Origin of the sequence: Longitalea luteola (assembly GCF_017356035.1) — a bacterium.
Lineage (GTDB): Bacteria > Bacteroidota > Bacteroidia > Chitinophagales > Chitinophagaceae > Niastella > Niastella luteola.
Genome location: NZ_JAFIQX010000006.1, coordinates 115,343 through 173,013, shown reverse-complemented (window position 1 = coordinate 173,013; position 57,671 = coordinate 115,343). Strand labels below are relative to the sequence as shown.

General features: G+C 45.1%; 46 protein-coding genes (2 of these 46 running past the window's edge). 16 read left to right on the top strand and 30 right to left on the bottom strand.

The window, feature by feature from the left end; translation table 11 throughout:
• A protein-coding gene (locus tag JUB15_RS16655) for a TonB-dependent receptor (RefSeq protein WP_207513629.1) crosses the window boundary here: on the top strand, nt 1–1,804 show its 3' portion. 680 nt of this gene lie to the left of the window's left edge; the window shows 1,804 of its 2,484 coding nt (coding positions 681–2,484); its start codon lies beyond the left edge, outside the window; it ends in the stop codon at nt 1,802–1,804.
• Between the two features lie 2,324 nt (nt 1,805–4,128).
• Here JUB15_RS16655 and JUB15_RS16650 read toward each other — a convergent pair.
• From JUB15_RS16650 to hppD, 5 genes are all read right to left on the bottom strand, one after another.
• Nucleotides 4,129–5,157: a dipeptide epimerase gene (locus JUB15_RS16650; protein WP_207513628.1), complete on the bottom strand. Its 1,029-nt coding sequence runs from the start codon at nt 5,155–5,157 to the stop codon at nt 4,129–4,131.
• A gap of 135 nt (nt 5,158–5,292) precedes the next feature.
• Nucleotides 5,293–7,986: a 4-alpha-glucanotransferase gene (locus JUB15_RS16645; RefSeq protein ID WP_207513627.1), complete on the bottom strand. Its 2,694-nt coding sequence runs from the start codon at nt 7,984–7,986 to the stop codon at nt 5,293–5,295.
• 619 nt (nt 7,987–8,605) lie between these two features.
• On the bottom strand, nt 8,606–9,790 hold the full coding sequence (locus JUB15_RS16640; RefSeq protein ID WP_207513626.1) for a L,D-transpeptidase family protein: 1,185 nt from the start codon (nt 9,788–9,790) through the stop codon (nt 8,606–8,608).
• A gap of 178 nt (nt 9,791–9,968) precedes the next feature.
• The gene (locus tag JUB15_RS16635) at nt 9,969–10,130 is read right to left on the bottom strand and encodes a hypothetical protein (RefSeq protein ID WP_207513625.1); all 162 of its coding nucleotides are present in this window, start codon (nt 10,128–10,130) and stop codon (nt 9,969–9,971) included.
• Between the two features lie 187 nt (nt 10,131–10,317).
• Nucleotides 10,318–11,445 (bottom strand): 4-hydroxyphenylpyruvate dioxygenase, encoded by a 1,128-nt coding sequence (hppD, locus tag JUB15_RS16630; RefSeq protein ID WP_207513624.1) that lies wholly within the window; start codon nt 11,443–11,445, stop codon nt 10,318–10,320.
• A gap of 287 nt (nt 11,446–11,732) precedes the next feature.
• Here hppD and JUB15_RS16625 point away from each other — a divergent pair, with 287 nt between their 5' ends.
• From JUB15_RS16625 to JUB15_RS16595, 7 genes are all read left to right on the top strand, one after another.
• Nucleotides 11,733–12,854 (top strand): 5-(carboxyamino)imidazole ribonucleotide synthase, encoded by a 1,122-nt coding sequence (locus JUB15_RS16625; RefSeq protein ID WP_207513623.1) that lies wholly within the window; start codon nt 11,733–11,735, stop codon nt 12,852–12,854.
• 198 nt (nt 12,855–13,052) lie between these two features.
• A complete protein-coding gene (locus tag JUB15_RS16620; RefSeq protein ID WP_207513622.1) occupies nt 13,053–14,108 on the top strand; it encodes an efflux RND transporter periplasmic adaptor subunit in 1,056 nt (351 codons plus the stop codon).
• A gap of 130 nt (nt 14,109–14,238) precedes the next feature.
• The gene (locus tag JUB15_RS16615; RefSeq protein ID WP_207513621.1) at nt 14,239–17,328 is read left to right on the top strand and encodes an efflux RND transporter permease subunit; all 3,090 of its coding nucleotides are present in this window, start codon (nt 14,239–14,241) and stop codon (nt 17,326–17,328) included.
• A gap of 122 nt (nt 17,329–17,450) precedes the next feature.
• Nucleotides 17,451–18,779, top strand: a complete 1,329-nt coding sequence (locus JUB15_RS16610; RefSeq protein WP_207513620.1) for a TolC family protein — start codon at nt 17,451–17,453, stop codon at nt 18,777–18,779.
• Nucleotides 18,780–18,878: 99 nt separating this feature from the next.
• Nucleotides 18,879–19,280 (top strand): four helix bundle protein, encoded by a 402-nt coding sequence (locus JUB15_RS16605; protein WP_207513619.1) that lies wholly within the window; start codon nt 18,879–18,881, stop codon nt 19,278–19,280.
• Entirely contained in the window at nt 19,277–19,822 is a 546-nt protein-coding gene (gene purE / locus JUB15_RS16600) for a 5-(carboxyamino)imidazole ribonucleotide mutase (protein ID WP_439651000.1), read from the top strand. The genes JUB15_RS16605 and purE overlap by 4 nt, the downstream gene beginning before the upstream one ends.
• A gap of 35 nt (nt 19,823–19,857) precedes the next feature.
• On the top strand, nt 19,858–20,721 hold the full coding sequence (locus tag JUB15_RS16595; protein ID WP_207513618.1) for a DUF6929 family protein: 864 nt from the start codon (nt 19,858–19,860) through the stop codon (nt 20,719–20,721).
• Nucleotides 20,722–20,841: 120 nt separating this feature from the next.
• Here the strand turns inward: JUB15_RS16595 and JUB15_RS16590 are convergent, their stop codons facing one another.
• The 7 genes from JUB15_RS16590 to rimO form a co-directional block, all read right to left on the bottom strand.
• Entirely contained in the window at nt 20,842–23,265 is a 2,424-nt protein-coding gene (locus JUB15_RS16590) for a TonB-dependent receptor (protein ID WP_207513617.1), read from the bottom strand.
• A gap of 245 nt (nt 23,266–23,510) precedes the next feature.
• The gene (gene bshC, locus JUB15_RS16585; RefSeq protein ID WP_207513616.1) at nt 23,511–25,106 is read right to left on the bottom strand and encodes a bacillithiol biosynthesis cysteine-adding enzyme BshC; all 1,596 of its coding nucleotides are present in this window, start codon (nt 25,104–25,106) and stop codon (nt 23,511–23,513) included.
• A gap of 78 nt (nt 25,107–25,184) precedes the next feature.
• Entirely contained in the window at nt 25,185–26,012 is an 828-nt protein-coding gene (locus JUB15_RS16580; protein ID WP_207513615.1) for an SMP-30/gluconolactonase/LRE family protein, read from the bottom strand.
• Between the two features lie 121 nt (nt 26,013–26,133).
• The gene (locus JUB15_RS16575) at nt 26,134–27,381 is read right to left on the bottom strand and encodes an NAD(P)/FAD-dependent oxidoreductase (RefSeq protein ID WP_207513614.1); all 1,248 of its coding nucleotides are present in this window, start codon (nt 27,379–27,381) and stop codon (nt 26,134–26,136) included.
• Between the two features lie 202 nt (nt 27,382–27,583).
• A complete protein-coding gene (locus JUB15_RS16570; protein WP_207513613.1) occupies nt 27,584–28,585 on the bottom strand; it encodes a 4-hydroxyproline epimerase in 1,002 nt (333 codons plus the stop codon).
• Nucleotides 28,586–28,854: 269 nt separating this feature from the next.
• The gene (locus JUB15_RS16565; RefSeq protein WP_207513612.1) at nt 28,855–30,336 is read right to left on the bottom strand and encodes an aldehyde dehydrogenase (NADP(+)); all 1,482 of its coding nucleotides are present in this window, start codon (nt 30,334–30,336) and stop codon (nt 28,855–28,857) included.
• Nucleotides 30,337–31,212: 876 nt separating this feature from the next.
• On the bottom strand, nt 31,213–32,523 hold the full coding sequence (rimO, locus tag JUB15_RS16560; protein ID WP_207513611.1) for a 30S ribosomal protein S12 methylthiotransferase RimO: 1,311 nt from the start codon (nt 32,521–32,523) through the stop codon (nt 31,213–31,215).
• Between the two features lie 319 nt (nt 32,524–32,842).
• On the opposite strand from rimO, the gene JUB15_RS16555 reads away from it, so the two are divergent.
• Nucleotides 32,843–33,328 carry a hypothetical protein gene (locus JUB15_RS16555; RefSeq protein WP_207513610.1) on the top strand — a complete coding sequence of 162 codons (486 nt, stop codon included), beginning with the start codon at nt 32,843–32,845 and terminating at the stop codon, nt 33,326–33,328.
• 118 nt (nt 33,329–33,446) lie between these two features.
• Here JUB15_RS16555 and ftsY read toward each other — a convergent pair whose 3' ends face one another.
• The 4 genes from ftsY to rpmB form a co-directional block, all read right to left on the bottom strand.
• Nucleotides 33,447–34,406: a signal recognition particle-docking protein FtsY gene (ftsY, locus tag JUB15_RS16550; protein ID WP_207513609.1), complete on the bottom strand. Its 960-nt coding sequence runs from the start codon at nt 34,404–34,406 to the stop codon at nt 33,447–33,449.
• Nucleotides 34,407–34,619: 213 nt separating this feature from the next.
• Nucleotides 34,620–34,793: a DUF4295 family protein gene (locus tag JUB15_RS16545; RefSeq protein WP_207513608.1), complete on the bottom strand. Its 174-nt coding sequence runs from the start codon at nt 34,791–34,793 to the stop codon at nt 34,620–34,622.
• Nucleotides 34,794–34,882: 89 nt separating this feature from the next.
• Nucleotides 34,883–35,065, bottom strand: a complete 183-nt coding sequence (gene rpmG, locus JUB15_RS16540; RefSeq protein WP_038107717.1) for a 50S ribosomal protein L33 — start codon at nt 35,063–35,065, stop codon at nt 34,883–34,885.
• A 24-nt stretch (nt 35,066–35,089) separates the two neighbouring features.
• A complete protein-coding gene (gene rpmB / locus JUB15_RS16535; RefSeq protein WP_081155212.1) occupies nt 35,090–35,326 on the bottom strand; it encodes a 50S ribosomal protein L28 in 237 nt (78 codons plus the stop codon).
• A 430-nt stretch (nt 35,327–35,756) separates the two neighbouring features.
• Here rpmB and JUB15_RS16530 point away from each other — a divergent pair, with 430 nt between their 5' ends.
• The 4 genes from JUB15_RS16530 to panB all read left to right on the top strand — a co-directional run bounded on the left by JUB15_RS16530 (nt 35,757) and on the right by panB (nt 40,600).
• Nucleotides 35,757–36,215, top strand: coding sequence for a YqgE/AlgH family protein (locus JUB15_RS16530; RefSeq protein WP_207513607.1), 459 nt, complete (start codon nt 35,757–35,759; stop codon nt 36,213–36,215).
• Between the two features lie 277 nt (nt 36,216–36,492).
• Nucleotides 36,493–38,616 (top strand): polyphosphate kinase 1, encoded by a 2,124-nt coding sequence (ppk1, locus tag JUB15_RS16525; RefSeq protein ID WP_242696378.1) that lies wholly within the window; start codon nt 36,493–36,495, stop codon nt 38,614–38,616.
• A 6-nt stretch (nt 38,617–38,622) separates the two neighbouring features.
• Nucleotides 38,623–39,525: a Ppx/GppA phosphatase family protein gene (locus JUB15_RS16520; RefSeq protein ID WP_207513605.1), complete on the top strand. Its 903-nt coding sequence runs from the start codon at nt 38,623–38,625 to the stop codon at nt 39,523–39,525.
• A 253-nt stretch (nt 39,526–39,778) separates the two neighbouring features.
• Entirely contained in the window at nt 39,779–40,600 is an 822-nt protein-coding gene (gene panB, locus JUB15_RS16515; protein WP_207513604.1) for a 3-methyl-2-oxobutanoate hydroxymethyltransferase, read from the top strand.
• 377 nt (nt 40,601–40,977) lie between these two features.
• Here panB and JUB15_RS16510 read toward each other — a convergent pair whose 3' ends face one another.
• From JUB15_RS16510 to JUB15_RS16500, 3 genes are all read right to left on the bottom strand, one after another.
• Complete coding sequence (locus JUB15_RS16510; RefSeq protein WP_207513603.1) at nt 40,978–41,358, bottom strand: hypothetical protein; 381 nt, start codon at nt 41,356–41,358, stop codon at nt 40,978–40,980.
• A gap of 127 nt (nt 41,359–41,485) precedes the next feature.
• Nucleotides 41,486–42,250: a LytR/AlgR family response regulator transcription factor gene (locus JUB15_RS16505; RefSeq protein WP_207513602.1), complete on the bottom strand. Its 765-nt coding sequence runs from the start codon at nt 42,248–42,250 to the stop codon at nt 41,486–41,488.
• Nucleotides 42,251–42,253: 3 nt separating this feature from the next.
• Nucleotides 42,254–43,189, bottom strand: coding sequence for a sensor histidine kinase (locus JUB15_RS16500; RefSeq protein WP_207513601.1), 936 nt, complete (start codon nt 43,187–43,189; stop codon nt 42,254–42,256).
• 253 nt (nt 43,190–43,442) lie between these two features.
• Here JUB15_RS16500 and JUB15_RS16495 point away from each other — a divergent pair, with 253 nt between their 5' ends.
• From JUB15_RS16495 to JUB15_RS16485, 3 genes are all read left to right on the top strand, one after another.
• On the top strand, nt 43,443–43,745 hold the full coding sequence (locus tag JUB15_RS16495; protein ID WP_207513600.1) for a DUF1330 domain-containing protein: 303 nt from the start codon (nt 43,443–43,445) through the stop codon (nt 43,743–43,745).
• 248 nt (nt 43,746–43,993) lie between these two features.
• On the top strand, nt 43,994–44,473 hold the full coding sequence (locus tag JUB15_RS16490) for a hypothetical protein (RefSeq protein ID WP_207513599.1): 480 nt from the start codon (nt 43,994–43,996) through the stop codon (nt 44,471–44,473).
• A 148-nt stretch (nt 44,474–44,621) separates the two neighbouring features.
• Nucleotides 44,622–45,068 (top strand): DoxX family protein, encoded by a 447-nt coding sequence (locus JUB15_RS16485; protein WP_207513598.1) that lies wholly within the window; start codon nt 44,622–44,624, stop codon nt 45,066–45,068.
• 78 nt (nt 45,069–45,146) lie between these two features.
• Here JUB15_RS16485 and JUB15_RS16480 read toward each other — a convergent pair whose 3' ends face one another.
• The 11 genes from JUB15_RS16480 to JUB15_RS16430 all read right to left on the bottom strand — a co-directional run.
• Nucleotides 45,147–45,758, bottom strand: coding sequence for an Imm25 family immunity protein (locus JUB15_RS16480; RefSeq protein ID WP_207513597.1), 612 nt, complete (start codon nt 45,756–45,758; stop codon nt 45,147–45,149).
• A gap of 15 nt (nt 45,759–45,773) precedes the next feature.
• Complete coding sequence (locus JUB15_RS16475) at nt 45,774–49,835, bottom strand: RHS repeat-associated core domain-containing protein (protein ID WP_207513596.1); 4,062 nt, start codon at nt 49,833–49,835, stop codon at nt 45,774–45,776.
• A gap of 54 nt (nt 49,836–49,889) precedes the next feature.
• Entirely contained in the window at nt 49,890–50,468 is a 579-nt protein-coding gene (locus tag JUB15_RS16470) for a hypothetical protein (protein ID WP_207513595.1), read from the bottom strand.
• A 39-nt stretch (nt 50,469–50,507) separates the two neighbouring features.
• Entirely contained in the window at nt 50,508–51,875 is a 1,368-nt protein-coding gene (locus tag JUB15_RS16465; protein WP_207513594.1) for a hypothetical protein, read from the bottom strand.
• A 152-nt stretch (nt 51,876–52,027) separates the two neighbouring features.
• Nucleotides 52,028–53,851, bottom strand: a complete 1,824-nt coding sequence (locus JUB15_RS16460; RefSeq protein WP_207513593.1) for a type VI secretion system Vgr family protein — start codon at nt 53,849–53,851, stop codon at nt 52,028–52,030.
• Between the two features lie 169 nt (nt 53,852–54,020).
• On the bottom strand, nt 54,021–54,410 hold the full coding sequence (tssD, locus tag JUB15_RS16455; protein WP_207513592.1) for a type VI secretion system tube protein TssD: 390 nt from the start codon (nt 54,408–54,410) through the stop codon (nt 54,021–54,023).
• Between the two features lie 110 nt (nt 54,411–54,520).
• Complete coding sequence (gene tssD / locus JUB15_RS16450) at nt 54,521–54,907, bottom strand: type VI secretion system tube protein TssD (protein WP_207513591.1); 387 nt, start codon at nt 54,905–54,907, stop codon at nt 54,521–54,523.
• A 106-nt stretch (nt 54,908–55,013) separates the two neighbouring features.
• Nucleotides 55,014–55,160, bottom strand: coding sequence for a hypothetical protein (locus JUB15_RS16445; RefSeq protein WP_207513590.1), 147 nt, complete (start codon nt 55,158–55,160; stop codon nt 55,014–55,016).
• Between the two features lie 183 nt (nt 55,161–55,343).
• Nucleotides 55,344–56,717 carry a DUF5458 family protein gene (locus JUB15_RS16440; protein WP_207513589.1) on the bottom strand — a complete coding sequence of 458 codons (1,374 nt, stop codon included), beginning with the start codon at nt 56,715–56,717 and terminating at the stop codon, nt 55,344–55,346.
• A 43-nt stretch (nt 56,718–56,760) separates the two neighbouring features.
• Complete coding sequence (locus JUB15_RS16435; protein ID WP_207513588.1) at nt 56,761–57,213, bottom strand: type VI secretion system contractile sheath small subunit; 453 nt, start codon at nt 57,211–57,213, stop codon at nt 56,761–56,763.
• Between the two features lie 375 nt (nt 57,214–57,588).
• Nucleotides 57,589–57,671, bottom strand: partial view of an ATP-dependent Clp protease ATP-binding subunit gene (locus JUB15_RS16430; RefSeq protein WP_207513587.1) — the end only. Its footprint extends 2,398 nt past the window's final position; only the last 83 of its 2,481 coding nucleotides appear in the window; its start codon lies off the right edge, out of view; the stop codon is at nt 57,589–57,591.

The window sequence follows — 57,671 nt, the reverse complement described above, 5'->3', positions numbered from 1 at the left end:
CACTTTATTCGGGAATGTAGTTACTTCTTATGGCGGTATCATGAACCGGGTTACTAAAAAGCCGTATGATCATTTCGGTGGCGAAGTAAATTATTCTACCGGCAGTTTTCAGTATAACCGGCTGAGCGTAGATATAAATACCCCGCTCGATTCCGCTAAAAATGTATTATTACGTGTAAATGCGGCCTACAGAACTGAAGGCAGCTTTATGGACAACGGTTTTAACAGAGGATTTGTACTGGCCCCCAGCCTATCCTATAAAGTGAATGACAAATTGAATTTTTTACTGGAGGCTGAGTTTTATAGCGGACAAAACACCGGTTTGAACGTATTCTTTTTCCCTTATAAACAAACCGTTTCTGCATTGGGGGTCAACAGGGCCGATCAACTGAATATCGATTATAAACGTTCTTATGCAAGCGAAGACCTGTATCAGACTTCCAGGAACATGAACTTCTTTGGTCAGATGAACTATGCCATTTCAGACAATTGGAAATCACAAACATCCTTATCTGTCACCAACGGTTATTCAGATGGCCCATCTCCCTATTTTTACCTGTTGTCGACCGGCGCTGTTACAGGTACGGGAGAAGCAGGCAACGGTTATATTTCCCGTAACGACCAGTATACCGATAACAGTAAAGACCAGCTGATTGAACTGCAGCAGAATTTCATTGGTGACTTTTCTATAGGCCGTTTCAGGAACCGCTTTGTTGGCGGACTTGATTTTACCCACCACTTTACTGATCAGTTCTTTGGCGGCAATACGTATGATACCATTTCTGCCCTGAACCACGAAAATCTGGATGAAGTGGAATATCAAAGTTTATACCGCAGCTTCAACCGGACAAATATGGATAAGCTGTACCAGGAGAAAGGCGATGCATTCACATATCCAATGAATTTTATTGCCAATTCGTATAGCGCCTATGTTAGCGACATGTTTAACATTACAGATAATTTGATGGTGCTGGCGGCGTTGCGGTTAGATCATTTCAATAACCGTGGGCCGGCTGATAATATTACCGGAACAGCTGTTAACCGTATACCATTTAGTCAAACATTTCTGTCGCCGAAATTTGGTATCGTATACCAGCCAGTGAAAGACCAGGTATCGCTCTTTGCCAATTATCAGAATTCGTTTACTAATAAATACGGTGCCAGGGATCCTAACAGAGATCCTGATATAAAAACAAATGATTTCAAGCCCGAGCAGGCGAATCAGTTGGAAGGCGGGATAAAACTGGATGTACTGGATGGTAAAGTAAGCGCATCGGTTAGTGTTTATCAGATCAAAGTGACCGACGTGATCCGCCCCGATCCCAATAATGCCAATGTATCTATCCAGGATGGTACACAAATTAGCAAGGGATTTGATGCGGAATTGGTGGCAAGTCCAATAGCAGGTTTGAGCCTGGTAGCGGGTATGTCGTACAACGATTCAAAGTTTGAAAAAGCCGACGATAAAAATGTGGAAGGAATGCGCCCCGGAACAGCCGGTTCGCCCTGGGTAGCCAACTGGTGGATCAGCTATCGCCTGCAATGTCCTCAATTGAAAGGTTTAGGCGCTGGTTTTGGCGGTAACTATGCCAGTGAGAATAAAGTTATCAATAGCAGGGATCTCGGCACCTTCATTTTACCGGAATATACAGTACTGAATGCATCTGTATTCTATGATCAGCCGAAGTTCAGGATCGCTGTAAAAATGGATAATCTTGCCAATAGGAAATACTGGGTGGGCTATACGACCATCAACCCGCAAAAGCTCAGGAATTTTGGCGCCAGTGTAGCGTTCAAATTCTAGAAGTAAGGCTAACATATAATTAACGTGGCACGGTTAAACGTCGTTTGAACGGAAACCGTGCCACGCTTTTTTACTCCCTATTTCACTTATGCGCGCACTCTCCTAACCACTAAGGCTAAGTATATGTCTTTATTTGATTTTGGGTTTAATCATCAAACTGTTGAAGCAGCGTGGTCAAAATTTGCAAAGGGGTGGTTTGGGACTGTATTTTTACATCGTTATAACAATCCAATGCAAATGAAACCGAAACCTAATCCTGAACCCTAGAAGAAACATGACCCTTAATAATCCGAACCCAACCGTACCCTGAACCTGCCGGCAGGCCTGATCGAGTAGCGATATCCAATGATCCGAAGAAAAAACCAGCAGCTGATATCCTTTGAAACTGAGATCCGGACCTGAAATGTAGCAATAGCACCCTGAATATAACCCGAACGATCCGTACCCTTTGAGGGCTGATTTGTAGCAATCCCTAAATCCTGAACCTGGCCCTTGAAAATGACCCTGACCGACACTGGTAACCTTTAAATTATTCGAATTAAACCGTACCCTTTGAAGGCTGATTTGCAGCTATCCCTAAACCCTGAACCTGACCCTTGAAAACGACCCTGACCGACACTGGTAACCTTTAAATTATTCGAATTAAACCGTACCCTTTGAGGCCTGATTTGTAGCTATCCCTGAACCCTGAACCTGGCCCTTGAAAACGACCCTGACCGACACTGGTAACCTTTAAATTATTCGAATTAAACCGTACCCTTTAAGGCCTGATTTGTAGTTATCCCTAAACCCTGAACCAGATCCTTATCAAGTAGCCGTATCCAATGAAGCCCAAAGAAAACCTGACCTTTGAAAATGATTGACCAAACCCGATGAAACGTAACCTGATCTTATCAAACGAATGTCATCCAATCATCCGTAGAAAACCTGCTGAGAGGCAGGCAGGACCGTCAACTGGCCATGGGGCCCATTTGTACCCTTTGATGCACGCAATCCATAATCCGTATTCCGTACCCGGTAACAGCTGATCGCAGCGAGATCCAATTTTATGAAAGACCAGATTCAATGATCCTCTTGGAAACCATCCAAAGAGATTGTCCCGACTTAAAGTCGGGATTTTTTTTAAAATTATTTTTTTGTTATATTCGTAATGTAATTCTTATCTTCGGTTCATGGTAGGTGATAGACTGGTCATCAACCTCTCCAGCCAGCAATTACGGTAAAGCTTCTGATTGTAGGAATACAACGTTTACAAAAAATTGATTTTGATTAGATGCGTTTGAACAACATGTTCAATGCCTTAGCTTTTTGTTAAGGAGTTAACCGTGAAACTAAAACAACAATCGGTTATTGTTATATAGGATAAATCAATAAGTCGGCACGCACGGGGAAGCATAAATAAGCTGTATATGAGTGTGAGTACAGGCTGAAATAATCATTATGCTTCTGTCAACACGCCCTGTTTTTGCGCAGGGCGTGATCGTTTATATCCTTACATCACCGAAAATGCATCTGAGCATCAGCCGACAGTTATGTCAAGAACTTCTAAAATACGGTTCTCTCCTTTCTTGTTGCTTGCGTTTGCCATTCTGTTCCCGATAAATGTGCTTCGGCAGGTGCTGTAATATGTTCCGTTTAGTTTTCCCTCAGGTATTCCCATATGCATATTCCAACAGCAAAAGGCTGTTACTGTTACATAACCTTTAGGACTACATATTTGTTTTTACCCGATTCGGCTACTAATCATCAATATGCAGAAGCATTGTGGCCAAAATTTGCAAAGGGGTGGTTCGGGAGTGTATTTTTACATCGTTATAACAATCCAATGCAAATGAAACCGAAACCTAATCCTGAACCCTATAAGAAACATGACCCTAAATAATCCGAACCGATCCCTACCCTTGAACTGATTTGAAGCGCTAACATCCAGTGAATCTGACCCTTGCATGCACCGTTATCCAAATCCTGAACCGAAAACCCTGATCCGGACCAAAAGAAAACTGATCGTATCCTTTGAAACCAAGCCGGCCCTTATGAAACGAACCTGAATCCGATAATCCGAAGAAAACCTGAACTGGCCGTGGGGCCTCATTTGTACCCTTTGATGCACGCAATCCATAATCCGTATTCCGTACCCGGTAATAGCCGATCGTTTCGTTATCCAATTTTATGAAAGACCAGAATCAATGATCCTTTTGGAAACCATCCAAAGAGATTGCCTCCCGCCCAGTAAGGCGGGAGGTTTTATTTTCGTAAAGGACCTGGCAATGTCTTTTCTGATCCCTTGCACTTAATAGCAGCCTATAGATGGGTATTCAGCGTATTTAATGAAGTATAGAGGTATCTGTTATAGCTACTCCCAAGCCTGGCGCATCGCTGCAGGTCACTTTTCCAAAATCGAATTGTAAACCGGTAGCAATGTCTTCGGCCAGTAACAATGGGCCATCCATATCAACATAATCGAGTAAGGGATTCAGGTGGGCAATAGCCGCAGTGCCAACAGTACTTTCATTCATACTGCCAACCATCACCTTCATATCGAGGGAACGGGCCTGGGTTATCATGCGGCGGGCAGGTGTAATACCGCTGCATTTGGTGAGCTTGATATTGATTCCATGGAAATGACCATGGCATTTTTGTACATCCGCTTCAGTTACGCAGCTTTCATCGGCAATGAGTGGTAAAGGTGACCGCTTGTAAAGTTGTTTCATGCCTTCCCAGTCGTCTTTGGCCAGGGGTTGTTCTACAAATTCAACACCCAGGTCTTTCAACACCGGTAATTTTTCCAGCGCTTCATCAACGGTCCAGGCGGCATTGGCGTCAACGCGCAGGATGGCGTTCGTATGTTTACGTAAGGCGGTCATTATTTCAATATCCTGGTCGGTGCCCAGTTTGATCTTGTAAATGGGCCAGGGTTTTTCCTTCATCTTCTCAACCATTTTCTCAATGGTATCTATCCCGATCGTGTAGTCAGTGGCGGGCGCCTTTTGCATATCAAGTCCCCAGAGCTTGTAAAGCGGTAGCTGCCTGATCTTACCATACAGGTCCCAGGCTGCAATATCGAGCGCGCAAACGAGGAAATTGTTCTGTGGGTATAAATGATGCAGGTAATGCCAGTAGCGTTCGGGATCGGTGAAGGCGAACTTCTCAACGAACATTTTTTTTTGTTGCAGGTCGGCCACCATCTTTTCAACCGGAATATTGTAATAGGTGATGGCTGGCGCTTCACCATATCCTACTACCCCACGATGTTCAAGTTGAACGATCAATGAGGGCTGGTGGGTCTTGGTTCCTTTTGAAATGGTAAAAGGGTACCTGAACGGGAAATTAAAGGTCTTGTATGCGACTTTCATTAAGGTTGGTGGTCTATGTTGAATGGTGACAAAAACCAATGTGATAATTTGATGATGTGATGATGTGATGATGTGATAATGGAATGCCTGGCTGTTCCATTATCACATTATCCAATTATCGAATTATCACATTAGCTAATTACTTCTCCCTGCATCCCGGATGTACTCTTCCAGCTCTGTATTAAACTCTTTCTCCTTCAGCAACTGTTCCAGCGTAATATGCATCCGGTAACGCCAGTAATGTTTGGGTATGGCCGGCACATTTATGCGTTCCTCGTGCGGGTTGGCCCGTCGTAACGTTTCATTCATGCCCAGCAGATCCTGCAGTTGAAAAGTGGCCCACATAGCAGGCGAATCCAAATGCTGTATCACAATGGCTTTATTGATCCAGGCTTCACAGGTCGGTGGCGCATCGCCCCATTGCCCCAGCACATGGTTATAGAACCGCTGTGTTTTTGTGCGGTCCTCTTCCCACCAGCCGCGCACGGTGCTCATATCGTGCGTGGAGGGTGTTACCACCGATAAATAGGGCGCCTGTGCCGGATGAAAGAACTCAGTATGGATGTTTTTTGGCATCCGTTGTATTTCCAGGCTCAACACACCTAATTGTTTCATCACCTCCGGTACGCAATGCGGCACCATGCCCAGGTCTTCTCCACAAATAAGCATATTGGTTGAACGCTTAAGCGCCGGCAATTTACGCATAGCTTCCTGCATCCAGAAATGTTCCTGGCGGTGATAAAAATAATTTATATACAGATCTTTCAGTTTTTCCTGTTCGTGCCATTCCAGGTGCCTGAAGGAAGTGGTGCTTTCAACACCAATCCTGAAATGGTATTGCCTGCCTCCGGAGCCTGGTTCCTCAAATAATATAACGTTCGAAATAAGATCATACAAACCCTGCCGTAAGTGCTGATTTTCTTCACTGCGTTCCAGGGCATCAAAATAAGCTTCCACCTGTCGCTGGGTTGCAAATTCCGGCTTTAACGTATACTGGTTGCCGGTTGCATCGAGGAAGGGCTTGAACTTTTCATTGTTCGGACCGAATAATTCCCACAATACGCTGTCATTAATGTACGGCTGGCAATACCTGACTGCATTAAACCAGATGCCACGCTGTTCAAATTCTTCGACGTACACCGGCAATGCGTGAACAAAACGGCCCATAATGCCTTCTACTGCATGCGATGGAATGCTCCAGATGCGAAAGAAACCCAGAATATGGTCTATGCGGAATGCATCGAAGTAATTGCTCATTTGAATGAACCGCTGGTGCCACCATTCATAACCGTCAGCCGCCATCCGGTCCCAGTTGTATGTCGGAAAGCCCCAGTTCTGTCCTCGTACGGCAAAATCATCCGGTGGCGCCCCGGCCTGCATTTCCATATGATACAATTCCGGTTCTACCCAGGCATCGCTGCCATACCGATACACGCCAATGGGAATATCACCTTTTAAGATTATGCCATTTTTATGCGCATAGTCGGTTGCCTCCCGTAACTGGATATGCAAATGATATTGGGTGAAATAGTGTATGGCAATCTGATCGTATTGTTTGCTTTTGGGCGAAGCCAGTTTTTGAATGGCTTCACTATTATATGTAGTATTCGTTTTCCATTGATTGAAATCTGCCGTTCCATAGCGGTCGCGCAGGCTGCAGAAAACTGCATACGGAACCAGCCAGTGTTGATTGTTCTCAAAAAACTCCTGGTAATCGGGATCGTTTGCCAGTTCCTCCTTTTGCACCATGTATAACTCTTTAATAGCTGCCAGCTTTACATGCATTACAGCTTCATAATCCACATCGGGCAGTTCATTCAGCTGCGCTTGCTTCTTCTTCAGCGGCTTCAGGAGGTTGGCGTATTTCTTTCCGGCTACTTTATTAATGTTGAGGTACAGTGGATGTAAAGCAAATGCCGAGATCGCCGCATACGGGTATGAGTCTGCCCAGGTGTGCGTCGCAATGGTATCGTTCACCGGCAGTATCTGGATCATTTTCATGCCGGTCTTCACCGCCCAGTCAACCAGCAGTTTGAGGTCGGTGAACTCGCCGGCGCCGAATGAGTTCTTACTGCGCAGGCTGAACACCGGAATTACCACGCCGGCGCCTTTCCAGGTTGTATTGGGCAAATGAACGAACCCGTCGTGTAAGATGGTGAGCGTATTCACCAGTGCGTCGCCGTGCAACCACCGGTTCTCCCCGTCTTCATAACGAACAAAGGTTTTGCTTTTAATATTATAGACGCCGTATTTGTATTGAATGGGAAATGACTCCTTAGGCAGTTGCAGTTTTACCGTCCACCAGTTGTTTTCCCGGTGCAGTAATACCGGTTCCGCTTCATTCCAGTCGGCCATCGCTTTGGTGCTGCCCAGTAAACACACCACTTCGTTTTTTTGAAGCAGGGGTGCTTTTACCTTAAAGTAATGGGTGGCATGTTTAACCGCTTTTGCTTTCGTACGGGTTTCATTTTCTTTCAGCAGGATCTCCTGGAATGGAGCGGTATAAAAGGCGTTTTCGTATTCACCGGGATGGTTCCAGGTATCCAACACCCTGGTCTCCTGCATGGGATTTTTGGTAATGTCGATCGATTTCTTATCGTCCCACTCCTGCACCCGTTGTCCATCCAAACCCTGGTAAATGTAGGCGTATTCGATCGTATCTGTCTGAGGGTTATTAATAGTGACTGTGCCCGTCCATAGGTCATTGTTCAGCCAGGTTAAAGGAACTGCCTGCTCAATATTGTTATTTCCCAGCTCATCGGTATTCCCGGTAACAAAAAGGGCCTCGCCCGGCCGGGTGTAAAACCTTATGTAAAAATGGATCGTCATAACAGTAATAGTGTTTTTATAGTGCACTTTCCCGGCTTATGCAAAGGAAAAGCCAGATAAAGCATTCATGTTCAGAACGAAATTATTGCAAGCACGTTAATTAATGCTAAATGTGCCTTAAAGGCTCGGGATATTCCATGGACATTCACAGCAGGCCAAAACCAGAAGGGAATTGAGGTTTGAAAGATAGTAAAAAATACATACCCATTCTTTTAGGTTCCGAAGTTTCGCCCTATTTTTGCCCAAAATTTTTACGATATGGCTAATGGCACCTCTAAATTTATGTACTGGATCCTGTTTTTAGCATCTACAGCTGCGTTTCTTTTTGCTATTGCTACACATTGGGAATATCTGACCCTGATCCTGCCTTTTGTATGTACTTTTTTTGTAAAGGCTATGGACATCATTTAATCGTGAAACGGCAGACGGCAAACGTAAAACAGCCGTAAACTATTCATTAGACTTAACTTATATCGACATTATAATAAGAAATGCCCCTGGATTAACCAGGGGCATTTCTTATTTAATACATTGCTTTTAATTTATGAGTCGTTTGGCTATAGCAGGTGGCAAATGTTGAGGAAACCTTTTGCCGTATGCCGTCTGCCGTTTCACGGTATTATTGCCTTGAAATAACCTGCGTCTCGGGCTTTTCAATAAAGATGGTCTGTTTCAATTTCACCGAAACCGTCTGTTCATGTTTTACGGCAGGTGTCCATTGCGGCATGTTCTCAAACGCTTCAATAAGTTTATCGTTCAGGTCGTCGTTACCACCTTTGATGACATTGGCATAGATCACTTTCCCTTGCTTATCGATCACAAACTCAACCATGGCAAAGGTCTTTGCCTGGTTCTCCCCCAGGTAAGCCGCCATTTCTTTTCCCAGGTTATCGATAAACGCCTGGAACTTTTCATTGCCGCCGGGAAATACCGGTAAACGTTCCACCACCGTAGCAATTTCTGCCTGGTTATAGGTCTTAAGCGGGCGGCGTTCCTTTTTGACCACCACCACTTCTTTTTCCTTGGGAATGATGCCGTCTACCACATAATCACCTTTCTTCGATACCATGATCACGGGCAATTTGCGCGTTTTTTCGAAGTAGGTATATGCATGTTTCAATTCGTCGGCCATCATTTTATACTCGGGGAAATCCTTAATATATTTTCTCAGATATTCGCTGCTGCGCGGATTGTCGAAGCGAATGGGGAATATATGCACTGGAATGAAATCCTGGCCTTCACTGCGGGCATGGGCCGCCAGAATGTATAATTCTTCAATCTGTTCATTGTTCACCGGAATACAGCCTGTGGTAACGCAGCTGCCGTGGATGTAAATATCGCCGCCGGGCATCAGGGAATCGCTGAGGATCTTGTCTGATGCATTGGGATAATTCAAACCCAGCGACAAATGGTACTGGCTTTTGGGATTGAATTCATTGATATAGTAAAAGCCTTCAGGAACCTGGTAATCGCCCTGCATGCGTTTAGGGCCCAACGATCCGGCCATGGCGCATACCCGGTAGGTCTTAAACAATTTGAAGTTCTCGTTCAGGTCCTGTTTTACCCAAACTTCCAGCTGGCTGTCGTATTTGAAAGACCGTAAGTAAATGTATTTGGCAGGCCAGGTTAATCTTTTTTCCTCGAATTGCTTCATCAGGGTGTCCTGCTTATGCCTGAGCGCATCGTTCATGCGGGGAAAGGATCGCTGGTATTCGATAAAATTAATACTGGCAGCAACGGTTTGCGCTGATGCAGTTCTTACAAGGCCTAAGGCCGCCAGTAAAAGTATATACGAGTATCTCATGTAAGGTAACTGGAATTAAAACGAAAATAGGTTATGATTATTTACTGCATTCTGTGAATCGGTGTTAAAATTAATACAAACAAAGCACCAAAAAGCATTTTAGCTTATTCACATTGTGGAAAATACACAAGTCTTTGTACTTCACTTGTGAAGCCATAAATGATGTCAGCCTGTTTATTTATTCCAGTTCAGCACCGGTCACCATTTCATATTCAGCCAATTCAACAAGAAATAATGAATAAGGTTCATGCGAATTAAGGTTACCAGTTACCGGTTTCCGGTTACCAGGGAAAGACAGGACTTTCTGATGAATCGTATTACAGGTTTCAAAGCTTGCCACACCGGGCCTTCAGTTATCAGGACCTTAAAGCCGGCATACCCGGCACCGGTGAGGCTGTCATTGATTTGAGCCCCCGCAGCTGGTATCTGGTAACCGGTAACAGCATTTCAAAATGAGAAAGCCCGGAACAAAGATGTTTGCTTCATCTCATCCGGACTTTCCGATTGGCAGTTCTTCTCAATATTAATTACAAGTTTCCTCTCAGTTCCTGTTCCCGCTCAATGGCTTCGAACAGGGCTTTAAAGTTCCCTTTTCCGAAACTTTTGGCGCCTTTACGTTGAATGATCTCAAAAAATAACGTGGGGCGGTCTTCAACGGGGCGGGTAAAGATCTGCAACAGGTATCCCTCATCGTCGCGATCGACCAAAATGCCCAGTTCTTTCAATGGTTCCAGGTCTTCATCGATATGCCCTACCCGGTCGAGCAGATCGTCATAGTAGGTAGTGGGCACTTTGAGGAACTCTACACCGCGGTCGCGTAAGGTAGTCACGGTTTCAACAATATTATTCGTTGCCAGGGCTACGTGCTGGCAGCCTTCCCCGTCATAAAATTCCAGGTATTCTTCTACCTGCGATTTTTTGCGGCCTTCTGCCGGCTCATTAATGGGGAATTTAACAAACCCATTGCCATTGCTCATCACTTTACTCATCAATGCCGAATATTCGGTTGAAATATCATTATCGTCAAAACTCAAAATATTGCGGAAACCCAGTACTTCTTCATAAAAACCAACCCATTTGTTCATCTGGTTCCAGCCAACATTGCCAACGCAATGGTCAACATACTGCAGGCCGGTATCCGTTGGGTTGTATACTGTTTTCCATTCCTTGAAACCGGGCATGAAGGCGCCCGTATAGTTTTTCCTTTCCACAAATACATGCACGGTATCGCCGTAGGTATGAATACCGCTTAATACCACTTCGCCAGATTCATCGGTGAGGCGCGTAGGTTCCATATAGCTTTTGCCGCCCCGGCTGGTGGTTTCCTGCCAGGCTTTGGTAGCATCCTGAACGCGCAGCGCCAGCACTTTTACGCCATCGCCATGTTTGTAAATATGGTCGGCTATAGGGTTGCCTGCACGCAGGGGGGTGGTCAACACAAAGGTGAGTTTGTTTTGCCTGATGGCATAACTGGCGCGGTCTTTCACGCCGGTTTCCGGACCGGCATAGGCCAGGGATTGAAAACCAAAAGCGGTTTTATAGAAATGGGCAGCCTGTTTGGCATTGCCTACGTAAAACTCTACATAATCGGTTCCTTCAAGCGGTAAAAAATCGGTTTGCGTGGTCGGTGCAGCCGCCGTCAATGTGTTTGACATGGTATTTTAGTTTAAATGGTATTAAAGAATAAAGCCAGGCGTACAATTAACCCATAATTGCAGCAAAGAATAGCGTTAAAAGCGGGGTAAATCCTGTAAATGACTGTCCATAGCCAATGCTTCCATCAGCAGGCAATAGCCCATGCGTTTATCATTAAAAATCTTATGCGGGTAATCGGGTTGCATAATATAATATGGCTCAGTACTTAGGAAGCAAAGATAGAAAAATTGCTGATTTCCCCTCCCCCCTGACTTCCTTATCTTTGCCGCTTAACTAAATACTAACCATGCAAAAAATTGGTATTCTAGGCGGCGGACAATTAGGCCGAATGCTGTTACAGGCCGCAGCCAACTATCCCGTTGAAACATTCGTGCTGGAAAACGACGAATTTTGTCCGGCAGCCCATTTATGCCATCATTTTGTTAAAGGTGATATTCGCAATTTTGATGATGTGTACAATTTCGGGAAAGGACTGGATGCCATTACCATTGAAATTGAATCTGTGAATGACGACGCCCTCGAAAAACTGGAACAGGAAGGCGTACGGGTGTACCCCCGCGCTGCCGCCCTTCGCACCATAAAAAACAAGATCCTGCAAAAAGAGTTCTATAAAGAGGCCCAGATCCCTACTTCGTCTTTTGTTATTACACAGAACCTGGCCGAATTAAAGGCCAATGCCGGCTTCCTGCCTGCTGTACATAAGGTGGGTATCGGCGGTTACGACGGCCGGGGTGTTCAATTGCTGAAAACAGCCGATGACCTTGGCAAAGGGTTCGATGCTCCGGCCGTGCTCGAGAAAATGGTTACCATACAGCGGGAAATATCCCAGATCATTGCCGTGAACGATAAGGGCGAAACCGCTTTATACCCGCCTGTTGATATGGTCGTTGATCCCCGCCTGAACCTGCTCGATTACCAGCTTAGTCCGGCCGAGCTCACCGAAAAAACCTTATGGAAGGTGGAGGCTATTTCCCTGGCTGTGGTAAAAGGCCTTAAAAGCCCGGGCATCTTTGCCGTTGAGTTATTTGTCGACAAACAGGGTGATGTATTTGTAAATGAGACCGCGCCCCGGGTTCATAACAGTGGTCATCATACTATAGAAGCCAATTACAGTTCGCAATTTGATATGTTGTGGCGCGTTATGTTACAGTATCCCTTAGGCAACACCGGTCATATTCTGCCCGCTGCCATCGTTAACCTGGTGGGCGCCGATGGGTTTGAAGGCGAGGCGAAATACCAGGGGTTGGAAGAGGTGCTGCAAATGGAGAATGTATTTGTTCATCTCTATGGAAAAAAACAAACGAAACCTGGCCGCAAGATGGGGCATGTAACTATCGTCAGTAAGGACAAACAGGATTTGACGTATAAAGCGAACAGGATTAAAAATATATTAAAAGTAATAAGTTGACATCCGTTCTGCCTGCCGTTCATCTCTTTTTAATATCGAACCTTAGTTAAAATATTAATTTTGCGGGCGTGAAGCATAAGTAATGACGGCAATAGTGAAAGAATGCTTTCCTGTTAACGCAAAATGATTGATAGGGATGTTTTTTCACGTTTGCCGTTTTTTATTGTTTTACACCAACTAAACTTTTATAACTATCAGATGAACCGTAAAAGCCGGATTGTAATTGGAATTATTCTGTCCTTCATTTTTATTTCCTGCAAAAGTGAGAAAAAGAATAATGCTCCTGCCGCAGGCCGCCCCGGAGGCGGCGACCGTCCCGTACAGGCTGAGGCATTTATCGTCAGGACCAAAACCCTTAGTGAAAACCTCGAGATCCCCGGTACCCTGCTCCCCTTTGAAGTAACTGAGATCCGTCCTGAAATATCTGGCCGGGTGGTATGGTTAAACATTCCGGAAGGAAGTTATGTACAAAAAGGAACTTTGCTGGTAAAGTTGTTCGATGGCGACCTGCAGGCACAGCTCAAAAAGCTGCAGGTGCAATTGCAGATCGCACAAAAAACAGCCGAACGCCAGAAAGGATTATTAGATATCAAAGGTATTAGCCAACAGGAATATGACCTCAGCGAACTGGAAGTAAGCAACCTGAAAGCGGATATAGAACTAACCCAGGTAAACATCAATAAAACGGAAGTGCGGGCCCCGTTTGCCGGCCGCATCGGGTTAAAGAATATCAGTAATGGCGCTTATATCACTCCCACCACCCTGCTTACCACGATCAGCCAGGTAAGCCAGTTGAAAATGGAATTTTCTGTACCAGAGAAATACAGCGAAGCCATGCGCAAAGGCAGAAAGGTGAACTTTACCGTTGCAGGCAGTGATAATAAATTCACAGCCGCTATTCTGGCTACTGAATCGAATATCGAGGCCAATACCCGTACCTTAAAGGTGCGGTCGGTAGTACAGGGTAAACACGATCTGCTGGTGCCCGGCGCTTTTGCTAAAGTATCTTTGCAGTTAGGTAAGAATGATCATTCTCTCATTGTTCCTTCGCAGGCCGTAATACCGCAGGCGCGTAACAAACGGGTGATCGTTTATAAAGGTGGTAAGCCCGATTTCGCAGTAATTACCACAGGTATTCGTGACTCTTCGTATGTACAGGTATTAGATGGCGTGAAGGAAGGAGATACTGTAATAACCACGGCTTTGTTGGCAATACGCCCTGAAAGTAAAATTAAATTAACCAAAGTACAATAAGCCGGTTTCATGAGATGAGCCGTAAAATTTTCGGGCTGACATGCTGTGCGCGATGAAAGTTTTATGGTGAATTCCCCGTCCGGCCAGTCATGCGGGCGGGCATCTGGCCAAAATAAAATAGAAATTTCAGATGAATATTTCAGAACTGAGTTTACGGCGACCAGTGTTGGCAACGGTGCTGAACATCATGATCGTGCTGTTTGGGGTCATCGGCTTTACCTTCCTGGGCGTTCGCGATTACCCGGCCATCGATCCGCCTAACGTAAGCGTACGTACGCAATATCCCGGCGCGAATGCAGAAATTGTAGAATCACAAATTACAGAACCACTTGAAAAAGCCATCAACGGTATTGCGGGTGTTAGAAATATCACTTCAACCAACAGCCAGGGCGTAAGCAGCATTAACGTTGAGTTTGACCTGAGCGTCGACCTGGAAGCTGCTGCCAATGACGTGCGTGACAAAGTATCGCAGGCACAGCGCTCTTTACCCGACGACTTACCCGGCCCCCCTGTTGTAGCCAAAGCCGATGCCAGCTCAGATGCCATCATCTCCATGACGGTGCAAAGTAATACCCGCAATCAGTTGGAGATTACAGAGTATGGCACCAACGTGCTGGTTGAACGGCTGCAAACCATTCCCGGTGTTAGTGGTATTCAAATATGGGGTGAAAAGAAATACGCCATGCGTATCTGGTTCAACCCTGCCAAATTAAGCGCTTATGGCTTAACGCCGGGCGATGTGCAGACGGCATTGAACAAAGAAAATGTTGAACTACCCTCTGGTAAGATCACCGGTAATAAAACGGAGCTCACTATCCGTACTTTCGGCCGCTTATTTACAGAAGAAGATTTCAATAACGTTATCATAAAGAACGTAAACGGCAGCGACATCCGGTTGAAGGATGTGGCTGAAGCCGTGTTGGGCCCCGAGAATGAAGAAACGGTGTTGAAAGAAAGCCGTATTCCCATGATCGCGCTGGCGCTCATCCCTCAACCTGGCTCCAACTACGTAGCCATTTCAAATGAATTTTACCGCCGGTTGGAACAGCTGAAGAAAGAAGTGCCCGCTGATATTAAACTGGGTATTGCGCTCGACCAAACCAAGTTTATCAAGAAGTCGATCTCGGAGGTGGAAGAAACTTTGATCATCTCCCTCATCCTGGTGGTATTGATCATTTATTTGTTCTTCCGTAGCTGGCTGATCGCCTTCCGCCCGTTGATCGATATCCCCGTTTCATTGATCGGCGCCTTCTTTATCATGTACCTGAGCGGATTTACGATAAATGTATTGTCGCTCCTGGGTATTGTACTGGCAACCGGTCTCGTGGTAGACGATGGTATTGTGGTTACTGAGAACATCTTCAAGAAGATGGAAGAAGGGATGAACAAATACCAGGCAGCCAGGGAAGGTTCCAAGGAAATTTATTTCGCGGTAATTGCTACCTCAATTACGCTGGCCATTATCTTCTTACCCATCATCTTCCTGCAGGGCTTTGTAGGCCGGTTGTTCCGTGAATTCGGTATCGTGGTGGCCGGCGCGGTATTGATCTCCGCGGTGGTTTCGCTAACCTTAACGCCGGTACTGAACGTGAAGCTGACCCGCAACGTTCACAAACACAGCTGGTTCTACCATAAAACCGAACCATTCTTTCGCCGGATGGAGAGCGGCTACTTCAATTCCCTGAAAAGATTTATGCGGGTTCGCTGGATCGCCTGGTTGATTGTGGCGATTTGCGGTGGAATCATCGTATTTATCGGGGGCGGACTAAAATCTGAACTGGCGCCAATGGAAGACCGCAGCCAGTTCCGTTTACAGCTTACAGCACCGGAAGGAACTTCGTTCGATTATATGGATTCTTATGTCGACCGGCTCGCGCAGTTCGTTATGGATTCAGTGCCAGAGGCCAAAACGGTGCTCACCGTAACTGCACCCGGTTTTAGCGGATCAGGCGCCACCAATACCGGTTTTGTAAGGGCTACCCTTACCGAACCTAATGAGCGCGAACGTTCGCAGCAGGAGATCGTCGATATGATCAACCGCAACATGGGCAGGTTCTCAGATGGTAAGGCTTTTGCCATCCAGGAGCAGACCATTTCAGTGAACCGCCGGTCGGGCTTACCGGTGCAATTCGTTATCCAGAATAATGATTTCGACAAAATAGCCCAGGTGCTGCCCAAGTTCCTGGAAGAAGCTAATAAGAACCCCATCTTCCAGGGTGTGGATGTTGACCTCAAATTCAACAAACCGGAGGTGAGCATCGAGATCGACCGTATTAAAGCCAGTCAGCTGGGTGTAAGTGTGGCCGATGTTTCGCAAACCCTGCAGCTGGCGCTGAGTAACCTGCAATTGGGGTATTTTTACCGCGCAGGGAAACAGTACACAGTAATTGGCCAGGTGGCCCGTAATGAGCGCGACGACCCTACCGACCTCAAGAATATTTATGTGCGCAATAACCGGGGCGAGATCATTTCGCTCGATAACCTGGTTAGCATGCGTGAGCAAACCACCCCGCCTACCCTGTACCACTATAACCGGTATAAGTCGGCCACCGTTTCGGCGGGTTTGGCTCCGGGGCGCACACTGGGTGAAGGCATTAAAGCTATGCAGGATATAGCCAGCCGGCAACTCGATGAATCATTCGCCACTTCACTGGCCGGTAACAGCCGCGACTTTGCTGAAAGTTCCGGAAATACCATGTTTGCATTCGTGCTGGCCCTGGCCCTTATCTTCCTGGTGCTGGCCGCCCAGTTTGAAAGCTTTATAGATCCGCTGGTGATCATGGTAACTGTACCACTGGCGATTGCCGGTGCCGTATTATCACTGTGGGTTTTCGGACAAACCCTCAACATCTTCTCCCAGATCGGGATGATCATGCTGATAGGGCTGGTAACCAAGAACGGTATCCTGATCGTGGAGTTTGCCAATCAGAAACAGCTCGCAGGTTTATCGAAACGCGATGCCGTGATCGAAGCTGCAAGCGCCCGTTTACGGCCGATCCTGATGACAAGCCTGGCCATGGCCCTGGGCGCTTTGCCCATCGCCATGTCGTTGGGTGCTGCAGCCACCAGCCGTATTCCGCTGGGTATTGTGATAGTTGGTGGTATCATGTTCTCACTGATCTTAACCCTGTATGTGATCCCGGCTATTTATTCGTACCTCTCGCGTAAAAAAACGAAGAGCGAAATGGAGATCATGGATGATAAGGAATACAGGGCTTAAAATACTGGTTACAGGTTACATGGTTCCGGTTACATGGTTTTCCCTGTAACCTGCCTGCCGGCCGGCAGGCTTGCAACCTGTAACCTGTAATGGTTTAAAAAACTCAAACAGTTTTGATAAATATGAGATATATTTCAATGCTGATCATTTGTTTGATTGGTTCCGTACTGGCAAAAGCACAACAGCAACTTACCTTACAGGATGCAATCACTGCTGCGCTGAAAAATAACTATGATATTTTATTGACCCGTAACGATTCTACTGCCTATGCGCTGGACCGTTATTATTCATTTGCTGCGTTTCTGCCGCAATTGAACGGACAGGCCAACGCTATCTGGAATACAAACGACCAGCAATTGAAATTTGCCAGCCGCAGTACCGGAAAAGACAGTTTGGTTACGCGCAACGGCGTTCGCACTACCAATATGAACTATTCCATTAACCTGAGCTGGACCTTGTTCGACGGCATGCGGATGTTTGCTACCCGCGAACGTTTGATGGAACTGGAAAAATGGGGCTCACTGAATGTAAAAGCGCAGATCGTGAACAGCATAGCGGCAGTGATCAATAACTACTTCAATATCGTTCGTCAGAAATTACAGCTGAAAGCGGTAGAAGAACAGATGTCGCTCAATGAAGAACGGGTTAAACTGGCCGACAGGAAATTGTCGGTTGGTTTAGGCAGCAAACCTGAGTTGCTGCAAGCCAAAGTTGACTATAACGCGCAAAAAGCGGCGCAGTTAACACAGCTCACGCTGATTGCCCAGTTGCGCGATAATCTGAGCCAGTTGATAGGTTTCAAAACCGGTTCCATATACGAAGTAGCCGACAGTATACCCATCAATATGTCGTTACAGTATGGCGAGTTTGCCGCGCAGTTCGAACAAACGAACCCCTCATTACTGGCCGCGAAAAAAAGTATTGATATCGCAAACATCACGGTAAAAGAACAAAAAGCCGGCTTATGGCCTACGCTTGCTTTCAATTCAGCCTATAATTTCAACTCTACCAATAACAGCGTGGTGGTGAACCAGAACCAACCCAAGTTCAACCAGAATAAAGGGCTTAATTACGGGTTCGGATTAACTGTTCCCATTCTGAATGGTTTCAATACCCGCCGGCTTATTAAACAGGCGCAGCTCGACGTGCAATACCAAAAGATCAATTATGAAAAGCAACGGTCACTGGTTGATGTGGGGCTGGGCAATGCCTATAAAGATTATGAATTGCAGAAGAAGCTGCTCGATCTTGAAGATGACAACATAGTACTGGCCGAAGAAAATGTGGCCATTGCTCTTGAGCGCTTTAAACAGGGAGTATCTACCTACCTGGAATTGCGTGAAGCGCAATTCAGTCTGCAGGATGCCCGCAACCGCCTCTATGCCGCGCAGTATAATACGAAGCTGGCAGAAACAGAGTTATTGCGGTTAAGGGGCGATCTGCTTCGCTAGTTTATAGTTTATGGTTTTTGGTTTATTGTTCTCACTGCGCTATTTTCGGGACTGAAAATGGTTTAGGCTTGGTATTAGTATACCCAAATCATTGATTCCATGGCTACTGTTAACCGCTTTGAAGATCTCGAAATTTGGCAATTAGCGAGAAAGTTATATTCAAAGATTTCGCTGATAGCAGAAAGATTGCGGCTGAAACGAGAGTTCAGATTTGCAGAACAAATGAAGGCTGCAGCTGGTTCCATAATGGATAATATAGCCGAAGGGTTTGAAAGAAGCAGCCGGTTAGAATTTATAAATGCTCAAAGTATTTCCAAAGGAGAATGCGGCGAATTAAAGTCACAGATATACCGATGTTTTGATGACAAGTATATCAGCGAAACGGAATTTACTGATCTCTATAAAGAGACTGACATCCTTACAAAAAAGATAGCGGCCTTTATTATGTATCTAAACTCTTGTGAAACAAAAGGTTTAAAATTTAAAGACAGACAGAAGTGAAAGAACCAGAAACAATAAACAATAAACCACAAACCATTGTGGTTGGAATTATCATGGGCAGCGATAGCGATCTGCCGGTAATGCAGGCGGCAGCAGATGTGCTGAAGAGTTTGGGAATTTCTTTTGAATTAACCGTAGTATCAGCGCATCGTACACCCATGCGAATGGTGGAATATGCTACAAAGGCCCGCGAAAGAGGATTGAAAGTGATCATTGCCGGCGCCGGTGGCGCAGCTCATTTACCCGGTATGGTAGCCTCATTGACCCCATTGCCCGTGATCGGTGTGCCTATTAAATCATCCAATTCAATAGATGGCTGGGACTCAGTACTATCTATACTTCAAATGCCGAATGGCATACCAGTTGCTACAGTAGCATTGAACGCTGCTAAAAATGCTGGTATCCTGGCGGCTTCCATCATCGGATCATTTGATGAAGCTATTGGAAATCAGGTAGCAGCCTATAAAAAGAAACTGGAAGAAGAAGTATTGATCAAGATCGATAATCTGAAAAAACAAGGGTGGGAAAATAAATTTGATTAGGGATTTATGATTCATCCTTGTAATTTGCGCACGGTATGAAACTCAAATTGCTCGATTATAGAGAAATTCAGGATTTGCCCAATGGCTCAAATGTAGAATACTTTAATGATAACCTGTACCTGGTTGATGATGATGCCAGTGAAATGGTTGCCATGAATAAAAAGTGGCAAACCCTGGCCAAGCATCAACTGCTGACGTACGACGATCCCAAGATCCTTCCTGGCAGCAAATCCGATTTCGAAGCAACTACCATCGTTGAGGTGAATAGCATTCCCCGGCTGCTGGTATTGGGTTTCGATATTAAGGACAATCATCACAAAGCCATCCTGGTTAACCTCGATGATTTCACGAAGGAAGAATACGATATCTCTCTTTTTTATAGCCGGTTGAAAGAAACGGTAGGTATAATCAATATCGAATCTGCCGCTATTGTGTTGGGTAAACTGGTGCTGTGTAACCGCGACCACAAAGCTTCGCCCGAAAATCATATCATTGTTACGGATGCTGAGTTCTGGAAGAACCAGGAAAAAGCAGAAATTACAACCATTAGCTTCGATCTGCCACAAACGCCTAACCAGGTAGTGGGCTTATCGGGTCTCTCCTATTCCTACAAAAATGACTGGCTGGTAGTAACACTGCTCTCTGAAAGTACCGATAAAGAACATCAAACAACCGGCGACAGCTACCTGGCCGTTATAGAGAACGCTTCACGTAAAGTGGTGCGTAAAAAAATGAAGGTTAACTCCCTCTTTCATTTGAATGAAACAAACGATGGTTTTGTCGGTTACAATATGCAGTCGGTTTGTATCCGTTCAGAAAAAAGCAGGCGGGTGAAATTATACCTGTTGGCTAACAAAGAAGGTGAAAATGGCATCTTTGTCGTGCGGATAAAAGAATAATAAAACTGTACTTTACATAGTATGCCGCCCGGGTTTAACCAGGCGGCTTTTTTGTGTAAAAAAAATCCCGTCGCGAAAACTCGTGACGGGATGCTGCTTTTTTATACGTAAGAACTAAAACTAGAATTTGAACGCAACACTGGCCGATACTCTCCGGGGCATTTGCGGCTCAACGGTTGACCAGCCTTTGTAATATTGCTCATTGGTAAGATTATCAACCTTTACGCCTACCCTGAATGCTTTCGCATTGTAGAAGAGCGTGGCATTTAATACGGTGTATTCAGGAATCACAAATTCTCCTGTTGGAAGGCTGTTGGTAATGATATTCTCACTGGCATAGTTACCGCCAAAACCCACGCCCAATCCTTTGGCACTGCCTTTCAGCAAGGTATAGCTGATCCAGGCATTGGCCAGGTTGCGCGGACCGGCACTGTTCGGACGCCTGTCGATAATATTGATATCGGTTTTTTTGTTCCTGCTGTCGTTATAAGAGTAACCAGCCACAATGTTCAGGCCTGGTAATGGGTTGGCAACGGCATCCATTTCAATCCCTTTGCTTTCCTGTGATCCGTCCTGTACGGTAATATTCAGCTGCTCACCGTCTATTTCAACTGTTTCGCTACGCGTCATATTATCTACAGTGATATCATAGTAGCTTGCGCTTATGCTCAGTTTATGGCTGAAAAGATCCAGTTTTACCCCACCTTCCAGCTGATTGGCGTGTTGAGGATCAAAAACGCCTGAAACTTTATCAGTTGGTTGATTAACCGGCGCTACATTGCGAAATCCGTTCATGTAGTTACCAAATACCGATACCCTGTCTGGAACGATCTGATAGCTTAAACCGAATTTCGGCGATACCGATGTTTGGTTATATTTTGAATTGGGCAAAGGCGTGCTGCCGCTGGTAGCATTAAAAGAACCCTTGCTGTCGAAATAATCGATGCGCACACTGGCCATGGCTGCCAACTGTTCGGTAATATTCAATACATCAGAAATGTAGGCGCTGTAGGTTTGTGCATTGGTCCATGATTTGGTAGGTGCGGTGTTTTGTCCCAGTTTGGCATCTACTGCCGCCTGGCTTAACTGACCATAGCGCGTATCATTCAGGCGGGTGGAGCTCACCTGGTCGAAGGTAATATAAGCCGAGCTGTTGTTTTGGGTTTGCACGCTGAAGAAGTCGATACCAGCTACCACCCTGTTGCGTAATTTACCGATCTTGAAATCACCGATAAAGTTCTGCTGAATATCTGTTGAGGTACCAACGCCATTCTGATTGCTGACAAAGCGGTTCAGCAGGGTGTCGCCACCGTTAGGCGTGTTGAACATTACATACTGGTAGTATCCGTCTGACTGACGAACGCTGCGCGATACACTGGTTTGCGAAACCCATTGATCACTCAACTTGTAATTCATTTGACCATACAGGTTCAGTGTAGGATTTTTGATGGTGATATCGTTGCTGGTAAAGCTGCGCTTATAGTCCATGCCCAGCTCTTTGGGCGTTCTGTATTCCAGCTGACGCGTGCGGTTCAGGAATACCATCAGCGGGTTGGTGCCTTCCGATGTAAAGAATTCTGTATTGAACAGGAAAGACAGGCGGTCATTCACCTGGTAAGCTAAAGAGGGTGCTACAAATATCGATCTTTTAAAGCCGGCATCCTGGAAGCTGCCTTCATAATGGTAAGCGCCGTTTAACCGGAACTGCGCGGTATTGCTTTTATTGAGCGGTGTGTTAACGTCAACCGTAAAACGGCTTAAACCATAGCTGCCGCCGGTATATGATACTTCGCCACCGGTTGAATCGTATGGCTTTTTCGTTACAATATTCATCAATCCGCCAAAAGATATAAGGCTGCTGCCGAACAAAGTACCGGATGGGCCTTTGATGGTTTCTATGCGTTCGATATTAGCAGGATCCAGGCCGCCATTGGTTAAACCGGCAATGCCATTGATCATGGTTGGTTGTACGCTGAAACCACGCATCGTGAAATAACCGGCGCCATCGCCTGCGCGTCCGGTAGAGGTCCATAACCTGTCAACACCCGGCGCATTCTTCAGCGCATCATCAAAGCTAACGATCATTTGTTCCTGCAATAATTCTTTGGGCACTACATTGTACACCTGAGGGTTCTCGAGGTTGCCCAGGGGTAAACGGGCCACGTATCCGCTTGATCTTTTAGCGAATTTGTTTTGTCCGGAAGTAACTACTACTTCCTGTAATTCTTTATTCGAGGCTTTTAACTGGAAAGAAACGGTGGCGGTTTGATTGGCTACTACTTCAACCTGCTGTTCCAGCGCTTCATAACCGGTAAATGAGATGGTGAGGGTGTAACTGCCTGGTTGCAGCTTAAGGATCTCAAATACACCTTTTTCGTTGGTAATATCGCCACGGCGTTTACCTGCTATTTGTACGGAAACCGATTCTGCCGGCTTGCCATCGGAAGTTGTTACCGTTCCTTTAATGGAACCGGTGCTTTTTTGCGCAAAACCGTTCGTGATTGCTACTAAAATACCAAATACCAATAAAAAAAACTGCTTCATATTAGAGTACACGCTTTTGTGGCGCGAAATTAATGGCGCCTGTATGGTTTGCTTTGCAGAATCGGGAAAACCGTTTACGCGATGAGAAAAAATTCTTAGGAATTACCGGTTTCCGGTTGCCAGGGAACATGCTAAGAATAAACCGGAAGGTTTAAGGTGCCAAAGAGTGGTTACAGGGAAATACAGTCCGGTGGAAAGTCAATTAATGAGATCCCCGCGACTGGTAACTGCTAACCGGCGACATTTTAGCTTTCTTCAAGAATAGTGAATTGTTGTTCTAAAGTGAGAGAGTGATCGTGTATTATTTTAATGAAATCGCGGCCCCAGAGCGCGTACCAGGGCATAAAATTGTCAATACGTTCCTGTAATCCATTGCGGGGAAACAAGGCGGAGCGCACCGCCTGGATCTGCCGTTGCTCGGCTTCGTATTTTTTCTTTTCAGCGCGCAATAATTTCTTTTCCAGTTCCTGTAAAGGCCTCAAAGTTCTGGCCTGTAATGCTTCTACATGCTGCGTTAATGACCGGTCGATCGCGGCCGCTTTATTTTTTAACTGCTCATACACATGTTTGGCAGCTTCTACTTCCTGTTTTAATTTCAGTTCTCCGTTCTTATGCCGGCTCACCAGAATAGTGAGCAACTGTTGTTCACTCTGAAAGAAATCTTTCGGCTGCAGTTGCAGTTTCTGGATCTTATCCTGCCACTTCTTTTCTACGATCAAAAACGAATTGCGCACCAGCAATACCGGGAAGGGCGTATGATAGTGCTCGAAAAGGTCTTTTAATTCAAGCCAGTAGGCTGTTTCACCGCCGCCACCAACAAACGCAATATTGGGCAACACAGTTTCCTGGTAAAGGCCACGCAAGATCACGTTCGGACTAAACCTCTCGGGATGATTGACCAGCTCGGCCATTATTTCATCTTTGGTAAAGCTGATATCTGTTTTTCTTACTTCGTATTTATCCTGCCTCAGCTCTATCAGCTCGCGAACATTATCCTTTAAGTAAAATAAGTTGATCTCGCGTGGGTGCGCCTGGACTTTATATTGTTCGGATAATTTGTCAATGGTCTTCCCTACTATCCCGGCCGCATTTTGTTGTAGCAGGTCTTCCCGGAACACGTTCTCCATCACTCTTTTCAGGTTCGCATTATCGGGCAACACAACGATCAAACCGTATTCTGCAAATAAAGCATCTATCAGTTTGAAAGTGGCTGTTTGTATATCGGGACTTTCGAGGTAACAGCTGCGCAGCAGCTCTATTAATTCTTTACCATAAGGCTGTACGGATAATTCTCCCTCGATGCGGTGGATCAGTTTATCGAGCCCTTTGGTATTCATACGACCTACAGCGCCTGTTTGTTTTGTTTCCCAAACCAGCTTTTCTCCACCTAAATACACATGGCCCAATTCATCAAGATCCGCATCTTCGCTGCCCATCCAGAATACCGGCACAAAATGGTTCGACGGAAATTCCTTCTTAAGTCTGTCGGCCAGCCTGATAACATGTACTATCTTATAAATAAAATACAGGTTACCGGTGAAGATGGCCGGCTGATGCGCCGTAGTAATCGTAAACGTGTTGGGCTGTAAGAGCTGTTGAATATTTTGCTGAACGAGGGCTGAAGTGTTGATCCCTGTATATTGCTTTTGTAATTCCGTTACCAGCAGATTGCGGTCGGGTTGTACTGATTGCCGGGCCTGTATGGCCATAGCAATTCCTTCCACTGAAGCCGGATACTTGTAAAAAGGCTGTATAGTTGAGGACTGGTTAAGATAATCTGTGATGATCTTTGAAAAATACCCCGTCTGCTCAAATGATAAATTAGTAGAATTACAATCCATAAATAAGGGAATGCGAACATAAAAATACTATCAACCGCACGATTGGCATAACTGATCGTCAATTTTAACGTTCCATTGCTACTTTAGTTCATACGCTATGATGTTATTTTTAAAGAAGGTGGGAACATACACGATCCTGTTCTTCGCGTCATAGCCAATATCGGCCGTGTTGATCTTTTGTTCGCGGGTATCCAGCAGATTTTGTTTGGTTCCATCGCCGTTCACATACCAGATGGAGCCGGCCCAGCAGCTGACGATATAATCTTTTCCTTTTACATGTTCCACGCCATCGGTACCGCCTTCCATGCCTTCGGCCAGTTTGGTAAGTGATTTATCTTTTTCCACTTTGTACAATCCGCCTGCATCGAGCACAAACAGGTCATTGCCATTAATCAGCAGTCCGTTGGGGCCCTTCAGGTTTTCGAGCCAGGTGGTCACCTGACCGTTCTCGATGCGATGTACTTTTTTATTTTTAGAATCAGATACGTAGATCACGCCTTTTTTATCAACAGAAATGTCATTCAGGCCCTGTGCGCCTTCAACCGGAATGGTTTTAACAACTGCCCCCTTTTTAATATCGATCACGGCTACTTTGTCTACATCGGCTACATACAGGTTGTTTTTATATAATCCCATACCCTTGGGTGCCGAAAAGCCGCTTACCCAGTCTACGGTAATGATCTTACCATCAAGCCCTACTTTACCAACGGACCCTTTATTGTCCCTGTCCCACGGCTGGCCGTCAATATTGGTAACGTACAATACTTTATTGGCTTCATCGTACAGTACTGCCTCTGGTACTTTCAGCAGGGTATCAGTCTCCCATTTTTTAACCAGCTGGTGTTCCTGGGCATTGGCGATCGAGGCTGTCAGCATGAATGCGGCTGCAATAGAGTAACTTTTCATATGATGCTTGTTTTGAGGGGAGTAAAGATAGTCGAAAAGTTAACAAGTTGACTGGTTGACCAGCTAACGCGGTTGGCTGGCGGCTGAAACGTATGCCTCTTTGCCTTTATGCCTTGTTGCCTTAGAATCTTTCCGGGCTGAAAGCGGCCACATCGATCGTAGTTTTCTTTTTATTGATGAGTTCTTCTACCAGTTTACCGGTGGCCGCAGCCAGGGAGAGACCAAGCATGGCATGTCCGCCGGCGATCACCAAATTCGCATATTTACTATGATGACCGATATACGGTAATCCATCGGGGGTGAGCGGGCGTAATCCGTACCAGATCTTTTCTTTCGGCATCATTTCCACGGGCAGATCGGGATAATAGGCTTTGGCGCCGTTATAAATAGCATGTGCACGTTTTATCAGTAAGGGAGAATTGAGTCCGCTGATCTCCATAGTGCCGCCCATCCGCAGGTCGGCACCCATAGGTGTCATGGCTACTCTTTTATCTACCAGGATAGCCGGATAGCGCAGGTTCCTTTGTACTTTCTCATACGTCATGCTGTATCCTTTGCCAGCCTGTAACAAAATGGAAATGCCCAGCTTTTCACTTACCACCGGCAGCCAAGATCCGCTGGCCAGCACCAGTTGAGAGCAATCGAATTTGCCCTTGCTGGTAATAACGGCTGTAACGGTATTCCCTTTTTTCTCAAAGCCGGTAACGGTAGTGTTCAGCTGCAGTTTTACGCCCGACTTTACCAGGTGTTCTTTGAGGGTGCGCATCAGGTCGCCGGGATGCAGGTGGCAGTCGATCGGATACAAAACACCGCCCCGCACATCTACCTGTACATCCGGCTCCATGGCCTGCACTTCCTGTGCATTTAATATTTTGGTATCGATGTGCAGCTTCGCTGCTGCTGTGGCCAATTCTATTTCATGTTTTTCAATAGCGGCCGATTTATAGAGCATGAAACAACCCACTTCCTGCATGCGGAAATGATTGCCGAGTTCATTTTTGATATCGCTGGTCAGTTCACGGCTTAATTGTAAGATATCGTTCAGCGGAGGAATATTTTTTTCTACCGTTCGGGCATTGGCCTGTTTCCAGAAGGTCATCAACCACCTGATAAGATCGAGATTAAGGCGGGGTTTAATGTAAAATGGACTGGTTGAACTGAGCATCCACCGCAAGCCCTGTGCTACAATACCGGGTGATGCGAGGGGAATAAAGTGGCTGGGCGATACATAACCTGCGTTTCCAAATGAAGTGCCATCGGTAATGTCACCTCTTTCAATGATCGTTATTTCATAACCTTCTTTTTGGAGATAATACGCACAGCAAAGGCCGATAACACCGCCGCCAATAATAGTAACCTGTTTGCTCATGTGAAGTATTTAGTGGTCAAGTATAGAGTGAATGGTAATATAACGGGTTACCGGTTGCCAGTTTCCGGTTGCCAGGCCCTTAAGGCACAAGGCCCGCCTGTAATCAAGCTGCTTTTAATTTGAGCGCCCGGGTAACCGGGAACCGGTAACTGTTACCGCGCTGTTATATATCGTATGCTTCCCATTAGTAAATCACCCATTCTTAAATAACCTGGAAACCATACGCATACGGATCGTCATCCGGATCAATGGAAATAGTATTGTAGCCGTAGATCTTTGCCCATCCTTCAATGCTGGGGCGAATAGCGGGTTTTCCATCAACCGTTGTTTCTTCCTCAATGCGCCCCACGAACTGTGACCCGATAATGCTTTCATGAACAAAAGCATCGCCTTTCTTCAATTTTCCTTTGGCATACCATTGCGCCATCCGGGCTGAGGTGCCGGTTCCGCAGGGTGACCGGTCAATTGCCTTGTCGCCATAAAACACCGCGTTGCGCGCGGTAGCATTTTTATCCATTGCAGCGCCTGTCCATAAAATATGAGAGCAACCGTTAATAGTTGGGTTCTCCGGATGTACAAACTGGTATTGCGCGTTTATTCGTTTGCGTAACTCCCTCGCCCACCCGGTCAGCTGATCTGCTCCATAATGCTCCAGTCCTTTAAAATTGGGCTGAACATCAACGATCGCATAAAAATTTCCGCCGTAGGCAACATCTATGGTCAACTCGCCCAGGTCAGGGCTGGTCACCTGCAACCCTTCAGCTGCCAGGTAAGCGGGAACGTTAGTCAATTTAACCGTTTTTACCTTTTTGCCTTCCTGCTTGTAACTGATCTTTACCAGTCCGGCGGGTGTTTCCAGCCGAACGGTGCCCGGCACTTTGGGTGTGATCAATCCTTCTTCAACGGCGATAGTGATCGTGCCAATGGTACCATGGCCGCACATCGGTAAACAGCCACTTGTTTCAATGAACAGTACAGCGATGTCGTTCTGCGGATCATGGGCCGGATACAGGATACTGCCACTCATCATATCGTGCCCGCGGGGTTCGAACATCAGTCCTTTGCGGATCCAGTCGTATTCTTTTAGGAAATGCTGGCGCTTTTCGCTCATGTTCTTTCCTTCCAGTACAGGACCACCACCGGCTACCAGGCGAACCGGGTTGCCGCAGGTATGCGCATCGATACAGAAAAAAGTTTTTTTCATGAACCCCACAGTTTATCTCGCGTTCATCCTGAGCGACTTAATGTTAAGTACACTCGCCGGATACGCGGGTAAAGTAATAAAAAATTATAAACGGGAATATTTTTATAGGCAGCAGAAAAACGCAAAACAAATTTGTTGTTTGTGGTTTGTTGTTTGTGGTTCTTTTATTTCAAACTCAAGCGCAAACGCATGCAGTCTGAATTCTATGGCTGATACATTTTCTCGGCGATTTAGTATTTCGGCAGCAACTACAAACCACAAACAACAAACTACAAACCATTTTTCGTTATTTCATCATTTACCGTTCTCCATATGCCCAACGGATTGCCGTCCTTCAACTCATCCGGTAATAAATTGTTTGGCCAGTTCTGATAGGCGATCGGACGGGCAAAACGTTTAATACCGTCGGCCCCAACCGAAGTGAAGCGCGAATCGGTAGTTGCGGGAAATGGACCTCCATGGTGCATGCTTAAACATACTTCCACGCCGGTAGGCACGCCATTTACGACAAAGCGGCCACAAATATCTTTTACGGCTTCTACCAGTTCATCGTGCTGTACAATATCATTTTCAGTGGCCATCAGCGTGGCGGTCAATTGTCCTTCCAGGTGACGAACCACTTGCAGTAATTCCTGCTGGTCTTTACACCGGATAACAAGAGAATAAGGCCCAAACACTTCCTGGTGTAAGATGGGATTATTCAGGAACGCTTCGCCGCTGGCAGAGGCGATCGTTGGCACACCCTGGTTGTCGGCAGGCTGCGTATTGCTTATGGCCACTGTTTGTACCTGTTGTTGGGAAAGAGCGCGTGATCTGTTCTCAGCATAATTTTTTGAAATACCCGGATGCAACATGGTACCCGGACTAACCGCTTTTATTTCATTGCCGAGCGTAGTTATAAATTCCTGCAGCTCCGCTCCTTCTATGCCGAATATCAGGCCCGGGTTGGTACAGAACTGGCCAACACCCAGCGTGATAGAACCAGCATATAGTTTTGCGATCTCGGTAGCAGATTGTTTCAATTTTTCAGGCAATAAGAACACCGGATTCACACTGCCCATTTCAGCGAATACCGGTATGGGTTCTTTGCGCTGGTTCGCCCAGTCGAACAAAGCTGTACCGCCTGAATAGGAACCGGTAAATCCTACTGCTTTTGTGTACGGATGCATAACGAGCGCTTTTCCTACTTCCTGAGAAGCGCCGTGTACGTGGGCAAAAACACCGTTGGGAAGCTGGCATTTTTCTGCAGCCCTCAGGATGGCCCGGGCCACCAGTTCAGATGTTTGTGCATGCGCCGGGTGTGCTTTTACAATAACCGGGCAACCGGCTGCAAAAGCACAGGCTGTATCGCCACCTGCGGTAGAATAAGCGAATGGAAAATTACTGGCCCCGAATACCACTACAGGCCCCAGGGGGATCAGCATTTTGCGGATATCTGGCTTGGGTGGCGTTTTATTCGTATTTGCCGTATCGATCCTGGCTTCCAGCCATTCGCCTCTTTCGCAGGCGTCGGCATAACTGGTCAACTGATACATGGTACGGGCCCGTTCGTTGCGTAAACGCGCTTCAGGCAGATTGGTTTCACGCATTGCTGTCTGGATCAGTTCGTCGCCTGCATTTTCCAGCTCTGTAGCAATGGTGCGCATGAAGCGGGCCCGGTCTTTTAACGAATACTTCCGGTATTGACGAAAGGCCTGCCATGCATTGTTCAATACCTGGTCTATCTCGTGTGAGGTTGCATCTTTAAACATAAGTCAAGTATTTTACCGTTGTATCGGGCTACAAAGGTATTATACATTCCTTTAACCATTATACCTGCGTGAAATATTGAAGCTAAAAAGGTAAAAACTGTTAATAGGGAAAGGGACAGAATCCGGGCTTAACGGGAAAGAAAGTAGATCTTTCTTTCCCTGTTAATGAACTCCGGATATGCTGCTGGCAGCATAATTAACCAGAACCTAAACCCTCTTGGTCGAGAGCTGCTACTAATACTAAAAAAGCGTATTAACCTGATTTCAAATTTACCGGCTTATTGATCTATTTTACACATTTTGCATGTCTATTTATTATATTTTTTTGTTAATGGTATGTCACATTTGTTTAATTAATTAGGACTGCAAACGGTATTTAGCACTAATGAAACACTTACAGAATTAAAAAGGCAGGCACAAGAGGTTGTATGCCTGCCAGTGTGGAAAATATTCATTAAGTAGCGTCGCACTACTTCATGATCCACGATGATACCATGCAGATCTGATCACTCACACCTGCCGGTATCTGCCATTGCCTCCAATTGAGTCATTTATAAATGTCAGTAAATAAATGCTAATGTATATCCGGAAATGATAAGGCTGTATGTACCATTGATTGTTCAATGTACATTTAATGAGGCGAAGGTATTGCTTATACCATGCGGAGACAATACAACTTTGTGGTAATTCCGCTTAATGCTGAACGCCAAACGCTTAACGCAGAACCCTAAACGCAAAAGCCGGTTGAAGGCTGAACGGTTAAGGCCTAACGCAAAAAACGCCATCCGCGAAGTAGCAGACGGCGTTTTTAAGTTTTAAGAAATTGTTGGATGTCAGATCGAGGATTTACGACTCCCCTTTAGCGGGCCGGGGGTGTTAGTCAACCACTTCACCCTCCAGGTCAAAATCGTATGCTTTGGTGATCTTAACGTTTACAAATTCACCTATAGGTAATTTTTTGGTGCTGTTTATGATCACTTCATTATCCACTTCTACACTGTCGAATTCAGTGCGGCCCAGGTAACGGCCCGATTCTTTTTTATCGATCAGGGTTTTGAAGGTTTTGCCAATCTTTTCCTGGTTCTTTTCAAAATTGATCTCCTGCTGCACTTCCATGATCTCCTGTGCCCGCGCTTCTTTTTCTTCCTGTGGAATATTGTCTTCCAGGTCGTATGCGGTAGTGTTCTCTTCGTGCGAATAAGTGAAGATGCCGGCGCGATCGAAGCGGTGCATTTGCAGGAACGACTTCAACGACTCTACATCGTCTCTTGTTTCACCCGGGAAGCCGGTGATCAATGTGGTTCGTAAACCAATACCAGGCACTTTTTCGCGGATGGCGCTGATCAATTCATTCATTTCTGCCTGGGTGATCTGGCGTTTCATAGCCTTGAGCATGTTATCGCTGGCGTGCTGCAGCGGCATATCGAGGTAATTACAGATGTTCTCCCGTTCGCGCATTACATCCAGTATTTCCAACGGAAATTTAGACGGATATGCATAATGCAGCCTGATCCATTCCAGCCCTTTTACATCGGCCAGACGGTTCATCAGATCAGCCAGCATGCGTTTTTTATAGATGTCCAGCCCGTAATAGGTTAATTCCTGGGCAATGAGCATTACTTCTTTTACGCCTTTCTTCACCAGTCCCTCGGCTTCTTTCACCAGCTGTTCAATGGGTTTGCTGATGTGTTGGCCGCGCATAAGGGGAATGGCACAAAAAGAACAGGTGCGGTTACAGCCTTCTGAAATTTTCAGATAGGCATAATGGGTAGGCGTGGCCAGTAAGCGCTCGCCCAGCAATTCTGCTTTATAATCGGCTTCAAACTGTTTTAATATCAACGGCAGTTCCATCGTGCCGAAATAGGCATCCACTTCAGGAATTTCCTGTTCAAGGTTATTCTTGTATCGCTCGCTTAAGCAGCCGGTAACATACACTTTATCGAGTTTACCGCGACGTTTCAGTTCTACCTGGTCAAGAATGGTATTGATCGATTCCTCCTTGGCCTTGTCAATAAAGCCACAGGTATTTACAATTACAATATTGTGATCTGATTTTTGATTCTCATGTATCACGTCGATATCATTGGCCTGTAGCTGTCCGCTCAGGACTTCACTATCAACCATGTTCTTGCTGCAGCCCAGCGTAATGATATTGACCTTGTCTTTTTTATGGGATCTGACTTTCATATAAGGGCGCAAAGGTACTATTTCAATGGGCAATGGGCAATATGCAAATTGGAAAAACGAAATCTGCACGGCGCCGGGTCAATAAAGCAATGCCGGCTCAATTCACACATTCCCAGCGACTGGTAGTTGTTATTTGAAATTTGTGATCGTTTGCGCGTTTGGCAACAATTGTTAAGGTCATTGCAGTTTACCCGTTTAGCTGTAATATTGCGTTGTTTTTCAAAAAAAAGGTGCTGAGACTGAGGGATTTAGACTTCTTGTGTGGCCAGGCGTGTTTTGGCATAGTTTTTAAAATTGTTTACGACCAAACACAGATATTATGAAAAGAATCGTTGCTCTATTAGCTTTACTGGCCGTTTTGACCGTTACCCGAACCCAGGCTCAGTCTATGGGATCTGATTATCGTACCGCTATTGGTGTTAAATTCTGGCCGGGTGCTTTGACTGTGAAGCATTTTATCCGCGATGACCGGGCTTTGGAAGGCATTTTTTCCTTCTGGAACCACGGTTTCCGGTTTACCGGTTTATATGAGTTTCACGGCGATATCAACAGCGCTCCCGGCCTGAAATGGTATGCCGGTCCCGGTGCTCACTTCGGCGTGTATAACGAACGCTGGCATCGTCATGGCGATCATTATTATGATGATGGTGATGCTTCGTTTGGTGTTGACGGCGTATTGGGACTTGACTACAAGTTCAACGGTGCTCCAATTGCCATCAGCCTTGATGTTAACCCATACATCGAATTCCTGAATGGTGCGTATGTAGGCGCCTGGGGTGGTTTGGGCTTTAAGTTTACGTTCTAAAGGACCTGAAAAAGAATTAAAAAAGCGTTCCGGATCCCGGAACGCTTTTTATTTCAATTGTAGATTATTAAGAGATCCGAATTATCAAATTATCGAACGATCACATCTGATAATTGGCCTACCCCAGTTTAAACAGGCTGTCTACAAACTCGTGTTTGTCGAATACCAGCAGGTCTTCCATCTTCTCACCTACTCCGATAAACTTTACCGGTATTTTAAACTGATTGGCGATGGCCAGCACCACTCCACCTTTGGCTGTTCCGTCGAGTTTGGTAATAGTGAGCGCTGATACATCGGTGGTGGCGGTAAAATGTTTCGCCTGTTCCAGGGCGTTTTGACCGGTAGATCCGTCCAGCACCAGCATTACTTCATGGGGCGCCTGGGGAATCAGTTTTTGAACAACCCGGCGGATCTTGCCCAGTTCATCCATGAGGTGGGCTTTGTTATGTAACCGGCCGGCCGTGTCAATGATGATCACATCAACGCCCCTGGCCAGGCCGCTTTGCACGGTGTCGAAAGCTACAGAAGCAGGATCGGAACCCATGGCCTGTTTCACAATAGGAACGCCTACCCGCTCGCTCCAGATGGTTAACTGGTCAACCGCGGCAGCCCGGAACGTATCGGCGGCGCCCAGTAAAACTGATTTACCAGCTTTTTTGAAGTTGTAGGCCAGTTTACCTATGGTAGTGGTTTTGCCAACACCATTCACGCCCACCACGAGCATCACAAATGGTTTGGCTGGCAGGGCGGTATTGAAATTATAGCTGTTATTTTCCGGCGCATCAACCAGCACGGCTTCTATTTCCTGTTGTAGTAACCGGTTCAGTTCGCTGGTATTGAGGTATTTGTCTTTAGCTACCCGTTGTTCGATCCGTTCAATGATCTGCACCGTGGTATCAATGCCTACATCGGCACTGACCAGGGCATCTTCGAGGTTATCGAGTACCTCTTCATCAACAGTACTTTTGCCGGCAATGGCTTTGGTGATCTTCGAAAGAAATCCCTCCTTTGTTTTCTGCAGTCCCTGATCGAGCGATTCCTTTTCTTTTTTGCCAAACAACTTCCCGAAAAAACTCATTTTCCTGATTTTAAGGCTAAGATAAATGATTTGTGGTCGTGAAACATCAAACAGTCTATGGTGAATGCTTACCCGCCCGTAGCGATAGCGAAGGCGGGGTCAATGGCACGCGGTTGACATACAGCAAAGCAAAAAAGCCTTCCTGTTCGGAAAGCTCTTAAAAAATCAGGTACTTATAACTAACCTAAATAATATCTTTTCTAAGCGAAAAGCTTATTTGCCAGACATGTAATCTTTAACCTTGTCTTTGTGCACAATAGCCTCTTTAAAGGTATATGCACCTGTTTTCTCGCTACGTACGGCACGTATTACTTTAGTCCAGTTCTTTGCCTCGGCTGCTGCTTTAGCATCCTTGGTTTTCGCGTTTTTCGAAGCTGCTTTTGCCATGACTTGCTAATTTGATAATGTGATAATTCGATAATGTGATAATGAAATAACAGTATTGTTATACATCAGCACACCAGCAAATTGGCTTTTTATTTAATTTCTTTATGAACCGTTACCTTTTTCAGGATCGGGTTGTATTTTTTCAACTCCAGACGTTCAGGAGTGTTCTTTTTGTTCTTGGTAGAAATATACCGGCTGGTACCAGGCTGTCCGCTGTTTTTGTGCTCAGTACATTCCAATATTACCTGAACTCGGTTACCTTTCTTTGCCATTGTTATTACGCTTTAAAAAATTAATTAGATTTTTTCACCCTTTGCGCGCAGTTCTTTCACTACGGGCATTAAACCTCTTTTGTTGATGGTACGAATACCTTCAGTTGATAACTTCAGGGTGATCCATTTATCTTCTTCGGCCAGGTAAAAACGTTTTGTTTGCAAATTCGGTAAAAACCTACGTTTGGTTTTAATGTTGGAATGCGAAACTTTGTGTCCTGTTACTGGAACTTTACCTGTCACCTGACATACTCTAGCCATGACGCATAAAAATTTAGGACGGCAAAGGTCGCAAAATCTATGGAATTCACAAACTCTTACCAAACTTTTTTTACTGTTTTTTCAACACCTGTGGATATGTAAAGCTTGGAAATGTGCAATTTAGTCATTTTAGGCAGGTTATTCACATTTTTGGCGCCTTCCCAAAGTTCCGGGCCGGCCGTAAAACCCATTGCCGGCGGATATCATTCAAATGCCTCTGCCGCAAGTTTGCTTAAAACCGGCAATATTACTAACCTGCCTCTGGCACCGATTTGGCCAAAAACCTGATATGCTGGTAAGAAGAATGAACATACGGCCATTGCGGCCGCTGTGACAGGTTATATAAGATCCCGGCTCAGTAAGCGCCGGGTGATGCGTGGTAATTGATTTTTGTACCCGCAGGCAGTAGGAACTTAAATATCTTCGCTGAATGAAACCTGGAGTTTTCTTAAAAAGCACTTCCCTGCTGAATGACACTTTCTTCGGGCATACTGTACTATTTATTACAGAATACAACGAAAAAGGAGCCATGGGTTTTGTGGTGAATCAAAAATATCCCAGAAAGCTTAACGAACTGGTAGAATTCAACCACATAAAACCTTTTCCGTTGTACGTTGGCGGACCGGTTGACCAGGAGCACCTGTTCTTTATTCATCAACGGCCTGATCTGATCAAAGGCGGACAACCCGTAACTGATACCATTTACCTGGGGGGCGATTTTACATCAGCTGTAAATCATATTGATAATCATAGAATTAATGAAAATGACATGAAGATATTTTTGGGGTATTGCGGCTGGGACTACCGGGAGCTCGACGAAGAAATAGCAGAAGGCAGTTGGGAAGTACTGCAATGGAAAGACCCTTTTTCAGTTAGTCAGTTAATATAGCTTCTACAAAACCATCATACCCACATCCTGGGCAATCACTTTACAGGACAGGTCACTACCCCTGCTAAAATTCACATCCCTTTTGTAATACCTGCTCACCATTCGATTTAATAATTCCTTAATTTAATTTTAATTTACAAGCTCCTCACCTTTGGCAGAACATCTTCATACCCAATTGTATGAAGAAATGATCGAGGCACAGAAATTAAATATATTATTTTAACGTTTAAACCTGGAAACCAGGGGGATTCCTGCCAAAACAAATATGATCAACCAGATGAAACGTAAAACTATAGCCCGGGATATTAGTTGGTTATCTTTTAATGCAAGGGTATTACAAGAGGCCGCTGATCCAAGTGTGCCTTTGCGCGAACGGATCAAGTTTCTGGGAATATTCTCCAATAACCTCGATGAGTTCTTCCGCGTACGGGTGGCTACGCTTAAACGTATGACCCAGGTAGGTAAGAAAAACATGCACATGGAAGTGGCGCCGGGTAAGATCCTCGATGAAATACAACAGATCGTGCTGGAACAACAGGCTGAGTTCAACCGCATCTGGGAAGGCGTACATAGGGAACTGGAAAAAGACAGGATCTACCTGATCACTGAAAGATCATTGAATAAAGAGCAACAGAAATTTGTTCAAACCTTTTTTGAGGAAGAAGTGCGCAGCAATACCATTCCGCTCATGATCGAAAGTATTCCGCAATTTCCTTACCTGCGGGAAAAATCAATTTATCTAGGTGTGGTGCTGTCACGTAAAGACGGTAGCCTCAAACGGAAATATGCCATTATTGAAATTCCAGCCAAAGCCAATGGCCGGTTCATTCAATTGCCTTCACCTCCCGGGGAACACCATATAATATTGCTGGAAGATGTTTTGCGGTTCAACCTGAAAAGTATATTCTCCTATTTCGGGTACGATCGTTATGCCTCCTGGGTATTTAAAGTAACCAAGGACGCGGAGATCGATATGGATAGCGACATTTCCACCACCCTTATTCAAAAGATCGAAAAAGGGGTAAAGAACCGGCGTAAGGGCAAGCCCGTGCGCTTTGTATTCGATAAGAATATGGACCCCGGCCTGCTCGATTACCTGATCCGCAAGTTGAATCTGTCGCGGAAAGACAGCCTCATCCCCGGCGGCCGTATCCATAACTTCCGGCACTTTATGGATTTTCCGGACGTTTTTGAAAAGAGAGGCCACCGCAAACGGCCATTCGTACATCCCATGCTCAAAAGCGCCATGCGGGTAACAGATGTGGTGCTGCAAACGGATATAATGCTGAATTTTCCTTACCACTCCTTTCATGCCATCATTGACCTGTTGCGGGAAGCTGCCATTGACCCCGATGTAACCGTCATTAAAATAACTGCTTACCGGCTGGCCAGTAATTCAAAAGTGATCAATGCCCTTATCAATGCCGTGCGCAACGGTAAACAGGTAACGGTGATGCTGGAACTGCGGGCCCGTTTCGATGAAGAAGCCAACCTGGAATGGAAAGAGCGGCTGGAAGAGGAAGGCGTTAAAGTATTGATCAGTATACCCGACCTGAAAGTGCATGCCAAAGCCTGTCTTATTAAAAAGCGGATGAATAATCATACGATCCATTACGGCTTTATCAGCACCGGCAACCTGAACGAAAAAACGGCCACCGTATATGGCGACCATTGCCTGCTCACTTCCGACCGGCATATAATGGCCGATGTTAACCGGATCTTCAATTTCCTGGAGAAGCCTAAAGAGGGTATGCATTTTTTAAAGGCCTGCAAAACCATCATTCCCTGCCCTACCGATCTGCGGAAAGAATTGCTGAAGCTTATTAACCGGGAAATAAAACATGCAAAAGAGAAAAAGCCGGCAGGCATTACCTTAAAGATGAATTCCCTGAGCGATGAAACGTTGATCGAGAAGCTGTATGAAGCCGCCAGATCGGGTGTAGAACTAAAACTCATCATCAGGGGCATCTTCTGTATGTATTCTGAAAATAAAAAATTCGTAAAACCCGTAAAGGCGATCAGTATAATTGATGAGTATCTTGAACATGCCCGCGTATTTATTTTTCATAATAATGGTGCTGAAAGGGTATATATTTCATCGGCCGACTGGATGGTGCGCAATTTAGACCATCGTGTAGAAGCTACCTGTCCGGTTTTTGACGAGAATATTAAAAAAGTGTTGAAAAATATTCTTGAAATACAACTCAGTGATAATGTAAAAGCCAGAATTTTGGACAATGAACTGAGTAACCGGTATGCGCGTGACCGCAAGCTTAAAAAAGTACGGTCGCAGGTAGAAATATATAATTACTTACACCAAAAAAGTAACGTAATACCTGGTGCGCCAAGATCTGAAGAGGTAACAGCACCTGTAGTGATTGGCGAAGCACCGGCGGTATAATGACTCATGAAACTGGCGGCTATTGATATAGGCAGTAATGCAGCACGATTGCTGATCTCGGATGTTATCTTTTCCAATAACAAAAGACCACAATTTCAAAAGGTGAACCTGGTACGGGTGCCTTTGCGGTTGGGTTTTGAAGTTTTTGAACAGCAAAAGATCTCGCGGGAAAAAGAGGACATGATCCTGAACACCATCAAAGCTTACAAGCTCCTGATGGATGCGTATGGAGTACGACATTGCAAGGCTGCCGCCACTTCCGCCATGCGGGATGCTTCCAACGCTGGCGAAATTCTTGCCCGGGTAAAAAAAGAAACAGGCATCGGCATTGAAGTGATCACCGGCGATGCAGAGGCTTCGCTCATTTTTGAGAACCACATTGCAGAAAACCTCGATAAAAATCACACTTATTTATATATAGACGTTGGCGGTGGCAGCACCGAAGTCACCTTTTTTGCCTTTGGCCGCCTGATCTTCAAACGTTCTTTCAATATTGGCACCATCCGGCTGCTCAAGAACCAGGTAGACGATTTCCTATGGGGTGAAATGAAAGATTTCGTAAAGCGCGAAACAAAACCCTATCAGGACATTGTGGCTATTGGTTCGGGTGGTAATATAAATAAGGTGTTTTCCCTCTCAAAACGAAAAGAAGGCAAGCCATTGCCGCTGGAACTGCTGAAGGATTATTACAAGGAACTAAGCAGTTTTTCGGTTGCCGACAGAATACGCATTTATAAATTACGGGAAGACCGCGCCGACGTCATTGTACCGGCCCTTTTTATATATATTAATGTAATGCGTTGGGCAAACATTGAAGAAATACATGTGCCCAAGATCGGATTGGCCGATGGGTTGATCCAGCATTTATATGATGAATTAAAGGCGAAAGGCGAAGTTCTAAGTTCATAGTTCACAGTTTAAGTTCATAGTTTACAGTTTAAAGTAACTTAATAACTCAATAATTCATCAACTGCTTCATTTTTAATTTATTATTCTTCTTTTTTCATATTTCCCTGAAACTTGTAGCCTGTAACCTGCAACTTGTTTGTTTAAATTCACCTACCTTAGCAGCCGCTAACAACTGCGAGGAGCATTATGAATGTGTTTTATTCTAATGCAGAGCCATATTCCCTCCCGCCTTACACGCATTAAACTCCCAGTTATGTCGGTACACGTTAACAAAGAAGTAAAAAAAGTAACGACCCATACGTTACAAAGAATGAAGACCGTAGGCGAGAAAATTTCAATGATAACGGCCTATGATTTTTCCTTTGCCCGTTTATTCGATGAAGCCGGTATTGACGTAATACTGGTAGGTGATTCCGCCTCGAATGTGATGGCCGGGCACGAAACCACCCTGCCTATTACCCTCGACCAGATGATCTATCACGCCTCTTCGGTTATCCGGGGCATTAACCGTTGCTTTGTAGTGGTTGATCTGCCGTTTGGTTCTTATCAGGCCAATTCAAAAGAAGCGCTGGCCTCTGCCATCCGCATCATGAAAGAAACCGGTGCGCATGCCGTAAAGCTGGAAGGTGGTGAAGAAGTACTGGAATCTGTAAAGCGCATTGTAGCTGCCGGCATTCCGGTGATGGGGCATTTGGGATTAACGCCTCAATCTATTTACAAATTCGGAACCTATACCGTTCGTGCAAAGGAAGAGGCCGAAGCCAATAAACTGCGCCAGGATGCAAAGCTTTTGCAGGAAGCAGGTTGTTTTGGGGTTGTGCTGGAAAAGATCCCTGCTGCGCTGGCCAAAGAAGTATCTGAGTCGCTGGTAATACCAACGATCGGTATTGGCGCCGGCATGTATTGCGATGGACAGGTACTGGTCATGCACGATATGTTAGGGATCAATACCGAATTCAAACCGCGTTTTTTACGGCAATACCTGAACCTGCATGAACAGATCACCGGTGCCGTAAAGAATTATGTAAACGACGTGAAGGCAAAACAATTTCCCAACGATAAGGAACAATATTAACGCTGAACGCTCACAGCTGAACGCTTAACGCCGAACGCACAGAAATTTTTCTGCAGCGTGCAGCGTTAAGCGTTTTGCTTTCTGCATGTTGCTGTTTATTTCGTTAAAACACGGGTGGTGGTTGCGGGTTTTACGATGCTGCCTAAACGTGAGTGTAACAACTTAGGACCAATCCCGTACATGGAGTTATTAAAAAAAAGAAGCCCTTTGTAGAAACAAAAGGCTCAAACGATTGCTTGCCATATGAAAGTGCAAATGTACTTCTTTAATGTTATCGTTGTATTAATCCAATGTATAAAATTTGTTAAGATTAAGTGTTTGATAAACGTTTGTTAGTCTGGGCGCCGCTTCCACGCCTCATGTGATATAACGATGAGTTATTGGCGGTTAGCTCTTCTTTGTTTGAACTCCTCTTTTCTTTCGTCCTGCTGTTGCTTGTATATTTTGAACTGTTCTTTCGTCAGTACTTCTTTCATCTTCCTGTCCTTTTCTGCATTCAGCGATTTGTACTTTTTATACTTGGCCAGTTTTGAACCATTTGAATTCTTTAATTCCGAGATCCCTTCAAACCAGGTGGTATTAATAGCATCTACTTTTTTAGATTGCTCCTCTGTAAGGTTGAGTTTTTCCTTATACTCCTGGTACCTGGCTTTGGCTTCGGTTTTTTGCGCTTCGGTCATTTTAGATTGTGCAGAGGCGTTGATTGCTCCTAATGTAATTACTACAAGCGCTGTGATGATCCTGATAATTTGTTTCATAATGTATGTTTGTGCTGTTTGCGTACAAAGGTCGTTGTTCATGGGCTGAGCGTTCGGGTTATCTGGCTTAAGCTGCTCAATTTGAGGGTTAAGCTGCTGGTTTCGTTGTTAAACCGTCTTCAGTTGATTACCCGGCCATCCATTGCCTGAACTGTCCGGCTTTGGCTTTACTCACCAGTACCGGTTCTTCGGCATTGGGCGATAAATGCAGGCAAAACCGTCCGTTGAAATAGTATTCAATTTCTTTAATTGCCCTGCGATTGATGAGAAATTGCCTGTTGGCCCGGTAAAACGTTTCGGGGTTTATTGTTTCCGCCAGTTCATCGAGGCTTTCTTCCAACAGCCAGTGCTTCTTATCGTAGGTAATACCCCGCACTACCCCACTCCTGATCTCGAACCAGGCAAAATCATCTACGGACACAGGAATCAACCTGTCTTTATACGGAATTAGAAAATGACGTTTGTATTGCGTGGCTTTGGTAATGTCGCGCGTTAGCTGTTGCAATAACTGCTCGCTATTCAACACCTGGCGGGTATTATTAAGCCGGTGATATTTCTCCAGCGCCTGCTGCAGTCTTTCTTTTCGTACTGGTTTAAGCAGGTAATCGATGCTGTTTACTTCAAAAGCCCTGATGGCATATTGATCATAGGCCGTGGTAAATATTATCGGTGTGTCTATAGCGCATTGCTGAAAAATAGCAAAGCAACAACCGTCGGCCAGGTGAATGTCGAGGAAGATCAGATCTACTGCGGGGCGGCTTTTCAGCCAGGCCACTGTTTCTTCTACGGTGTCGATAACAGCCACTATCTCGGCAGTCGTTATTACTTCGGTTAACAGGTTCTTTAACTGCTGAACCGCACTTTCTTCATCTTCTATGATGGCAATTTTCATAATTTATTCATTCAATAAAGGAATGGTTACTGAAAAGCTGGATTCGGTTTGTTGGATAATAAGATCGTGGTTGGATAGGTACTTACAGCGTTGGTTTAAATTCTGTAATCCCAGTCCGGTAGATGCTTCCGTTTGAGGCCGTTTCTGCAGGTTATTGGCTACTACCAAACCACCTTCCCGCGTGGTAACAATGCAGATGAACAGCGGCTTGCTGCGGGAGGCTATATTATGCTTTACGGCATTTTCTAGCAGAATTTGTAATGCCATAGGTGGCAGTTTGTGCCGGTTGTAAACGGGTAACACGTTCACTTCAAACTGTACTTTATTGCCATAACGTCCTTTCAGCATATTAATATACGCTTCCACAAAATGCAATTCCTCCTGTAATGATATGGCGTTCTGCTCATGGCTTTTCAACACATACCTGTACACCTCTGACATATTGTTGACGTAGTGCACGGCTGCCTGCTGATCGGTCATGATCAACGAATTGATGGTATTGAATGCGTTGAACAGGAAATGCGGATTTACCTGGTTCTTCAATACTTCAAACCTGGTCTCTGCATTCGCTTTCAATAAGGAAGCGTTGGTCAATCGGATCTGGTAATTATATATTAAGAGGCGGAAGATCTGTGCAAACAAAATGGTCATGATAACGCTCATGCTCATGTTGAGGTTAAACAGGAACCGGAAGATTTGTTCGTTGGCAGGTGCAGGAAATAACCATTTGTGAAACTGCAGGAACAAAGGCACTGTTATAAAGAATACGCCTACACTTAGCGGTAAACGTTGCCAAAAGCTATTGAGATCTATTTTTATGAATCCTGCTTTAATGATACGGGTCTGTAAATGAATAATGAAGAACAGAACAGCAATGAAAAATATATAAAGCGCTCTCAATAATAGATCAGCGTAATTCGGTTGGAAAAGATCATTCATCTGCGCTTTATGGTGTAACCATAACAAACGCGGAATGGATAGTAACGCTGTAATTGCGAATGCAGTCAGCACGATAAGATGCGTACGCGAAGGGTTCATTCACCCATAGACTATCCCCTACCGGCGACGTTTACTTGTGTAAAATATTTTTTTTAAGCTATGTTTGAACGCTTTAACAAATTAATAGTCAGAACTAACGTAAAAAATACGCAGTTTTAGCCCCGCATTCAGGTTATATTGCAAAAAAGCGGTCATGATCTATATTACACAACTCATTTATATAAAGGATGGACAGGAAGAAACATTTTTTGAGTTTGAAAATATCGTTCTGCCTTTATTGTGGAAATATAACGGACAACTTCTCTTTCGTTTACGGCCAACAAGTAGTACATTTGTAGATAATTCAATAGAACCGCCATTCGAAATCCACCTGGTAGCTTTTGAAAATGAGCAGGGTCTTGAGGGGTATCAACAGGACGAAACCAGAAAAAGCTATCTACATCTTAAAGAACAATCTGTTCAATCAGTTGTTCTTATAAAAGGTTCACAGGTCTGATAAATCCAGTTTATTCTACTTTTTTTACAATTCACCGGGTAATCCAACGGTAAGTGAGTCAGGAATGTCAATTTTGGAAAAACCTGTCCATTAATGGGACGGATTTTTTGATATGCCTGAATTAATTCGTTAAGAATCATTCATTAGGAACATGGTATGGCAATTGGGTAATATATAATATGCCTGAGCGGCTGAAAAATGTGTAATCCATACTGTTGTTTTTTATTCTATAATATAAAACGGAATCTATGAATACTAATTTACCCGGCAAACTGTTGAAGAGAAAGTTGTCTGAACTGAATAGCGCTTTGTTTTTTGCTGAAGGGGACTCTTTATTTAAACTACCCAATCACCTGATCACCGAAATGGAGCTTAATGACAATGGTGAGATCAGTTTTGTTATTCCCAAACCTGTACAGGATCTGGAGGCGTTTGATAAGGAATTTCCGGTTCGATTGGAGTTTTTCAAAAAGGGTATTGGTTATCGCCTGAAAGTGCAGGGCAAAGGAATTATTGCAGAGGATGCCGCTGAAATGGAAAAATGGATAGCAGTTTCTGCCGCCCGGCAGGAAAAGGCCCGGAATGAACAACTGATCATGATCAAAGTAATGGTGAAGTTTGTTGATTATACCGGCAACATCAATGGTTCTTTTCCTGGCAGGCTTAAAATAGCCAGCAGGTTATCTGACTGGTTGTTTTCCGCCAAAAGCGCCTCCGTCTCCGTTTAAATATTGAATAAAAGTTAGTTACAGCAAAAAGGCGTCCCGGCCCCGGCCAGGATGCCTTTTTATATGTATTATGGTGTGTTTCAAAGTGCTATCAGGAATATACCTACCTTTGTACCGCTCTTTCTTTATTAACTCCAAAAATTGCCATATGAACCTCCTTCAACGTCTTGAGTATTGGGGTGACAGGCACCATCCCAAATGGGCGGATATTCCCCGTATAGCCCTGGGTTTGTTCTTATGTTACAAAGGGATCGAGTTTCTCGAAAACATGAGCTTTATGATCGGCCGCATGGGTGATTTCCTGCCCAACAGTTATTTTGCCTTAAGTATGCTTGGTCACTATATAGTTTTTGCCCATATAGTGGGCGGTCTGTTCCTGGCGGTGGGGTTGCTTACAAGGGTTGCGTGCATTATTCAGATCCCTATTCTGATCGGTGCGCTGTTCTTTATTAACCAGGAAGAAATGTTCCGTCCTTTTCAACAGATAGCTATTACCGTAATTGTTTTGATCGGGCTTATTTATTTCGCCATCGCGGGGAATGGACCCTGGTCGGTGGATAGTTATTTTGATGAAAAAGACCGTAAAGCCACCTAAGCCACTTTTAACTGACATATAAAAAAATCCAGACCGTTATTGAACGGCCTGGATCCTCTATAGCTTGTAGTGGCCTTTTTACAGTGAATAGATATAACACAGCTCCCAAATAAGATCAACTGTTTCTTTTAATCCGATCTTATTAAAAAATTCCTTTTGCTCACCGTCCATGGCAGCTAACACTTTCTCGATTATTGGCTGGCATTTCTTTTTGTTGTTCAGGATCTTCTTATCGTTGTTCGCTTCTGTCAACACCATTTTATAAAAAGGTAAAGTGAACTGCGTGTATACTTCGTACGCCCTGTTCTTTTCTGAAGGATTGGCCAACTCCTTTTTTGACTTTTGCATTAACGAATCCAGGGCGCCGCCTTCTATCATTTCGATTATTCTGCTTTCACAATCTTTGAAGAAATTTTCATCTAATGTTTTATTGTACCCGATCTCAACTTTAATATGCGCTGATAAACTTTCCAAACCGTCATCAGGTCTGTCAACCGGTCCTACCCATAAGTTGGTTTCCAAAGAACCATCCTGTTTGTACACCCTCGCAATTACATAACAATAGAAGATATCGTCTATGTGCTTGCTTAATGCTATCATATTATCGTACCACAGCTTTTTGGGTGACTTAAAATCATATTTGCTGATCAAGGTATCGAACTCATTAACAACACTATAAAATTCCGACATTATGCTATGTTTTATCTAATTACAATCCGGATACGTTTTACCATGCGTACGGGGAATTCCATTGTCATCCATTTTTTTCAGGAAGTCCTTCATATCATCTGCCACACTTGGATCGTGCTCAAAATGCCAGTGCGGGTTTGCTCTGCCCGCCGCCTTGTTGGCAATATCTTTGTCTAACTGCCTGTTCATTCTTTCGAGCGACTCTTTGGTTCTTGGGCCTTTTGAAAAATTATCGGATTTATATTCTATATCCTTTTTATCATAATACTTGTCATATTGCCTGCCACGTATATTCCTTCCTTTGTTACCCTCACCGAATATTTCATCCGCCCGCTTGTCGTGCCATTTCTTGGCCCAGTTCAACCATCCTCTGCCGGTTCCTGCCAGACCCAGGATATCCACTTCACTATTTACATCAGGTACGTATGCATATAACATACTCCCTCCTAATAACCCTATAGGGTCCTGGCTGATGTAGGTTCCCATTTGCGGGTCATAATACCTAAACCGGTTGTAATATAAGCCGGTCTCCACATCTTCGTACTGGCCCGGAAACCTGAATGGCAAAGAACTGTTCTTGCCGTGTAAAGTTCTGATTCTTCCGTAAATATCCAAAAATCCTTCCCAAACAATTTTTCCTTCGCTATCGTACATCCATTGCGGTGTGCCCAGATGGTCGCATATAATACTATAGGTTTCACCATTTTCAATTTTTGCTGCCGGTATATATTTACCTGCCTCAAACACCCACGTTATGCCGCTAACGGCATGGAGCGCATTATGCGGATTCGGTTCCTGTTTATCAAAGGTCATTTCGCCCCATTCATTTACCACTACGGATGGTTTTTCTTTTTCGTCGTAGGTCCATTCATGTAATGGCACATCATTATCCCAGACCCAGCGGGTTATTTTGCCGGCAAAACATTTAGAGATGCGCCGTCCCAGGGCATCATAGGTGAACGTTATTTCTTTTCCATCGGGCCTTACTACTTTTTTCAACATGCCATTGGCATACCACTCATAGGATGTACTTTTTCGGTTCGACTTGTCTGTTCTACTGATCAGATTACCTTCTTCGTCGTATTTATAAGTATATTGTTGACTTTCCTGTAAAGCGCCGGCGTTATTGTATTTACGGTCTGTTTTTGTGGTGCTTTCGTAAATATTGCCCGTTGCATCCGTAGCACGATGGATAATACTGTTATCGGCATACTGTGCAAATACCAGGCTGCTGAAGGTTTCATACCTGAAATGATTATTTCCCTGCGACAGGGCGTCAAACACATTGGTAAGCCGGTCGTTCGCATCCCAGGTATATTTTTTCCAGCTTTGCACAACTCCTCTTCTACTCACTTTGTGCTCACCAGGCCTTGCAGCCTGATCATATCGCCATTCACTGGTTAATCCGCCCGGTAACAGTCTTTCTATTTCCTGTCCTGCCTGGTTGTATTTCATTTGGGCTTCCCACAACAGGTTGTTCACCTTTGCCTGCATATTGGTTACCAGGCCCAGTTTATTGCGCTGCAGTTGTATAGCGGCGCCTAAACTACTGGTAATGTTAATGCGCTCACCTGCCTTATCATAGGTGCTGCGTACAAGGTATCCGTCCTGTTCTTCTGTTTCTATATAACCCAGTTTATTACGGGTGAACCGAACATGACCAAATTCATTGATGGCTTCCTGCAGGTTCCCGTTCCTGTCATAATTATACAATTCCCAGCTGCCATCATGGTATTCTACCCGGGTTATCTGGCCATTGGTGTCGTATTCGTATTTTGTATAACGGCCACCGGCACGTATCACTTTCGTGGTCTTGCCGGTGGCATCGCGTTCATATTGCCGTTGCAAACCGTCGAACCCCGTTTCATTAATAATTTCTCCGCGTTTATTGTAACCAAACGAATAGTGCCGGCCCGCTTCATTTACAACACTGTTCAGGCGCTCTTCCGTATCATACAGAAACTGCATTTCGCGGTTATGTAATTTTCTTTTTTTCAGGCTGCCGAGCGCTGTGTACTCAAACTGTACACTATTGTGCCGGTCTGCCGCCTGCGTTACCTGGGTATACGCATTATACTCGAGCCTTATCGTATTCCCATCGGGCAAATACATATTGCTTATGCGATTCAAGGGATCATATTCGAAATACCGGACCTCGCCAGTGGTATTGGTGCTTTGTATGCAACGGCCCAGCGCATCATATTTCCAGTGAGCGGTTGCCCCGTCAGGCAATTGCAAACCCGCCAGGTTCTCATCTTCATCATACGTCATCATGGTTTTGCGGTTGCCTGTTTCAATTACTGATGCCAGTTGTCCCTCTGCGTTGTATTCGTAAGCAGTATTGCGGCCGTTCGGATAATTAATGAACTGAAGCCGCCGGGATGGATCATAACCAAAGACCTGGGTGCTGCCATCAGGATTGGTGATCAGTGTTATCTGATTGTGCTCGTTGTGGTGGTACCGGATGCTGGTTCCATCGGGAAAGATCTTTTCTTTCAGCCGTGATCTATTGTCATACACATAACCTGTTATATTTCCCGCTTCATCGATTTCCCGGTATATATTAAAGTCTTCGGTATATTCAGTGTACCGGTGATTGCCATAGTGATCCGTTTCCTGGATGCACAAATTATTTTCATCGAAATAATAAGTGGTGTTTTCATCCAACGAGTTGGTAACGGTATTATGTCCTTTACCGTATTTGATAAACCCGGCCAGCACGCCGCCATCACCCCAGGTATGGATACAACGCTTTTTGCTATCGTATTCCCAATAGAAACTTTGGCCATTGCGATCTGTTTTTTTGATCATCAGGTGATAACGGTACTCAATAGTGGTTGCCTGATTCAGGGCATCGGCGATGCTTACCAGGTCGCCGGCTTCATTATAGCCATAGGTGACCAGGATCTGTTCAAGCCCGCGATGTTTAACTATTACCTGGGTGATCCGGTGTTTTTTATCTAACTGTATCAGCAGTTGCCGCCCGGCGGAATCTGTTATGGCGCTGAGATTCCCGCCGGTATAATGCAACTGAATGCGATTGCCGCTGTAATTCTCTATAAATGACAGCCGCCAGGTGCCGGCTTTGGTTTCAAGGTTGAAGTGATAGTAGAGCGATCCATTATAATCTTCCAGTAAAAAATGACCGTTCTGTTTGCGGCGGAGCAGTATGTTTTCCTGCGGATGATAGAATTCTTCTCCCGGATGTAATAATGGGAAGACCGCGAGCCGGCCATCGGCCAGCATGACCGATAAACATTCGAGCTCCGGCCAGATCTGTACTGTGCGGTCATAGCATAATTGTACGCCATGTCCCAATGGGCCTTCAATGGAGGAGTCGCTGTCCCAGTTGCGTGTCCAGCTTATGGGAATAGGACCTGGCAATTCAAAATCGGTATATTCATAATTCACGCGGCCGGTGATGAGATCAACCGGTTCAAAGCCCACTTTGCACAAGCGGCTGCTTAATTTTTGAGTAGATGGAAATTGCTTAAGTACCTTATGATTTAACGCCTTCAGCATTTTACCGCCGGCTTTACCGAACCCTTTCAGCAGGGAGCCAAATGCAAATGCTTTTAATAAGGCCATTAAGCTGAAGTTGGGCACCAGCGGACCGCCTACCATTACCGGTTTACCCCATTGCAGGGGAATACAGAAAGAGGTTGGCAGGTATAAGGATGGGATGGGTTTTAATTTTTTTCCGGGACTGAATGACAATGGTAACCCGATGTCGTTACAGGTCATGAGCACAAAGCCGGCGCCGCTCATGGGCGCGCCATCGATTGACACGGTTTTGCTGCCGAAGAAGTTCTGGCTGTCGTGCCCGATCATGGGTATTAACGTAAAGCCGGCGCCAAATGGAATATGCACGAAGGTTATGATCATCCCCGCTGTATCGCAATTACCACGCGGAACGTTATTTACTTTTACCGTAGCGCCAATAAAGGGTAAATAATCGAATGGGTCGATAACCAGACCGATGTATGGATGTGGAAGCGGGATGAAAGGAAAAGGCATATTCACAAAGTGAATATCTATGCCGATCACCGGTTTCAGGTGTGTATTGGCTACGTACATAAGGTTTGCTTAATTGTTCGGTTGTATAATTACCTGGCGGCCTGAACCATCAACCTATTGAGGCTTGCCGGCAGCCGCGGATTGCTGTTTTATGGCATCCTCGAATAATGACCGTACTGAATAGGTGCCATACTTTATTTCATCAAAAGCATATGGAAGCAGTTTCTGTAAGATCGTTTTGATGTCGATCTTTTTCGATCCGCAGAACCGGATCAGGTCACTGAAATAAACCATTTCATCACGGGCATCCGGTTCCAGGTTCCTCGCCATAAACAATACCAGGCTGAGGGTTACATATTCCGCACTTCCGCTTTGTACATTAAGATCCATTTCTTCAAATGTGGGCGTAATGTAGTTCTTCAGGCGCTGGGTATCTTCCAGCAGAACGGCCATTGGTTGCAGGTCTTTAAAGGCATTGCCGGCCAGCACTTCGCCTATGGTCGTTCTGATATATGCCAGTTCGGGTTGGATCTTTTCCCTGTATTCCGATTCTATCGATCGCATTTCTTCCACCCAGCCTTCCTTGGTAAAATCGATGCGGCTTTCTTTTGCCCGTAATTCATCTACATACTTGTGGGTTATTTCTTCGTCTATCAGATCAATTTTCGACTTTACAGTGGTAATACTTTCCATATTGGTTTTTTAGTGGATAATGTTGTTCTGTGCCGGGCTTTATTGAACTGTGATCTCCCCGGCGTTCGCCTGTCTGATCTTTTTCTTTGTATAATTCTGCTTCAGTTCCTCAATGGTCTTTTGCCAGTCATTACCATACGCTTCGATCATTTTGCCGGTAACCGTTGCTGCCAGTTCGTCTTCCACATCCTGCTTTTGTTTCGTATAGTCATAGGCCATGAAAGGATATTCTGAAGCCTGTATTTCATCTGTGGTCAAACGGTTGGTGAGTTGTAGTGCCTGCCGGCTGGCCTGTAATTTTTCTTCCTGCCAGTTCTTGTAGTCGGCAAATACCCAGGCCTTATAATAGGCAGATACTGCCTGCGTGGGAAAACCAAATGCTACCGCTTCATCTCCTGCTTTCATAAACCACTCGAGGGCTTCTTTTCTTTCTTTCTGGATCTGGCAATCGGCTCCTTTGTACGTATAATATTGCAGGAGCATGGACTTGATAGATTCATTGCCCGCGGCAATTTCCTGTTTACACAACCTGATGCCGGTATCGAGCAGCTCGTTTATGAGCTCATGGTCTTTAAAATTGAACAACATGCCGGCATAGGTGATGTAAGCCGTGGCCAGCAGACTTTTGTCGCCGGTCTTTTTACTACTTTCAATGGCTTTTTTGCCCCACTCATTTACACCGGCTTTATTTTTTTTGCTGGCAGCCGCTCCCATCTCAAACATACATTTACGGAAAAATGCATAGGGGTCGGTAGCTGCCCCTGCGGTTGCGATCTGCCTGATGGCATCCTGCATGCGCAGATCATGTTTCAGCGTAACGGTATAACCGTCGTATTCTTCAAACACTTTACCCCAGAAATTGCCGTCTACGTGATCAAATACCAACAACTGCATTCCCGGCTCCCTGGGTTGTTCCATCCACTGCTGCAGCCATTGCTGAAATTGTTGCAGACTGTTCAATTGCTTAGGCAATACACTGAACACAAAAGGGGTGTTGGGTTGGCCGATCCAGTTCTTATAAGACTGGATCATGGCCGGCAACAACCTGTCGCAGTCAGCATAGTTCTTTTCTTCCACTGCCTGCCGGAACGGCGTTAGATCCCAGGCTGTTTTTATTCCTGCTTTTTCGAGCAGCTGTATTTGTTTTGGATCATCATATTCCTGCAGCCAGTTTTCAATGAGGTCATGGCTATAGGTTTTCAGGGATGTAAATGGTGTATAAAAGAATACAAACAGGTTATCGAGTTTTCCATGCGGAGATGCTTCGAGCCGGCAAAATCCTTCGTACATGCGATGGTCTTCCGGTTTCAGCATCCAGCGGATAAGGGTGTGTTGAGGCTGAACATTGTTATTCCACACCTTCACCATCTCATCGATGCGGATGGTTATGGGATTATGCTCATTCATAGATAAATGTTTTGTGCTGACGCCATTACACAGAAATTATTTTAGTTGCTGAGATCCAGACCATCCAAATGCATATCAGGATGAAGAATTACAACAACTAAAATATTTTCCGGCCTTTAGCATGGTTGCATGCTGCGGCGAACTATATAAGTTTAGCAATTGATCAATACCTGTCCTCCAACAACGCAGGTGGTTAATTTACCATCTATGGCAACCTGGCCTTCCGACGAATCGACGCTTACATGTTTATCGCCGCTTACAATGGCCATGTTCTTACTATACATGTTTGCTACATTGCCGGAAGTCATATTGGCTACTTTGTCGGAATGGATCGTCATTTCATTCAGGCCATTCCAGGTACACACATCGGTGAGGGTACCCGTAAGGGTCTTTGCATCTACTTTGATCTCTTCTTCCACATCAATTATCATATTCTTTGTAGTAAACTTTATTTCTTCCTTGGCATCGATCCATATTTTTTTATTCGCCTTCACAGTGATGTTACCGGCGCCGTCGAGCAAAATGCTATTACCGTCTTTATCTTCGATGAATACACTGCCGTCTGCGTCGTTCATGACCACTTTATTGCCGCTGCGGGTTTGCAGGGCTTTTACATCATTGCCGCCGTTGCTGAAGCTATTGCTGGCTTTGCCATGATATACTGTTCCTATTATATATGGTTTGGTAGGACTATCGCCTTCAAATCCTACGATCACTTCTTCACCTACTTCGGGAATGAAGAACATGCCTTTGCCCCCACCGCCGTGTGGACTGGTAACCCTGATCCACGGTGTTTTTTCCGTTCCATTCATCCAGTGGAATTTAACCCGTACGCGGCCCAGTCCTTTCGGATCATGGTTATCGGTTACGATTCCGCTTTGTGTTTCAGAATGCGGCATGGCGCCTGCTTTCACCGGCGGTACTTTTATGCCGGCGGGAACGGCGGTAAAGTCGTTGTTGTAATTGCCGTGCCCATCGAAATAATGGTTGATGGAAAGCACGGTGTACTCGCCGTAGTTTTCACCCGACTGGTTGTACAGGTTACGGCCCTGAACATTTATGTTGCTGCCGATCTTCACGCCGGGATGCTGGCTGCTGCCGGTAAAGCGAACCGTATTACTGCTTTGCATAGCCGTACGGATGTTGATGGCATCATCCAGTTGTTTTTTATTGCTTACAAACTGGTTATTCCAGAATTTCGGCTGGGTAGCATACACATTGTTACTGGCCTGTAGCACATGACGTCCCAGGTCGTTGAGGCCGGCTTTGCTTTCAATGCTTTGCGGCGTACTGTTATATACTTCATGGTTCAGGTAATCATAAGCCATCATCTGGCTGTTGGCCGGTTGCACCTGCAGCGCCATGCTGAAGCGGCTGATATTGCTGCCAAAGGTGAGGGCCGTTGCTTCCGACGGTTTGGGCGCGCCTATCTGCAGTTGGTTGCCATCGTAGAAAAGCCATTCGCCATAGTTGGCGCAGAGGAAAGAGAGGAATTGCCAGGCAGTTTGTTTGTATTGGACCATATAGGCCAATGTTTCCGGGTACGTTGGCGAGATCTGCGGTTGCAGCAGGTTTTGCGGAAAATGTTTTAATACATCCTGGGCAATGTTCTTGATGGCTTTTTTCTCCCAGCTTTTGCAGTGGGGACCATTATCCAGTACAATGGTGGGACTGGTTCCGGAGATAATGATATTGCCTGTGTGACCGCTGAAACGGTCGGCTTCTACCTGCATCACAATGCCCCTGAACTGCAATCCGTTTCCGGCGCCGGGGGTGCTGAATGAAGCCTGTAATACACCACCAATGAGGTTGCGGGAAGATTGTAACATGCCGCCTTCCAGTCCATCCAGGGATTCAGCAGGACATACAAGCCGGAAATAGTGGTGGTCAAAAATATTCTGGGTGAGCTGAAAAGAGGTAATTTGTTTAATAGGAGTTCCGGCAATGGTTATATTGCTACTAATTAGTTGGGCCATAAAAAATGTTATGTCGTTTATGGTTATTGGTCAATATGCTAATACTATTGTGCTAATCTGCTAATGGGCTGATGTGCTAATGCAAGCAGACAATGAATCGGGAATTTGCCTTCTGCCTTTCGCCTTAAGCGTTCAGCCTTTAGGTTCAAGCCCTGAGCCTTGCGCCTTGTCACTGCGGCCAGTTGTTTTTGAATTTCGATTCGTTCAACTTCACTTCCTTGGCGCTGAGTGTTATCTGCACCTGCATTGGGCTATCACTGTTATGATCATAGGTTTCGTAATAATCCACACAATGCGCATCAGCAAACTGCAGGGTCTTCAATTTGCTCATATTATCCCGGCGATAAAAAGTAATGGTGCCGCTTTTGGTTTGGGTTGGACTAACCATCCAATCAAATAATCCGGTATTGCCATTGCTTTCTACAACGAGGGTCACAGCGCCGCCTTGTGGAATGGCGGTCGGTTTGCCCGTTCCATCGGTAGCCTGGGTAAAGCGAAATGCACAATGCAGAATATTCATCTCATCGCCATCTAACGAAAGTTTTGCAACAAAAGACATAGAAAATTGATTAGTGTTTTAGGATTAACATGGCTTTTATGGAAGGGGCCATTCACCCCGGTAGTTCCGGGATGAATGGCGTTCCTTACTTACTGGTGATGATATTTTTATTATACCCACTCGTTTTCATGCTTGCCACTACCTACTTCAATGGTCTTTGCGCTCAGCGTGAAAGTTTCAGTTACAGGGCTATCGTTGGAGCCGTCGAAGTTTTCGCGGTACTCTACCAGGTAAGCTTCTGTAAACTTCAGTTCTTTCAGGGTGGCATCGGTATCCCGTTTGATGAATACGATAGAACCATCTTTGCGTTCGAAGTTGTTGATCATCCACTCGAAGTTTGTAGTATCTCCGGTTGACTCAACGGTCAGGGTGATCTTTCCACCACGGGTGATAGAAGAAGGACGCCCAGTTGCATCGGTTTCCTGTTTCAATGCATAGGTACATGCAAGAACATTGACTTCTTTTCCGGCAACTTTCAATTTGGCTTTGAAAGACATAATTAATGGTTTTGATGTTTAAAAAAATGGTATATAGACCAAAAAATAAAAAAAAACGATCCCTGTTGGCAATGCCGGCAGGCGTTGCCAGTGACCTGCGTGTAAGCTATCCGCTATAGGTGAACGTGCGCTTATCGCTAAGCCTGACCCTGGATCCTTCGATCTGCACGGCATCCGCCAGCGGCGGACATGTGCTGAGGGTCTTAAATGGTGTTAACCGTGGAGTTAAAACGGCGATGCAAATAGACTCCATGCAGCATCATTTAATAATGACACTGTTACTTGCTACTACAGAATAGGTTATCCATTGAGGTGACTCAAGGGAACAGGGTTGCCGTTTGGGGGTGTTAGGATGGATTTTGAAACTTGGAACTATACCTATACTCAGAATACACGATGTATAGCTAATCATCCGATACATCGAATGCACTCAGGATTATTTATCCTGCTCGTATTTAGAAGACCATTCCGTTTTGTCGGCATCGTCTCCCTTCTGCCCCTCTAACTTGATCATGAAGGTTTTTGCGGGAAAATACGGTTTCATATGAATGTCGAGGTAAATGCGGTCTTTCTGAACAGGGTCCTGCTCAAACCGCTTGATGGTAAAGTTTTCAATCAATTTATTGGGACCAGTAATGCCATCGAGGAATTTAACGATCTGGCCGTTCAATTCCTTCCGGGTAGAGGAATTAAAGTTCTCAAAAGCACGACGGTTCAGGAAGTCCATCATCACTTTTGTAACGTAATCAAACACCCGCACTACTGAGTAAGTTTGCAAGCCGAGATTATCGCCATTGAACAGGGTTTTGGCAGAGAAGGCCATTACCTTGCCGTATTCTTTTACCATTGGGATGAGCCCCAGTTTCTCGAGGCTGGCGATCTCACTTTTCTTCAGATCGAAGCGTACGCCATCCACTTCATTGATACCACCGAATTTTTTACCGGCTGTTACCTGCGACATCAGCGTATTGTAGATCTTGCCGGCCAGCGCAGCGGAGGGAGGAACCATCAGGTCGTCTTCCTCGCCTATTTCCGCAAAACGGCCACGGCCAACCAGCCAGTTACAGGTCATGATCACATTGGAACGATAAGGATCGCCACCGGTAAGGTTGGCTGCTTCGAACAATTCCATTACATCATCCGGAGTATCCAGGTCTTCAAAATCGGTAACGAGCATTACTTTATTCTCGTAAGCGATCCTGGCCCATTTCTCTACTACTTTATTGCTGCCGAGATAACCGGGCAGAATAAGAATGCTGTAATTATTGCGCAGATCGAGCCGGTCATAGTTATCAACCAGTTCGTTGTGTATAGCATCGATGAAGCGGGTATTGTCGAGATCCCTTAACTGGTCGGGATCGGCATTTACCACCGACACATTTTTAACTTTCAGGCTTTCGGTGTTCTTGAAGAAGAGGGCTACAGCCCGGTAGGATCTTTCCAGCTGCTCGGTTTCTTTAACAGCTGCTTTCAGGTTCTTTTTCAATACCTGGCTGGCCTGTTCTGACCTTTCATTACAGGTCTGGATCATGTCAGCAGGATCATCAGCGCTTTGCAGTACATCCAGCCACAGCTTCAGTGTTTTCTTAAGCGCCGTGCGCTCTTCTTTTTTACTGTTCTCTTCAAGGAAGATCTTTTTCCTTGCCTTTCTTTCGGGATTGATATTTTGCACAGCATCGATAGCTGATTCCAGCAGATCAAATCCACCGAATTTGGCAAGGCCCTGTACACTGTTTTCCAGTTGTTCAACCGGTTGCAGGTTTTCCTTAAGAGCCGTTTGCTGGGCGGGTTTAATGGATTCAGTACTCATGATAACGATTTAATGATAAACAGATAAATAAGAAATACGGGTGTTACCTGGCTGAGTCAAGCTCCTGTATAAGCGACTGCAAAGCTTTTATAATATGCTCTTTTGTTTCAGGATTGGCGAGCGCCTGTTTCAGCAGTTTGTTGCTTTTTAATTGCTTGATGATCTTTTGATATTGCAATTGCTGCATATTCACATCGCCCAGGTATTCACTTTGGGCTATGATCCCCTTCGCGCCAAAGTCAGACAAACTTTTGAAATGAAGCGTTTCCCGGCGCATGGCGCCGTCTTCCGTTTCAAAGGTCATATCCACTTTGGGTTTGTAATTTTCGAAAACATCATCGATGCTGGTCAAACCTTCAACAATAACAGGTTTAACAGGAGGGTCGAAGGTGAGTTTTTCCGCCAGCAAAACGCGGTTCTGAGGAATGTCTGCAAAGGCTTCGAAGGCATCTGTTTTTACTTCCGTGCCACCAATTCCATAAGGTTCAATGCTCATGATAGATATTTTTGGTTTTCAGATTAAGACTGGCTTTCCGTAACGAACAATCGAATATAATTTACGAAGAAACCGGGGTTTATGGATTGGATATCAGACAAAAAATTCCTGAAGCTTTTTACAAATTTCAATCCAAAAATGTAAAGAACAAACATTTCATTAAAAATCCCCAGTAACCTTTGCGTAAAAACACTCTCGTGAACATCCTTTCAATCAACCGTTAACATGGATAAATAAATTTACTTATTTGCGTTAGTAACGGTGACAATTCATATAAAATTAATGTTGCATTCAAGCGTATTCTTTTGAGACTGCCATGGCTGTTAGTTATTCACATTATCACAAAAGATAATTTTTCGACTATACTTAGTATGCTTATGCACCCTTCCATTCAAAATTGCCGTTGGTATCTACATCGAGGGTCAAGGCAGCTGCTCCATTGGCGCCTGCTTCTCCGC

What these genes read in the sequence shown, in the direction of transcription:
- JUB15_RS16650 (WP_207513628.1), bottom strand. Translation starts at nt 5,157, where the DNA reads ATGAAAGTCGCATACAAGACCTTTAATTTCCCGTTCAGGTACCCTTTT.
- JUB15_RS16645 (WP_207513627.1), bottom strand. Translation starts at nt 7,986, where the DNA reads ATGACGATCCATTTTTACATAAGGTTTTACACCCGGCCGGGCGAGGCC.
- JUB15_RS16640 (WP_207513626.1), bottom strand. Translation starts at nt 9,790, where the DNA reads ATGAGATACTCGTATATACTTTTACTGGCGGCCTTAGGCCTTGTAAGA.
- hppD (WP_207513624.1), bottom strand. Translation starts at nt 11,445, where the DNA reads ATGTCAAACACATTGACGGCGGCTGCACCGACCACGCAAACCGATTTT.
- JUB15_RS16625 (WP_207513623.1), top strand. Translation starts at nt 11,733, where the DNA reads ATGCAAAAAATTGGTATTCTAGGCGGCGGACAATTAGGCCGAATGCTG.
- JUB15_RS16620 (WP_207513622.1), top strand. Translation starts at nt 13,053, where the DNA reads ATGAACCGTAAAAGCCGGATTGTAATTGGAATTATTCTGTCCTTCATT.
- JUB15_RS16615 (WP_207513621.1), top strand. Translation starts at nt 14,239, where the DNA reads ATGAATATTTCAGAACTGAGTTTACGGCGACCAGTGTTGGCAACGGTG.
- JUB15_RS16610 (WP_207513620.1), top strand. Translation starts at nt 17,451, where the DNA reads ATGAGATATATTTCAATGCTGATCATTTGTTTGATTGGTTCCGTACTG.
- JUB15_RS16605 (WP_207513619.1), top strand. Translation starts at nt 18,879, where the DNA reads ATGGCTACTGTTAACCGCTTTGAAGATCTCGAAATTTGGCAATTAGCG.
- JUB15_RS16595 (WP_207513618.1), top strand. Translation starts at nt 19,858, where the DNA reads ATGAAACTCAAATTGCTCGATTATAGAGAAATTCAGGATTTGCCCAAT.
- JUB15_RS16590 (WP_207513617.1), bottom strand. Translation starts at nt 23,265, where the DNA reads ATGAAGCAGTTTTTTTTATTGGTATTTGGTATTTTAGTAGCAATCACG.
- bshC (WP_207513616.1), bottom strand. Translation starts at nt 25,106, where the DNA reads ATGGATTGTAATTCTACTAATTTATCATTTGAGCAGACGGGGTATTTT.
- JUB15_RS16580 (WP_207513615.1), bottom strand. Translation starts at nt 26,012, where the DNA reads ATGAAAAGTTACTCTATTGCAGCCGCATTCATGCTGACAGCCTCGATC.
- JUB15_RS16575 (WP_207513614.1), bottom strand. Translation starts at nt 27,381, where the DNA reads ATGAGCAAACAGGTTACTATTATTGGCGGCGGTGTTATCGGCCTTTGC.
- JUB15_RS16570 (WP_207513613.1), bottom strand. Translation starts at nt 28,585, where the DNA reads ATGAAAAAAACTTTTTTCTGTATCGATGCGCATACCTGCGGCAACCCG.
- JUB15_RS16565 (WP_207513612.1), bottom strand. Translation starts at nt 30,336, where the DNA reads ATGTTTAAAGATGCAACCTCACACGAGATAGACCAGGTATTGAACAAT.
- rimO (WP_207513611.1), bottom strand. Translation starts at nt 32,523, where the DNA reads ATGAAAGTCAGATCCCATAAAAAAGACAAGGTCAATATCATTACGCTG.
- JUB15_RS16555 (WP_207513610.1), top strand. Translation starts at nt 32,843, where the DNA reads ATGAAAAGAATCGTTGCTCTATTAGCTTTACTGGCCGTTTTGACCGTT.
- ftsY (WP_207513609.1), bottom strand. Translation starts at nt 34,406, where the DNA reads ATGAGTTTTTTCGGGAAGTTGTTTGGCAAAAAAGAAAAGGAATCGCTC.
- JUB15_RS16545 (WP_207513608.1), bottom strand. Translation starts at nt 34,793, where the DNA reads ATGGCAAAAGCAGCTTCGAAAAACGCGAAAACCAAGGATGCTAAAGCA.
- rpmG (WP_038107717.1), bottom strand. Translation starts at nt 35,065, where the DNA reads ATGGCAAAGAAAGGTAACCGAGTTCAGGTAATATTGGAATGTACTGAG.
- rpmB (WP_081155212.1), bottom strand. Translation starts at nt 35,326, where the DNA reads ATGGCTAGAGTATGTCAGGTGACAGGTAAAGTTCCAGTAACAGGACAC.
- JUB15_RS16530 (WP_207513607.1), top strand. Translation starts at nt 35,757, where the DNA reads ATGAAACCTGGAGTTTTCTTAAAAAGCACTTCCCTGCTGAATGACACT.
- ppk1 (WP_242696378.1), top strand. Translation starts at nt 36,493, where the DNA reads ATGAAACGTAAAACTATAGCCCGGGATATTAGTTGGTTATCTTTTAAT.
- JUB15_RS16520 (WP_207513605.1), top strand. Translation starts at nt 38,623, where the DNA reads ATGAAACTGGCGGCTATTGATATAGGCAGTAATGCAGCACGATTGCTG.
- panB (WP_207513604.1), top strand. Translation starts at nt 39,779, where the DNA reads ATGTCGGTACACGTTAACAAAGAAGTAAAAAAAGTAACGACCCATACG.
- JUB15_RS16510 (WP_207513603.1), bottom strand. Translation starts at nt 41,358, where the DNA reads ATGAAACAAATTATCAGGATCATCACAGCGCTTGTAGTAATTACATTA.
- JUB15_RS16505 (WP_207513602.1), bottom strand. Translation starts at nt 42,250, where the DNA reads ATGAAAATTGCCATCATAGAAGATGAAGAAAGTGCGGTTCAGCAGTTA.
- JUB15_RS16500 (WP_207513601.1), bottom strand. Translation starts at nt 43,189, where the DNA reads ATGAATGATCTTTTCCAACCGAATTACGCTGATCTATTATTGAGAGCG.
- JUB15_RS16495 (WP_207513600.1), top strand. Translation starts at nt 43,443, where the DNA reads ATGATCTATATTACACAACTCATTTATATAAAGGATGGACAGGAAGAA.
- JUB15_RS16490 (WP_207513599.1), top strand. Translation starts at nt 43,994, where the DNA reads ATGAATACTAATTTACCCGGCAAACTGTTGAAGAGAAAGTTGTCTGAA.
- JUB15_RS16485 (WP_207513598.1), top strand. Translation starts at nt 44,622, where the DNA reads ATGAACCTCCTTCAACGTCTTGAGTATTGGGGTGACAGGCACCATCCC.
- JUB15_RS16480 (WP_207513597.1), bottom strand. Translation starts at nt 45,758, where the DNA reads ATGTCGGAATTTTATAGTGTTGTTAATGAGTTCGATACCTTGATCAGC.
- JUB15_RS16475 (WP_207513596.1), bottom strand. Translation starts at nt 49,835, where the DNA reads ATGTACGTAGCCAATACACACCTGAAACCGGTGATCGGCATAGATATT.
- JUB15_RS16470 (WP_207513595.1), bottom strand. Translation starts at nt 50,468, where the DNA reads ATGGAAAGTATTACCACTGTAAAGTCGAAAATTGATCTGATAGACGAA.
- JUB15_RS16465 (WP_207513594.1), bottom strand. Translation starts at nt 51,875, where the DNA reads ATGAATGAGCATAATCCCATAACCATCCGCATCGATGAGATGGTGAAG.
- JUB15_RS16460 (WP_207513593.1), bottom strand. Translation starts at nt 53,851, where the DNA reads ATGGCCCAACTAATTAGTAGCAATATAACCATTGCCGGAACTCCTATT.
- tssD (WP_207513592.1), bottom strand. Translation starts at nt 54,410, where the DNA reads ATGTCTTTTGTTGCAAAACTTTCGTTAGATGGCGATGAGATGAATATT.
- tssD (WP_207513591.1), bottom strand. Translation starts at nt 54,907, where the DNA reads ATGTCTTTCAAAGCCAAATTGAAAGTTGCCGGAAAAGAAGTCAATGTT.
- JUB15_RS16445 (WP_207513590.1), bottom strand. Translation starts at nt 55,160, where the DNA reads ATGGAGTCTATTTGCATCGCCGTTTTAACTCCACGGTTAACACCATTT.
- JUB15_RS16440 (WP_207513589.1), bottom strand. Translation starts at nt 56,717, where the DNA reads ATGAGTACTGAATCCATTAAACCCGCCCAGCAAACGGCTCTTAAGGAA.
- JUB15_RS16435 (WP_207513588.1), bottom strand. Translation starts at nt 57,213, where the DNA reads ATGAGCATTGAACCTTATGGAATTGGTGGCACGGAAGTAAAAACAGAT.